Source organism: Paenibacillus sp. CR_12, assembly GCF_041953985.1.
In the GTDB taxonomy this organism is placed as follows: domain Bacteria; phylum Bacillota; class Bacilli; order Paenibacillales; family Paenibacillaceae; genus Paenibacillus_AQ; species Paenibacillus_AQ lautus_A.
Window position 1 is genome coordinate 576,716 of sequence record NZ_JAVFHO010000005.1, and the last position, 57,671, is coordinate 634,386.

44 protein-coding genes and 1 tRNA gene (2 of these 45 running past the window's edge) are annotated in these 57,671 nt (G+C 52.7%); 10 read left to right on the plus strand and 35 right to left on the minus strand.

The window, feature by feature from the left end; translation table 11 throughout:
- On the plus strand, positions 1-518 hold the 3' portion of the coding sequence (locus tag RB297_RS21230) for an ArsR/SmtB family transcription factor (RefSeq protein WP_096774928.1). It extends 400 nt beyond the left edge of the window; 518 of the gene's 918 nt are visible here — the last part of the coding sequence; its start codon lies off the left edge, out of view; it ends in the stop codon at positions 516-518.
- Positions 519-875: 357 nt separating this feature from the next.
- Here RB297_RS21230 and RB297_RS21235 read toward each other — a convergent pair whose 3' ends face one another.
- The 9 genes from RB297_RS21235 to RB297_RS21275 all read right to left on the minus strand — a co-directional run bounded on the left by RB297_RS21235 (position 876) and on the right by RB297_RS21275 (position 13,609).
- Entirely contained in the window at positions 876-2,222 is a 1,347-nt protein-coding gene (locus tag RB297_RS21235; RefSeq protein ID WP_375121371.1) for a glycoside hydrolase family 30 protein, read from the minus strand.
- Between the two features lie 111 nt (positions 2,223-2,333).
- On the minus strand, positions 2,334-3,977 hold the full coding sequence (locus RB297_RS21240; RefSeq protein ID WP_012818462.1) for a type 2 periplasmic-binding domain-containing protein: 1,644 nt from the start codon (positions 3,975-3,977) through the stop codon (positions 2,334-2,336).
- 96 nt (positions 3,978-4,073) lie between these two features.
- Positions 4,074-4,958 carry a carbohydrate ABC transporter permease gene (locus tag RB297_RS21245; protein ID WP_375121372.1) on the minus strand — a complete coding sequence of 295 codons (885 nt, stop codon included), beginning with the start codon at positions 4,956-4,958 and terminating at the stop codon, positions 4,074-4,076.
- A gap of 23 nt (positions 4,959-4,981) precedes the next feature.
- Entirely contained in the window at positions 4,982-5,971 is a 990-nt protein-coding gene (locus tag RB297_RS21250) for an ABC transporter permease (RefSeq protein WP_277747506.1), read from the minus strand.
- Between the two features lie 121 nt (positions 5,972-6,092).
- Positions 6,093-7,112 (minus strand): LacI family DNA-binding transcriptional regulator, encoded by a 1,020-nt coding sequence (locus RB297_RS21255; protein ID WP_096777162.1) that lies wholly within the window; start codon positions 7,110-7,112, stop codon positions 6,093-6,095.
- Between the two features lie 174 nt (positions 7,113-7,286).
- Entirely contained in the window at positions 7,287-8,099 is an 813-nt protein-coding gene (locus RB297_RS21260) for an aminoglycoside phosphotransferase family protein (RefSeq protein ID WP_375121373.1), read from the minus strand.
- On the minus strand, positions 8,092-10,311 hold the full coding sequence (locus tag RB297_RS21265) for a DEAD/DEAH box helicase (protein ID WP_375121374.1): 2,220 nt from the start codon (positions 10,309-10,311) through the stop codon (positions 8,092-8,094). The genes RB297_RS21260 and RB297_RS21265 overlap by 8 nt, the downstream gene beginning before the upstream one ends.
- Entirely contained in the window at positions 10,308-11,645 is a 1,338-nt protein-coding gene (locus RB297_RS21270) for an ATP-binding protein (RefSeq protein ID WP_192570078.1), read from the minus strand. The genes RB297_RS21265 and RB297_RS21270 overlap by 4 nt, the downstream gene beginning before the upstream one ends.
- A gap of 62 nt (positions 11,646-11,707) precedes the next feature.
- Positions 11,708-13,609, minus strand: coding sequence for a TerB N-terminal domain-containing protein (locus RB297_RS21275; protein ID WP_375121375.1), 1,902 nt, complete (start codon positions 13,607-13,609; stop codon positions 11,708-11,710).
- A 139-nt stretch (positions 13,610-13,748) separates the two neighbouring features.
- Here RB297_RS21275 and RB297_RS21280 point away from each other — a divergent pair, with 139 nt between their 5' ends.
- Both RB297_RS21280 and RB297_RS21285 read left to right on the plus strand, forming a co-directional pair.
- On the plus strand, positions 13,749-14,411 hold the full coding sequence (locus tag RB297_RS21280; protein ID WP_009590185.1) for a M50 family metallopeptidase: 663 nt from the start codon (positions 13,749-13,751) through the stop codon (positions 14,409-14,411).
- A gap of 211 nt (positions 14,412-14,622) precedes the next feature.
- Entirely contained in the window at positions 14,623-17,325 is a 2,703-nt protein-coding gene (locus RB297_RS21285) for an S-layer homology domain-containing protein (protein ID WP_375121376.1), read from the plus strand.
- 156 nt (positions 17,326-17,481) lie between these two features.
- On the opposite strand, the gene RB297_RS21290 is transcribed toward RB297_RS21285, so the two are convergent.
- Positions 17,482-20,250 carry a glycoside hydrolase family 2 protein gene (locus RB297_RS21290; RefSeq protein ID WP_375121377.1) on the minus strand — a complete coding sequence of 923 codons (2,769 nt, stop codon included), beginning with the start codon at positions 20,248-20,250 and terminating at the stop codon, positions 17,482-17,484.
- Between the two features lie 147 nt (positions 20,251-20,397).
- Here RB297_RS21290 and RB297_RS21295 point away from each other — a divergent pair, with 147 nt between their 5' ends.
- Complete coding sequence (locus RB297_RS21295; protein WP_375121378.1) at positions 20,398-21,330, plus strand: ArsR/SmtB family transcription factor; 933 nt, start codon at positions 20,398-20,400, stop codon at positions 21,328-21,330.
- 142 nt (positions 21,331-21,472) lie between these two features.
- Here the strand turns inward: RB297_RS21295 and fhuB are convergent, their stop codons facing one another.
- A complete protein-coding gene (gene fhuB / locus RB297_RS21300) occupies positions 21,473-23,578 on the minus strand; it encodes a Fe(3+)-hydroxamate ABC transporter permease FhuB (RefSeq protein ID WP_375121379.1) in 2,106 nt (701 codons plus the stop codon).
- Positions 23,575-24,609, minus strand: coding sequence for an ABC transporter substrate-binding protein (locus RB297_RS21305; protein WP_375121380.1), 1,035 nt, complete (start codon positions 24,607-24,609; stop codon positions 23,575-23,577). The genes fhuB and RB297_RS21305 overlap by 4 nt, the downstream gene beginning before the upstream one ends.
- Before the next feature lie 317 nt (positions 24,610-24,926).
- Here RB297_RS21305 and RB297_RS21310 point away from each other — a divergent pair, with 317 nt between their 5' ends.
- The 3 genes from RB297_RS21310 to RB297_RS21320 all read left to right on the plus strand — a co-directional run bounded on the left by RB297_RS21310 (position 24,927) and on the right by RB297_RS21320 (position 26,865).
- Positions 24,927-25,145, plus strand: coding sequence for a helix-hairpin-helix domain-containing protein (locus RB297_RS21310; RefSeq protein WP_090910343.1), 219 nt, complete (start codon positions 24,927-24,929; stop codon positions 25,143-25,145).
- Between the two features lie 167 nt (positions 25,146-25,312).
- Complete coding sequence (locus RB297_RS21315; RefSeq protein ID WP_090910344.1) at positions 25,313-25,624, plus strand: ArsR/SmtB family transcription factor; 312 nt, start codon at positions 25,313-25,315, stop codon at positions 25,622-25,624.
- Positions 25,625-25,740: 116 nt separating this feature from the next.
- The gene (locus RB297_RS21320; protein WP_096777153.1) at positions 25,741-26,865 is read left to right on the plus strand and encodes an NADH:flavin oxidoreductase; all 1,125 of its coding nucleotides are present in this window, start codon (positions 25,741-25,743) and stop codon (positions 26,863-26,865) included.
- A gap of 109 nt (positions 26,866-26,974) precedes the next feature.
- Here RB297_RS21320 and aroC read toward each other — a convergent pair whose 3' ends face one another.
- Positions 26,975-28,033, minus strand: coding sequence for a chorismate synthase (gene aroC, locus RB297_RS21325; RefSeq protein ID WP_192570086.1), 1,059 nt, complete (start codon positions 28,031-28,033; stop codon positions 26,975-26,977).
- A 109-nt stretch (positions 28,034-28,142) separates the two neighbouring features.
- Here aroC and RB297_RS21330 point away from each other — a divergent pair, with 109 nt between their 5' ends.
- Complete coding sequence (locus RB297_RS21330) at positions 28,143-29,027, plus strand: LysR family transcriptional regulator (protein WP_375121381.1); 885 nt, start codon at positions 28,143-28,145, stop codon at positions 29,025-29,027.
- A 169-nt stretch (positions 29,028-29,196) separates the two neighbouring features.
- Here the strand turns inward: RB297_RS21330 and RB297_RS21335 are convergent, their stop codons facing one another.
- From RB297_RS21335 to RB297_RS21395, 13 genes are all read right to left on the minus strand, one after another.
- Positions 29,197-31,452, minus strand: coding sequence for an FAD-dependent oxidoreductase (locus tag RB297_RS21335; RefSeq protein WP_375121382.1), 2,256 nt, complete (start codon positions 31,450-31,452; stop codon positions 29,197-29,199).
- A 52-nt stretch (positions 31,453-31,504) separates the two neighbouring features.
- Positions 31,505-32,332 (minus strand): carbohydrate ABC transporter permease, encoded by an 828-nt coding sequence (locus RB297_RS21340; protein WP_012818444.1) that lies wholly within the window; start codon positions 32,330-32,332, stop codon positions 31,505-31,507.
- Between the two features lie 12 nt (positions 32,333-32,344).
- Positions 32,345-33,226, minus strand: coding sequence for a carbohydrate ABC transporter permease (locus RB297_RS21345; RefSeq protein ID WP_009593631.1), 882 nt, complete (start codon positions 33,224-33,226; stop codon positions 32,345-32,347).
- Positions 33,227-33,500: 274 nt separating this feature from the next.
- Positions 33,501-34,832, minus strand: coding sequence for an ABC transporter substrate-binding protein (locus tag RB297_RS21350; RefSeq protein ID WP_096777149.1), 1,332 nt, complete (start codon positions 34,830-34,832; stop codon positions 33,501-33,503).
- Positions 34,833-34,984: 152 nt separating this feature from the next.
- The gene (locus RB297_RS21355; RefSeq protein WP_375121383.1) at positions 34,985-35,797 is read right to left on the minus strand and encodes a response regulator; all 813 of its coding nucleotides are present in this window, start codon (positions 35,795-35,797) and stop codon (positions 34,985-34,987) included.
- A gap of 73 nt (positions 35,798-35,870) precedes the next feature.
- Positions 35,871-37,655 (minus strand): sensor histidine kinase, encoded by a 1,785-nt coding sequence (locus RB297_RS21360; RefSeq protein WP_213579914.1) that lies wholly within the window; start codon positions 37,653-37,655, stop codon positions 35,871-35,873.
- A 300-nt stretch (positions 37,656-37,955) separates the two neighbouring features.
- On the minus strand, positions 37,956-39,806 hold the full coding sequence (locus RB297_RS21365) for an S-layer homology domain-containing protein (RefSeq protein ID WP_375121384.1): 1,851 nt from the start codon (positions 39,804-39,806) through the stop codon (positions 37,956-37,958).
- Between the two features lie 563 nt (positions 39,807-40,369).
- Positions 40,370-41,659, minus strand: a complete 1,290-nt coding sequence (gene eno, locus RB297_RS21370; RefSeq protein ID WP_009593642.1) for a phosphopyruvate hydratase — start codon at positions 41,657-41,659, stop codon at positions 40,370-40,372.
- A gap of 49 nt (positions 41,660-41,708) precedes the next feature.
- A complete protein-coding gene (gene gpmI, locus RB297_RS21375) occupies positions 41,709-43,253 on the minus strand; it encodes a 2,3-bisphosphoglycerate-independent phosphoglycerate mutase (protein ID WP_012818439.1) in 1,545 nt (514 codons plus the stop codon).
- Complete coding sequence (gene tpiA / locus RB297_RS21380; RefSeq protein WP_012818438.1) at positions 43,254-44,006, minus strand: triose-phosphate isomerase; 753 nt, start codon at positions 44,004-44,006, stop codon at positions 43,254-43,256. It lies immediately after the preceding gene.
- 79 nt (positions 44,007-44,085) lie between these two features.
- Positions 44,086-45,267 carry a phosphoglycerate kinase gene (locus tag RB297_RS21385; protein ID WP_012818437.1) on the minus strand — a complete coding sequence of 394 codons (1,182 nt, stop codon included), beginning with the start codon at positions 45,265-45,267 and terminating at the stop codon, positions 44,086-44,088.
- 195 nt (positions 45,268-45,462) lie between these two features.
- Positions 45,463-46,467, minus strand: coding sequence for a type I glyceraldehyde-3-phosphate dehydrogenase (gap, locus tag RB297_RS21390; protein ID WP_009593640.1), 1,005 nt, complete (start codon positions 46,465-46,467; stop codon positions 45,463-45,465).
- A 100-nt stretch (positions 46,468-46,567) separates the two neighbouring features.
- Positions 46,568-47,611 (minus strand): sugar-binding transcriptional regulator, encoded by a 1,044-nt coding sequence (locus RB297_RS21395; protein ID WP_009593661.1) that lies wholly within the window; start codon positions 47,609-47,611, stop codon positions 46,568-46,570.
- Positions 47,612-47,868: 257 nt separating this feature from the next.
- Between RB297_RS21395 and RB297_RS21400 the strand changes: the two genes are divergently transcribed.
- Both RB297_RS21400 and clpP read left to right on the plus strand, forming a co-directional pair.
- Positions 47,869-47,943, plus strand: a tRNA-Arg gene (locus RB297_RS21400).
- 162 nt (positions 47,944-48,105) lie between these two features.
- The gene (clpP, locus tag RB297_RS21405; RefSeq protein ID WP_009593635.1) at positions 48,106-48,702 is read left to right on the plus strand and encodes an ATP-dependent Clp endopeptidase proteolytic subunit ClpP; all 597 of its coding nucleotides are present in this window, start codon (positions 48,106-48,108) and stop codon (positions 48,700-48,702) included.
- 484 nt (positions 48,703-49,186) lie between these two features.
- Here clpP and RB297_RS21410 read toward each other — a convergent pair whose 3' ends face one another.
- The 9 genes from RB297_RS21410 to RB297_RS21450 all read right to left on the minus strand — a co-directional run.
- Positions 49,187-50,260, minus strand: coding sequence for a PdaC/SigV domain-containing protein (locus RB297_RS21410; protein ID WP_192570093.1), 1,074 nt, complete (start codon positions 50,258-50,260; stop codon positions 49,187-49,189).
- A gap of 139 nt (positions 50,261-50,399) precedes the next feature.
- Entirely contained in the window at positions 50,400-50,654 is a 255-nt protein-coding gene (locus RB297_RS21415) for a hypothetical protein (protein WP_192570094.1), read from the minus strand.
- 234 nt (positions 50,655-50,888) lie between these two features.
- Positions 50,889-51,941, minus strand: a complete 1,053-nt coding sequence (locus tag RB297_RS21420) for an ABC transporter substrate-binding protein (RefSeq protein WP_009593633.1) — start codon at positions 51,939-51,941, stop codon at positions 50,889-50,891.
- 65 nt (positions 51,942-52,006) lie between these two features.
- Positions 52,007-52,813, minus strand: a complete 807-nt coding sequence (locus RB297_RS21425; protein ID WP_096777144.1) for an ABC transporter permease — start codon at positions 52,811-52,813, stop codon at positions 52,007-52,009.
- Positions 52,814-53,662, minus strand: coding sequence for an ABC transporter permease (locus RB297_RS21430; protein ID WP_036664936.1), 849 nt, complete (start codon positions 53,660-53,662; stop codon positions 52,814-52,816).
- The gene (locus RB297_RS21435) at positions 53,659-54,630 is read right to left on the minus strand and encodes an ABC transporter ATP-binding protein (protein WP_375121385.1); all 972 of its coding nucleotides are present in this window, start codon (positions 54,628-54,630) and stop codon (positions 53,659-53,661) included. The genes RB297_RS21430 and RB297_RS21435 overlap by 4 nt, the downstream gene beginning before the upstream one ends.
- A 406-nt stretch (positions 54,631-55,036) precedes the next feature.
- A complete protein-coding gene (locus RB297_RS21440; RefSeq protein WP_096777142.1) occupies positions 55,037-55,798 on the minus strand; it encodes an SIMPL domain-containing protein in 762 nt (253 codons plus the stop codon).
- A gap of 193 nt (positions 55,799-55,991) precedes the next feature.
- Positions 55,992-56,795 (minus strand): hypothetical protein, encoded by an 804-nt coding sequence (locus RB297_RS21445; protein ID WP_375121386.1) that lies wholly within the window; start codon positions 56,793-56,795, stop codon positions 55,992-55,994.
- Between the two features lie 638 nt (positions 56,796-57,433).
- A protein-coding gene (locus RB297_RS21450) for a sensor histidine kinase (RefSeq protein ID WP_375121387.1) crosses the window boundary here: on the minus strand, positions 57,434-57,671 show its end. 842 nt of this gene lie beyond the right edge of the window; 238 of the gene's 1,080 nt are visible here — the last part of the coding sequence; its start codon lies beyond the right edge, outside the window — the gene reads right to left on this strand; it ends in the stop codon at positions 57,434-57,436.

A 57,671-nucleotide genomic window follows, 5' to 3' on the forward strand; every position in this document is an offset into this window, starting at 1 on the left:
TGCTGGGGCGTTCCGCCGCCCGCATGGAGCAGCGGAGCCGGGAGCTTTCCTGTATTGATCTGATCGATGAGGCAACGAACGGGATCGTGCTCGATCTTGAAGACGAATATAGCGCCATTCTTCTCATCCCTACTTATCACATCAAGCCGTTAAACCGGATGGACGAAGTGGGCAATCAACAGCTCATTATCAGTTATGCCGTAGACGATGAGCAGCAGGACGAGGATACGCCGACCAACCAGCTGCTGCGCATGACCAAGGGATTGGCTGACGAGAAGAGGCTCGTGCTGCTGCACATTCTCGCTGACGGCCCCGTCACGTTTACGGAGCTGCAGCAGAAGACCGGACTTTCCAAGAGTAACCTGCACTACCACCTTTCCTTGCTTAAAACCGCGGGTCTTTTGCGCATGCACTTCAAAATGCCGAATGAACGATATAAATACAGCGCAAGACCGGAATCCTTCACTCAGCTCAAGTCTTTCCTGGAGTCTTACGTGTTCGGTCTGACAAAAGAATAAGCGTAACGTACTTTCCCGCACGATTTCGGGAACACAGCGACAGTCATGCAAGAACTACACGCAAAGAGGCTTCCCTCTTTAGGAAGCCGGTACAGGATGTAAGGCGAAATGGCGAGTATAAAATAGCCTGCCGCATTAATAAAAACATCGATCGATATCCCCGGAAGGCAGTCCGTATACCGGAACGGAGCGTTGTCTTGCGAGATCAGGACCATAAGCTCTAGAGGTTTATACGTTCCGTTCTCTAACGAAAAAAAGAAAAAGGCCTGGAACCATCGTTCCAGGCTTTTTATCATTCAGTTATAGAGGTCGCAGCTTTCAATCAGTTGCTGTTATAGAGGCCACCGCAGCCTCCAATCAGTTGCTCTCCATCTTGACTGTCAGCGCGCTCTTGGCCGGCATTTCCAGCTGCAACGCCTCTTCCCCGCGCAGCTGGATCGCCACGCTCTCCGAAGCCTCGCTGTCGTTGAACAACACGACGGCAATCGAGCCGTCCGTGTTCTTGAAGGCTACCGAACGGATGAACTCATGGCTGGTAGATGCCACACGCCGCGCTTTGGGACGGATCACCTTGCTAAAGTGCGCCAGCGCGTAGTAGTCCAGCGTATAGGTAAGCTCCTTCGTCTGCTGATTCACCGTCACGATGCCGCGGCAGGTGCTTTTGCCAAAGCCCGGCACGGTAGGTCCGTTCTTCTCGTCCAGTGCCATATTCCACAGCACGTAAGATTTACTGTGATTGCGGAGAATCTCGATTCCGGTCCGCATCACATTGGAGAAGGCTTGCTCAAACGGCGGAATCCACTCCCCGCCCGATCCTTCCGTAAAATGAACCTCTTTCCCCGGGAATGCCTCGAAGACTTCCGATTGGGCCGACGGCTTGCCGCCGTACCAGTGCCAGGCAACCCCATCCACCGCGTCGGCCGCTTGCTCAAATACGGTCAGCGGGTAGTCCGGCTTGTCCCAGTTATGGTCATAACAGAGAATCTTCGTACCGATGCCGTTCTTTACGAATTGCGGCTTCAGATGGTTCTTGATGAAATCGCTCTGTGCCTCGGGCAGCATGATCATGCCGGGGTAATGTCCCGGCGAGTATAATGCCTCGTTCTGCGGCGTGACGGCATAAATCGGCAGCCCGTTGGCTTCATACCCTTTGATGTAACGTACAAAATAATTAGCATATACCGAATAGTATTCCGGCTTCAGCTCTCCGCCGATCATCGACCCGCTCGTCTTCATCCAGCCGGGCGGGCTCCACGGGGAACCCATCAGCTTGACATCCGGGTTCAAGCGGAGCGCTTCCTTCAGGAGAGGAATGATATCTTTCTCGTCATGCGCAATGGAGAACTGCTCCAGCTCTACATCCGACTGGCCCTCAGGCATATCATTGTAGCTGTAGAAGTCACGCGCGTAATCCGATGCCCCCATCGGCTGGCGGAGTACGGATAACCCGATCCCTTCGTTTGGATCGAACAGCTGCGTCATGAGCTCGGAACGCTGCTTCGTCTCCAGCACCTGATGGATCAAATAAGCAGCGGAGTCCGTGAAGGACGCGCCGAAGCCGTCCATCTCCTGAAACGTCTGCTCCTCATCGATGACAACCTTATGCTTCGCTGCACCCGTAGTTACGGGCATCAGCTGCGCCTTGTCTTTCTTCACGAATAATTCTTCTTCACCGTTTGATTGGTAGATGGTGATGTTCAGCATGTTGTTTCCCTCCAGGTTTCTTGTGTCTTCCTACCCATGGCCTACCGAAGATAACTTGGAAAGAGCCCCTCTCCTGTCAAGAAAGGGGCCCCTCCATCCATTAACGCAAACTTATTTCAGCCCCAGCTTCTCTTTGTTCGCCTTCATCTTCTCGTTGCGGACTTCGACGATTTTATCCCAGTTGTTATCGTCCAGGAACTTTTTATAATCGTTCAAGAGGCTATCGAAGGTTGCGTCGTCCTTCGAGCGAATCATGCTGACGAGCGTGGAGTTCCATTTCGTATTGATGGCCGTCAGGGAGCGCGCTTCCGGCGTGCCCTGATCCGGGTTGATATTCTCCAAAATAAAGTGCGGCGTCAGCTTGCCTTTGCCCCATTCCTGCATTTGCTTGATCGCATCCGGGAAAGCATCCCCGCTCAGCGCCTTGTGGCGGTCATGTCCGAAGAACATGAATTCGCCCATGCGGTAGTCCTTCTTGAACGTATCCGGATTGTTCATCTGAAGCTCCTTCACGTCTGGCAGGAATTCCACCGTTCCGTCCGCGTTCACTTGGTAAGTCTCGCCTTCGATGCCATAGTTCATCAGCATTTGTCCTTCTTCGCTTAACAGGTACGTGAAGAGCTGAATGGATTTGGCAGGGTCTGCGTTCTCTTTCGTGATAAAGCTGATCATCCAGCCCGTGATACCGGATTGGTTCAAAGTCGGCGCATGTCCGACCGTGCTTTGCGGTCCGTCAATTGCGATGTACTCTTTGCCCTTGTTGTTGCTGTAGAAGCTCTGCAGGTTTCCGCCCTGCTGCGGCGTGCCGTCCAGCATGATCGTTGCGTATTTGCCCGCCTTCACCTTCTCTTCAAAAGCCGTTCCGTCATCGGCAAAGCTGTCATCGCTGATCGCGCCGTCACGGTATACGGTATTGAACGCCTTCACCCAAGTCAGATAATCTTCATCCAGGTTCCGGTTATAGAAGCCGCCGTTCTCGTCTTCCAGCGGCACGCCGATGAAATCCTGCAGCACGTCGCCGAGCGAGCCCGTTCCTTCGCCGATGGAGTTGAAGCCCAGTGGAATCAGGGCAGGGAATTGCTTCTTGATATCCGCGAGAGCAGCCTGGAATTCCTCAGGCGTTCCCATCGCAGGCTTGCCGATAGCCTCGTACACGTCCTTGCGGATGATAAATGCCGTTTTGGCAGGAATGTTGCCGCTGTCATAGTCTTCCTGCGTATTGGAATAGTTCGGGTATCCGTACGTTTTGCCGTCCTTCAATTGGAACCAGTTGAGGGTATCCTGCGCCGCTACCTTATTGAAATAAGGGTCATATTTCTCGGCCAGATCGTTCAGCGGCAGCGCCCATGTAGCCGCTTTTTGCACGACCGGGGAGTTCGAGTCAAACGTCGTGATCAAATCCGGCATATCCCCACCGGCAAAAAACGTATTCAATTTGGTATCGTCACCCGTAATGAATTTGATATTGATATTCAGGTCTTCCTTGATCTTCTTGGTGACAACGTCCTTGCCGAAATCCGTGTTCCACCAGTCCGCATTCACGTACCAAGTCAGCTCGGTGGTCTCTTCTTTTTTGTCCAGCTGCCAAGCCGGCTTTTCCGGATCCGGCGTATACCGGTCCTCGATCGAAACCCAATTCTCCTTCTTGGAGCCGGAGCCCCCCGATCCGCCGCAGCCGCTCACAACCAGCACAACGGCCATCAAAGCCGTAAGCAGCGTAAGTCCTCTCTTACCCATAGCCTTGTTCATTAACATCCTGTAACCCTCCCTTTAAATAAAAGCGCTTTCTCAATAAACCCTTGTCTTTACAGGCGTGCTTCTGTTCCACTCCCTTAAAGAGCTGCGGCTTCGCTACTCTTTAACAGCTCCGAGCATCATGCCGGAGATAAAATATCTCTGTAATATTGGATACATCACAACAATCGGCAGCGTCGTCACGACAATTGTTGCTAGTTGGACCCCTTTGGTCGTCGTCTGAATCGCGACCGAACCGATATTTTGCATCGATTGGGTCTGGGACTGCACAATAATCTCATACAGCATCATCTGTAACGGATACAGCGCCTGATCCGTGATATACAATTTGGTGGTCATAAAATCGTTCCACTGCCCGACTCCGTTAAAGAGGGCAATTGTGGCCATAGCCGGCATGGAAAGAGGAATGAAGATGCTCAGGAATATTCTCCAGTCGCCCCCGCCGTCGATCTTTGCCGACTCTTCCAGCGAATCCGGCACGTTGCGGAAGAAGTTCATCAGAATGATAACGTCGTAAAAGCTTAACAGAGCCGGGATGATATAAACCCAGAAGCTGTTTAGCAGCCCCAAGTCTTTGATCAACAAGTATGTCGGAATCATGCCGCCCGAGAAAAACATGGTGACAACGCCCATCGCCACGTAAAACTTGCGGCCGCGGACGTATTTTTTACTCAAGCCGTAACCCACCATGGCACAGAAGAACACGTGCGTGATGACCCCGATCACGGTTTTGGCCACCGAGATGAAGAAGGCATTCCATATGTTGGCATCCCTGAACACGGCCTGATAATTCTCAAGGGAGAACTCGGTAGGCCAGAAGATGAACCCGCCCTCGGCAAGGGACCTGCCCGAGCTGAAGGATGAGACGACGACGTTCCATAACGGAACGACGATGATGATCGTAAACGTAACCAGTAGAATGATATTGATCGTATCAAAGATCCGGCTGTCGAGATCTCCTTTTGCTGCTTTGAAATTCACCGTTATACCCCCTTCTGCATGACCTATAGAACGGATTGATTATCGTTTAATTTACTGGTCACCTTATTCGCCGTAACGAGCAGAATGACGGAGATGATGGATACGCCCAAACCAACCGCTGTGGCATAGGAGAAATCTCCCTGCGTCATACCCATCCGGTACACGTACGAGTTAATGACTTCGGCCTTTTCCCGGTTCTGCGAATTCATGAGCACCAAGGTTTGATCCAGATTCGATCCCAATAAACCGCTTACAGTCAGGATCAAATTCAAGCTGATAATCATCTTCATGTTCGGCAGGGTGATGTTCCAGATTTGTCTCAAGCGACTGGCCCCGTCGATTCTTGCGGCCTCGTAGTAGGTAGGATCGATCTTGGCCATGATCGCCAGGTACAGAATCGTTCCCCAGCCGGCCTCTTTCCAAATATCCGACAGCGTCGCAATCCACCAATACTTGCTTGGATCAAGCAAAATGTTTTGCGGCTGCGAGATCAGCCCCAGAGCAAGCAATATTTCGTTGAACAAGCCGGATGTCGAGAACCAAGTAATGAGCATGCCGCCCAATACGATCCAGGACAAGAAGTGGGGCAGGTACGAGACAGTTTGGACGAATTTTTTGAAGCGCCCCATGCCAACCTCGTAAATCATAATGGCCAGAATAATCGGAATGACAAAGCCGATCGCCAATTTCAAGAAGCTGATGCCCAGCGTGTTGACGACGGAGTCCCAGAAATACTTGTCCGACATAATGATCTTGAAATTGTCCAGGCCAACCCACGGCGCGGAATCCAGCGTGTCGATAACGGTGTAATTTTTAAACGCAATCGTCAAACCGTAAATCGGTATGTAGCAGAAGATGAACATGAAGATGACGCCGGGAATGATCATCGATTGAAGCTCCCATTGCCGCTTGTAATCAATAAAAAATTCCTTGATCCTCTGCCCCATCGGCTTCTTCCCGGTGGGCTGAACCGCTCCCGTGCCGGTTGACTGAACTGCAGCTGTTTTGCTCACCTGCTTAACCCCCTTTGATCAAAAACGCTTCATAATAAAAACGTTTTTATTTTTCGCCAAAAAAACCCCGAATTTATAAAACCATTTTAAAAAAACCGTTTGATGCGATCCTTCCCTTCGGTTAAACCGGTTCATTCCGATTCATCTTCACGTGACTGGAGCCGCGAACGACCAGTTCTCCCGGCAGCTTCTGAATCTTGCCCTTCTCTTTCTTCTGAATCATGCGCACCAGATGATCCACGACCAGAATCCCCTGTCTGGCAATCTGGTTGCGAACGGTCGATAGAGGCGGCGTAAAATACTGCGCGATATCGATATCATCGAAGCCCACGACGCTGACGTCTTGCGGAACCTCGTATCCATGGGACTTCAGGGCCCGGATGCAGCCGATGGCGCTCACATCGTTACCGGCGAGGAAAGCATCCGGCACTTTGCCTGGGTGTAAGTGAAGAAACGATTTGACGGCGTTATATGAACCCTCTTCCTCGAAATAGCCTTGCAGTATGTAGTCTCCGTCGATCGGGAACTGGCACTCCCGGAGCGCAGCCAGATACCCTTCCTTCCGCTGCACGCTGTCAAACATCGTATCCACGCCGGAGATGTAGGCAATCTTCTTATGCCCCAGGCTGATCAGGTACTTGGTTGCTTCATAACCGGCTACGTATGAGTCGAATATGATGCTGCCCATCGTTTCGTTCTGAACCTCGCGATCCAGGAAAACGGCCTTGATCTTATCCTTCTCCATGGCAGCAATGTCTTTGTCGTCGATCTTCAGCTCTTCGAAGATAATGACGCCGTCCACCCGGCCGCCCATAATATTGCTCATGATCACCTGCTTATCCTTCGTAACAAACACGTTCAAACCATAACCCAGACGGTCACATTCCCGTGACATCGACTCCACCAATGTGTAGAAGTAAGGCCCTGACACGCTTGTTGTAAAGAAGCCCAGCATCTTGGTCTTGCCCGACTTCAACAGCTTTCCGTTCAGGTTAGGTACGTAATTGAGCCGCTCCGCCACCTTCAGCACATGGGATTTGGTCTCCGGGTTCAATACATCTACGTCATTCAATGCATTCGAAACCGTAGAAATGGAGACTCCGGCTTCTCTTGCCACATCCTTGATCGTTACTTTACCCATATAACCATTCCATTTCCTTTGCGATAAAAACGTTTTTATGTTCATAAGTTACCACATATGTGAGGTGAACACAATGCTTTTTTGGAAGGGGTTACAAATATTTTTTTCAGTTATGCTCCACAACCCTTGGAGGGATAATATGAAAAAAGGCAGGCACTCTTCAAATCGTACCCTTCATCGGTACCACTCTTCAAAGTGTGCCTGCAGAAATTGAATCTCTTTTTCGTAATGGGCCACATGTCCCTCATCGATCATGTTCTGGTAAGCCTTGTTGCCTTGTGCCGCACCGGTTGTAAGTGAATCGCATAATGCCTTGAGGCGTCTTATAGTCCATTCTTTCAAGTTGGGAGGCGGTGATATGCCATAGGATTTAAAGAACAGCGATATTCTGTGCGTGCGATCCGCAGCATGCAATTCCGATCGATAAGGTATCGATGTCCCTGTCATGTAATCTATTGCAAAGCTTGCCAGCGGGACTGAGGTGTACAGCATATAAACCATGTCCCAGATACGCGGACCTGGTGCAGCCAAATCAAAATCGATTAGTGCAACCGGCACTTCATCTTGAAAAACGATATTGTATGGCGCGGCATCATTATGACAGATCACTTCATCGTCCCATTCCCCCGAAGCCTGAGAGGTATGTGCAACCTCTGGTTGGATTGAAGTTACAGCAAAGCCCTGTACGGCGTCATGATAACGCCGTAACAACGCTGCACTCTGGATAAGGGCATGGTTCGACCATATATAGGGTTTAAAATCAGGATATTGGTTTCCCGGCACCTCTCCAGGAATGAAGGACAAGATCTCGCGACCGACATGATCAATGCCTATGAACTTGGGGGCGCCTTCAAAACCCTGCTTATCCAAGTATCGGAGCAAGTCATGCACGAAAGAACTCCATTTCGTAGTTCGGTGAACGTTATTTCCGATACGTACGACTTCGTTAACATTCCCACCGGGAAGTATTTCTTCCTTGTCACCCATCCGCAGCTCCCCTTCCCGCTGCTCCACGTGCCAGCCCCAGCGCCTCTGCCAGCCCCTCCAGATCCAGTCCGTCGGCGGCAAAAGCGGTGCGAACGAGCTTCGGCGGGACGAACTCGTCATATTTGCCGAGATACGGCGCTTCTTCGGGATCGAGAAGCGCGCCGGCGTCCTCGCAGTCCGCCAACTCCTGCTTAATTTCCTCCATCAGCGTCTCGTTATCGACCTTGCCCGCGACCACCATGTAATACGGCTCCATCGGCACGATAGAACGGAGAGCAAGCCGCTCCGACAGATTATGCTTCAGCAACCGCTCCAACGTGCGAAATTGCTTGCTGCCTGCCCAAGGCAGAATGAACAGGGAATCGCCGCCCGCCGGTATGACCACCTGCTTCAGCAGTCCGCTCTCCCGAGCAAGTCGGCGGGCCCGCTCCAGGCGGTTCACCGCACCCGGTGCCAGGTACGGATAGATGGCGCTGTCAGCGAGCACCTCCCGCATCTTCTGCACCACGCGGGTATGCACATCGCCGCCTGCGCCAAGCCATAACGTATCGACCTTGCCCTTGGCCGACTTCACGTACAGGGCCTTGTGCTTTGTGTCGACTTCCTCTACCTTCCACAGCTTGCCTGCCAGCGAGAAGCAGTAGCCCGGCGGCGGCACGGTCGTAATCGATCCGATTTCTTCCGACCCGTTATAGACGACATGCTCTTCATCGTCCTTAAACACCGCATAGAAGCGGTAGTTGTTCACGATTTTCTCCCCGCCAAGGCCGATGATCAGGCTGCCTTCCTCCGTACGCTGGATGTGATCCGTCTGGAGCAAATACTGCAGGAACTCCTTGTATTCCTCCGGCTCGATGCCGCGGAAGGCCGGGAGCGTCAGCACCGCTCGGGCCAGATCGGGCGGCTCGGCCTCGCCCATGCTCTTGAGCGTGCTCATCGTCTGATGGTAAAGCACGCCAACCGGTTTCTTCCGCAGGGCCAGCGGTTCGACCCATTTCTCGCGAATATACAGCTCAATGACGGCAATGGCCCGAAGCAGCATCCACGGCATGCGCGCAGGCAGCATGGCCTCCTCGTCCTCGTCCTCTGGACAGAGGAACATCATCTCGGAGGCCTGATCCCCCCGCCGGCCGGAGCGGCCCAGCCGCTGAACGAAGCTGGAGCAGCTGTACGGCGCGCCCAGCTGGATCACCCGCTCCAGCTCGCCCAGATCGATGCCGAGCTCCAGCGTCAGGGTGGCCGCCGCAACCGCCGGCCCCGGACCTTCGCGGAGCGCGGCCTCGGCTTCCTCGCGCAGCATGGCGGAGATGCTTCCATGATGCACATGGAAGACATCCCGCTGCTCGCGCTTGGCCGCAATCCGCCGCAGCTCGAGCGTGGTCAGCTCGGCATCCGAACGGCTGTTGGTGAAGACCAGCGCTTTTTTCAGGTGGGTGTTGTCGTATACGAAATCGTAGTAGGCCTTGCGCGCAAGCTCCAGCTGCTCCGCCTGCTTCTCGTCCCGGGCATCCGGAAAGGAGAAATGCTCCACCGACAGCCGCAGCTTCCGCCCACCTTGCGGCGAAACGACCTCGACTGCGTGCTTCGTGCCTGCGCCCAGCCAGCCGGCTGCGGTTTCGTAATCGCTGAGCGTCGCCGACAGCCCGATGCGGCGAGGGGAGCAGGCAGCCATCCGCTCGATCCGGGTCAGCTGGCTCAGCACCTGAATGCCCCGGTCGGCTCCCATGAAAGCATGCACCTCGTCAATGATGACATACCGCAAATCCTGGAACAGCGCCGGGATGGCGTTCGGCCGGTTCATGAGCAGCCCTTCAAGCGATTCCGGCGTAATCTGCAGCACGCCCGACGGCTTCTGCATCAGCTTCGTTTTCTCGGCTTGGGACACGTCGCCGTGCCAATGCCATACCGGCACCTGACCTTCCTTCAGCAGATCGGTGATGCGTTCGAATTGGTCGTTGATCAGCGCCTTAAGCGGCCCGATATACAGGATCCCGACCGAGCTGGAAGGCACGTTGTACAGCTCCGTCAGCGCCGGGAAGAATGCGGCTTCGGTCTTGCCCGATGCCGTGCCGGAAGCGATCAGCAGATGATTGGGCGTATCGAACAGGACGCGGCAGGCTTCCACCTGCGCCTCGCGAAGGGCGTCCCATCTTTTTTTATAGATAAACTCCTGAATGAACGGGGCCAGTCTGGAAAACGGGTTCGCGCTCATAGCTCAAACTCCGCCAGCAGATCGTCCAGATCGTCCGAAGGAGCATCGCTTTGCCCTTTGCCCTGCGGCTGCGCTGCTGCCCGCTCGCCTAGCAGCTCTTCAAACGCGGCCTCCGGATGCTGATGCAGCGTATGCAGCAGATCCATGAAATCCCGCACCACCTCGCGGGTGGTTAGCAGCTCCTCAGCTCCCAGCCTGTTCACGGCCGTCTGCATGAACGCGATCAGCTGCTCATCCGTCAACTGCGCTTCGTACTTGAAATGCAGGGCATGGATGTCGCGCAGCTTTTGCAGGAGGATGAGAATCTCCTCATACGACAGCATGTCCAGCTTCAGGATAGGCGACGTGTAGGTTCTCAGCGAACTGCTGCCGTAGCGTCCGTCGATCAGGCGGGAGCGCAGCGCATCATAACTGAACAGTCCCCGGCGCTCATCCTCGACAAACTGCGGCGTTCCGCCCATATAGATGCCCAGATGCTCCGCTTTGCCCTGCATCGTGTCGTTGAACATGGTCAGCAGCTTCTCGTAGTTGCTCTGGCGGGACACGCTGTTGGTGATTTTGTAGAGGTTAACCCCTTCGTCAATGAACAGCAGCAATCCCTTATACCCGATGGCCGCCGTAAATTCGGACCACAGCTTCATGTAATCGTACCAATTGTCGTCATCGATAATGACCCCGACGCCAAGGTCCTTGCGGGCCTCCGTCTTCGTCGGAACTTCCCCGCGGAGCCAGCGCAGCGCAGCTCCCTTACGGTCATCGTCGCCAAGCTTATAGCCGTTCCAGTAAGCAGCGAGGACCTTCGCAAAATCAAAACCGTGCACCAGATTCTGCATACCGTTCGTCACGGCATAAATCTGCGTTTCCACCTTATCGTTCAGCGCAGGGTCATCCGGGCGCAGGCCCGTCTCCTGCATGATGTCCTGCTGGATCGCGGCGATCCATTTTTGCAAAATGGCCTCCAGCGCGCCTCCGTCCGGACGCGTTCTCGTGGACAGATGGGTCATCAGCTCGCGGTATGTGGCAAGCCCTTGCCCTTTCGTGCCCACAAGCCGCCGCTCCGGCGACAGATCCGCATCCGCCACCACAAAATCGCGATCCATCGCGTAGTTGCGGATGATCTGGAGCAGGAAGCTTTTTCCGCTTCCGTAGCGGCCGGTAATCAGCCGAAATGCGGCGCCGCCCTCGGCGATATTATCCATGTCGCGCAGGATCGACTCCACCTCCGGCTTGCGGCCGACGGCGATGAACTCCAGCCCCACCCGCGGCACGACCCCGGCCGTCAAAGAGTTCACGAGGGCGGTCGTGAGCCGCTTCGGTATTTTCAGTTCCGTCATGGTTCCACCTCTTTCAAGCATCTTACAGTCATAACGAGTCCCATCGATGTCAATCCGTCCGGTTATACGGACTTCAATGTTTCCAGCATATCTATATAATCATCCGCAATGGACTCCCCATCGATCAGCAGATCGCCGACGGTATCCATCGCGGCCTCGTTGATCTCATCAAGCAGCAGCGCCGGCATGGAGCCGGCCTGCTCCGCAATCCGCTGCAGCTGTGTTCGGTTCGGTCCGGACTTGAGGGCGTGCAGAACCTCCAAGTGTATAAGGTTAAGACGCTCTCCGAGCTCCTGCCAATCCTCATCCAGTCCGTCCGTATTCCAAACCACCGCACCCTCAGATGATTTACCAGCCGCCGGGACGGATGGTTCCTTACTCTCGGGTGCAGCGAGCGCTGTTCCTTCATCCTCCGAAGCAGCGATTGCCTTTTCTTCCTTCTCGGTCACAACGAACGCTTCTTGCTCCTTAGCTTCATTCCGGGCTTCCTCTGGAACTGGCGTCTCTTCATAAATAACCGCATCAAAATCCATCACTGCCTGGAACACTTCCGGGTTCTTCGCCGCGGATTTTGGAGAGGAATGCCCCTTTGAAGACGCACCCGTTCTCCTGTTAGTTGCTGCATGTCCCCCATAGCCCGAAGAGGCCCCCGCATCCGTTACAATTTCCGCTGCAGATCGGCTGTTCTCCGCTTCAACCTCCTGCTGCCCGGCTTCCTCCGTAAGCAGCATGTCGCGGACCTGGTCCGATTCCCGCTGCAAGCGGCGCAGCTTCCCCGTATCGATCTGAACCTCAGGCAGGCTCTGCTTTCGCTCGGCCTCCATCTGCTCCTGAATCTCTTTTTTCAGATAACGGGTGATGATCTCTTCCACTTCGGGTTCTACCGCTTCCGCTCCGCGCAGCCGTCCCTTGAAGCCCCTCAATTCCCGCAGCTTATTCTCGGTCAAGCGGACCAGCCCGGTTATATAGGAGCGCAAAGGAGCGTGCTCGCTTAAGGACACCACCGTCAGCACGACGGTTCGGCCGTATAACCCGTGATCGTACACCGCGCTGCGGAATAAATGCCGTTTCACCTGCCGGGGCCGCGGCTGAAAGCGGTCGATAAGACGCTGCCCCTTCATTTTGGCCCAATAGCTGTCCACGAGCGCAATCACCTTCGGAGCGTACCCTTCCAGGTCCTTGCGTCCCTTCTCCTGGTAAAAACGGCTCTTCTCCACGTCATAATCCAGCAAATCGAGCAGCAGCTCCCACGTCAGCTCCACCGGCTGGAGGGAGAACCGGCGCTTCCATTCCTTCTCCTTCAGCTCAGCGGATAAGACGCGCGGAAAACGCTGGTACGTCTCCCGGATCGGCATATCCAGGCCATGCACGATCATAAAATCATATAACCACTCCCGCAGATACGTATCCAGCTTGGCATAACGCTTGCGGTAGGCCGTCCACGCTTGCTCCATCAATGCATAGCCCTGCAGGGGATCGCTCCAGCCCACGCCATGGATCAGCTCGTAAAAATAGACAAAAAGATAGGAAAGGTCCGTATCCGGGTACCGCCCGGACCTTACTTCCTCCCGCCAGTAAAAATACCATTTGAACTGGTCGCTGGCCATCTGGTCGTAGGTCGGCCAATAGCTTTTGAAGGCTACGAAAGGGGCCTCATCCTCCACATGCCATGCGAGTTCCCTCGCCTTCTGCACGAATTGCTGTTCCTTGGTCACATAGCGGAAGTCCTCGCCCCAATTCATGTCCAGCGGCTGCTGCGGCTTCACAATCAGGGAATTCTTCGCTTGCTCGTTAGGATTAACGATCTCCTGTTCCTGACGATCCGGCCGCTTGTCCGGCAGTGGAATATCCTGCTCATCACCGGCCAGCTCGAATTCGGCAAAGCGAATCCCTTGGTCGGTCACGTGCGTAGTATGTCTTATCGAATCTATGTGATTGTCGTTGTTAGGCTTATCGTTTTTCATCGAACATGAACCTCCGTCACAACTTCAATTATACCATTTAACCTATGGGCGCCACCTGAGTTTTCACATGTTTCTCATCTGTATTATAATGGACGGAATGATAGTCTAGCGAATGACTTTATGCTGAAAGGACCTTCGAATGAATAAATGGCTGAAAGCATTGTTATTTCTGGCCGGCGCGGCTTTTCTGACGAGGCTGATCCCCTTCTCTTCCTGGTTCCGTATTCTGGATACGATGATCCATGAGCTGGGGCATGCCGCCATGACCCTTCTCATGTCGGGCCGGGTGCTCAGCATCGAGCTGAATCCCGATCACAGCGGCGTCACCTATTCCATGCTGGCTTCCGGCGGGTGGAGTCCGATCGTAGTCTCGCTTGCAGGCTATACGTCGGCATCCCTGTTCGCCATTCTGATGTTCTACGGCTATGCCAAGAAAAAACAGGCTACCGGCCTGATCACCATTACCGTGCTAGCCCTCATCATGATCATCTTCTTCGTTCGCGCCGGTTACGGATTATGGTGGCTTATCATATTTATGATCGTAAATCTGATCTTCTATTTCCTCGGCGATAAGGTCCGCAATTTCTATTATCTGCTGCTCGCCTTTCTCGTGCTGGAAGAATCCGTGGTCGGTCCGCTGACCCTCTTGACCATGGCGCTGACCCAGCCCAAGCAAGCGGGCGACGCGTCCAACCTGGCCAACATGACCGTGCTCCCGGCGTTCGCCTGGGCGCTGCTGTTCCTGCTGTTCTCCCTATGGTGCGCCAAGGTGGCGCTGCAGCTGTTCTGGAAGAAGCGGTGACGAATCGCAGATTGCTTTATATTTAATATAAAAGACCATTCCATGATGGAAATGGTCTTTTTTTCGTTCCAATATTTTCTTTGACTCTATCAATATTCCAAAATATAATAACATAGTCCTAGTATTTTAATCTCATATTAGGTATTTAGCAATGATTGAAGAGGGTTTTAAGAACTATATTCATATAAAATCTTACCAGGAGGCTACTAGAATGCACATCACGAAAGCACTAAAGAAACCCGTCTTTGTCATGATCATGCTCATCTTCTCGCTGTCCATCATGACGACGGCATGGGCCGCACAACCGAATGCGGACGATCTTCAAGGACATTGGGCGGAAACCCGGCTGCGCAGCTGGTCCGATCAGGGTCTGCTTCAGGGCTACAACGGGAAATTTAACCCCGATCGTCCTGTAACGCGGGCCGAATTGGTAACGCTGATCAACCGTTCTTTTGAAGTATCCGAACCAAGCAGCATCTCGTTTAAGGACTTGGAAACTTCTCATTGGGCTTATGACCAAATCGCCAGAGCCGTGAAAGCAGGCTACATCGATGGATATAACGACAATACGGTTCGCCCGGACCATACGGTTACCCGCGAAGAGGCCGCCGTCATGGTGGCCAAATTGACGGAGCTTGTCTCCGCCGAAACCGTGCCTGCAACCGATTTTAAGGACGACTCCTCCATTTCCAAGTGGAGTAAACCGGCGGTTTCCGCCTTGGCTGAGAAAGCCGTTATCACCGGCAACGCCAAAGGGAACTTTAATCCGCAGGGCAAACTTACTCGCGCGGAGGCCGTTACCCTGCTCGATAAATCACTGGAGTACAAGGTTCCGACGGATATTACATACGATAAGGCTGGAACTTACGGACCGACTGCCGGCGTCGAAACGATCAAAGGGAATGTCATCGTAGCCGCGCCGGGCGTTACCCTTCAAAATGTGGTGATCGAAGGGAATCTTACGCTGACCGAGGCCGTCGGAGAGGGTGATGCCTTCTTCAAAAAAGTAAACGTCAAAGGTACCACGACCATTCAAGGCGGCGGAGCCAACTCGGTCCACTTCGAGGACTCTGTATTGGTACGCGTATCCGTTGACAAGCAAACCGGCACCGTGCGTGTCGTTGTCGTCGGTGAATCCGCGATTCAGCATGTGGTTGTCCATTCTCCGGTCAAGCTTGAGGAATCCAGCGTGACCGACAGCGGGTTCGCCAATGTGGAAATCGCGAAGAACATGCCTCAAGGCTCCGAGGTTCAGCTTGTCGGCCAATTCGAGGATGTTCGCGTGCTTTCATCGGACATCAAAGTCAGCATCCCTAGCGGGTCCGTTAAGCAGTTGAACGTGGAAGAAGGAGCAAAAAATACGGAGATCAACGTCAATGCCAATGCTTCGGTCATGGATCTCGTTCTGAACGCCGTTGCCAAACTGCTTGGTCAAGGCACCATCGCCAATGCAACGGTTAACGCGGATGCCGCCGGCTCTACATTCCAGAAGCGCCCTGGCGCGGTTGCCGGCGATGCGGCAAACACAATAACAGCACCGCCCGCAAGCGGCAGCACCACGGGCAGCGGCAATAACAGCGGCAACAACAGCAGCAACAATGGCGGCGGTGTGGTGGATGGCGGCTCCGGCGGAAACGACAGCGGCAATAATGGGAGCAACCCGGGACCAGGCAACGGTGGCGGAAACGGCGGAGAACCCGTTCCTTGCACAGGAACGGCAGACCAGTGCAGAGACGCCCGCCTGGTGGATCTCACCGTATCCGGCTTCACCATGAACCAATTGGATGCGAACGAGTACACTACGGGAGTCACCGGCTTTAGTCCGGACACGTTCGAATACAGCATCGTGACGGACCGCAGTATGACTCAGCCCGTACCGGCTACGGTATCGGTCACGAAAGCGACTTACCACAAGGTAGACTATACCGTCTGGGAGGATGGAGCGAATACCTTGGCTTCCGGGACGATCACCGACGAGAATCCTGCATTCAACCTGGAGATCAAAGGCATGAAGGATGTACGGGTTCGCTTGACCGTCACGAGCGGAGACGGAATCGGCAAGAAGGTCTACGAAATTTTCATTCAATACCCAAGAACGATCCAAGAGGGTCTAAAGATTGGTTCCCACAAGGGGACGCACAGCAACAACGGAGTGCTGGTAGGGGAAAAGATGTACTACAACCTCATTAAAGGCAATGTAGGCGGAATCAAGCTGGGGGAACTGTACACGGTTCTCTTATATGAGCCGAACGCTTCCACGCCGTTCCTGACCTGCCAATATACCAGCTGTAACCTGCCGGACGGCAAATTTGCTAAGGATACCGTAGGTACCTGGAGGGTAGAGATTCTTCGCGACGGTGCGGTTGTAGACTCCGGAGATTATCAATACGATTTCATAACGGCGCCGATGCTGACCAACGACATCGGATTGCGGGCTTCTGCCGTTACCAAGCAGGAATTGATCGATTTCTTCTTGAGCGGAGGAAACTTCACCACGCCGTTTAAGTACGGTTATCTCGTCTACGCGGACATGTCCAAGCTTCGCGCCGAGTTTCCGACAGCCAAATTCTTCGTGGAAGGGTCGTATGAGATGTACATGCCGACCTCCTCGCTCCCTTCGGGATTGAGCGTAGACGAATTGAAGGGCAATTTGCAGCCGTACGGGTACCAAGCTTACCAAATGAGCAGCTTGCGCCCGATTCCATCCGGTTCGGGAGAGGTACAGCTCACAGGGGGATACTACCACCAATCCGACTATGATAATGAAAAAATAGTCAACGATAAAGTCGTGTACCTAAGTCTATACGATGAAAATCGCAACATCATCGGTCAATACGTCACCATCCTGGAGTTCGACCAGGACCATGTTGCTGACGGGTTTACGCCGTCTGAAACCTGGCAGCCGACTCCGTAAGTAGGAGTTAACTAAAAGAGGAGCATCGTTGTAGCGTACGCTACAACGATGCTCCTTTGCTGTTCCCTGGGTCGGTCCATGGGCCGGTCGCATTTGATCGCCTCCCATATTCCTCACCACTAAACTCAAGGCTGCCATTCATCAACCTTTCTTATATCACCGGCACCGTACCAGCAAATCGATCGGATAACGGCCTGCATTCCGACCATACAAACTGATGCCGCCCTCCTCGGTGCGCAGCTCCAGACGGAAGCTCCGCTTGCGGTCCAGCTCTGCCGCGAGTCTGCCCGGCACCTGCGCCTGGCACAGATAGCCGTACGAACCGGCCTCTTCCAGAAGGTTATGAACCGGCTGATAGTGCCACGACAGCACGCCCCGGCTGTCGGCAGGGTCATCCGCGAGCACGGCCTCGCCGATTTTGACATCGTCCACCCACACCGATACACGGGATTCATGCAGCTCTTCATCCGTCATATAATAGGTGCTTGGATTATATTCCACGTCCGCCGACGCCCCGTGCATAAAGTCGATTCCGTGAGCGCGATGCCGCGCGCCCTCGATATTTCTTGCCAATAAGCGCTTCGCGCCTGCCTCGAAAACAATGTCGATATCGCGGATCAGCGGCTGTTCCTCACGGTCCGGCAGCTGCACGTCATAGACGAACCGCCCTTCACCGCCGCCGTTTACTTTGGAGCCTAGAAGCGCCTCCCACATGTAGGCAAAGCTTTGCTCACGGAACGAGTTGACGGGAATGCTTAAGGTAGTGACATCCGCTCCATCGTTCCCTTGTTCCTCTGCACCACGCACATCAAACGTGGTAAAGTTACGCGTTACGACGACGCCTCCTGCATTCAGGAGACGAACACCGAGGATCGCGACCGCATCGGTCTCCGGCATGCGAAGCTGCAGTTCGGTCAGCGGCGCCACGCCGTAGCCGTCCCATGCCACTTCCAGGGTTCCTTGATCCGCCACGACCTTCGTGCCAAGCCGGTCATAGGATAATTCCCAGGCAACGGTCAGCTTCTGCCCGTGATATTGATCCGAATAACTGGAACGCAGCAGCGGTATGGTCTTCTCAGCCCCTTGGTCCAGCGTCTGGCACGGCGGTGCGTCGATCACGATAAAGTCCGGCGTGTGCAGATCGGCGATTGTCATGCCTGGCACAAAATCCTCGTACCCGAATTTTTTGTCCGTCCCATCCAGCCGATAATAGCCGTTGAACTCGTTCGTGACGTCGCGGAATTCCGTGAACACGAAGCCGCACAGCTTATCATGGCGGCGGAATTCGTTGAGCATGTAACGATAGTGCCATGCGAGATCGCTGTCCCCGGCTCCCCCGTCGATTCCCCACACATTTCCGCATTCGCTGTTCATGAGCGGAGCATCGCCTTGCTGGTTGCCGCCGATGTAGTTATGCTCCGATCCAGGATACGTCTTCTGTACAATTTCCTCGATATGATTACGCAGCGGTTCATAACCGTTGATATAAAAATGCCAAGTGTTGATATCTGTCTCCACATGATCATAATTGCATGGCGAATTGTCCTCCACGATCCGGGTAGGGTCAACACTCTTGGCCCAGCGGTACTTCTCCCGCACCCACTCCTGCGTCTCCGGGAGATAATAATGTTGCTGTCCTTCGCCGCCTGTCAGGCCGGCAGCCTCGCTATCCGTGCGAAGCCCCCAAGTTTCGTTAAACATAACCCACGAAAAAATCGACGGATGATTCCGGTCCCGTTCAATCACTTCCAGCGCCTCGCGCTCATAGGCGGAACGCGCCGTCTCGTCCGGGTTGCCCCAGAAGCACGGCATATCCTCCATTACCAGAATCCCGAGTTTATCCGCCCAATACAGCTTGCGGGGCTCCTCCGGCTTAATATGAATCCGCACGAAGTTCAGTCCGAGCCGTTTCATCAGGTAAATCTCGTCCCGCATCTCCGTATCCGTCGGGTAAGTGAAGAATCCCGTCTGATGGTAAGACTGGTCCAGCGTTCCGTTTAAATAAACCGGCTTCCCGTTCAACGTAATCCAGCGGTAATCCCGGCCGTCGAACTTCGCCGTCCCGATCTCGCGTATCCCAAAATAAGTATGAACGACATCCTCGCCGGCGGAACCCGCCAGGCGCAGCTCCCCCTCGTATAAATGCGGGGTTTCGGGACTCCAAAGCTGCGGATCGTCAACCTGGAACACCGTTATCCGTTCATTCGCGCCTTCTTGCAGCTCCCACTCCGCCTGATGGGTGATCGAACCCCCAGCGAACGAGAGCCCAAGTGTCACGGTGCCTGCTTCCTGCGCCTGGATTTTGGACTTCAATTCGATGCGGCCGTCCATGGAAGTCGTAAAGGTTGCTTGCTCCAAGTAGGTTTGCGGCCGGGCCTCCAGCCAAACCGGCTGCCAAATCCCTCTGATCTCGCCGTACCCCTGTTTCCCGCGGGCTTGGTAGTTATGGTCGTAATCCTCGGCACGAACCACGAGAATATTGTCTTGTTCCGTATTCCAAACGGTTGTCACCTCAAACTCGAAGGTTCCGTATCCGCCTTGATGCGAGCCGACATGCTTTCCGTTGACCCATACGTCGCACAAATAATCCACGGCGCCGAATCGCAGGAAGATCCGTGATTGCTTCTCGGCCGGCTCCCATCTCACGGACCGGCGATACCAGCCAACTCCCTTCTCGTCTCGTGCAATGCCAGATAAGGGACTGACCCACGAGAACGGCACCGTGATCTCCGAATCAAAAAGACCAGCGTCTCCCCCTTGCAACCGTTTCGAGCCCGCGCCGCCTTGCTCCAAAGCGCCGCCGGTCTCGAGCGTGAACGACCACCGCCCGTTCAAATTCAGCCAGTCTTTTCGTTCAAAATCCGGTCTCGGATACTCGGGACGTGGAATGTCCGTACCGATGGGCGCTGCCACAGGAATCTTCATGAAGCGAACACAACCTTTCCTTGTTCTGAATTTGCCCCTATTCTAGCATCTATATATAATTATTGCAATGTACATTATATTTTTACAATATAACAAATTTATTGTACACTTGGAGTCACTATAACGCTTCAGTAAAGGAAGGGAATTATGAACGAATCGAAGCTGGAAACCAACCGTTATCCGGCATCCCGGATCGTGGAAGTCGCCAAAGCCTTATCCAGCGATGTCCGGGTCCGCATCCTTGAAGCGCTCGGCGATAAACCGATGAGCGTCGGTCAGTTGGCGGAGGCGCTGGGGATTGCCCAGCCTACGGTGTCCATTAATGTCCAAATGCTGGAGCAAGCCGAGCTGATCGTCTCTTCGCAAGGTGCGAATCGGGAAAAAATCTGCGCCGTCACCTGCCGCTCCATTCTTCTCGAGCTGCCCTCGAAGCCGGGAGAAGGGCTGCAGCGCACGGAAGAAATCCACATGCCGATCGGCATGTTTTCCCACTGCTTCATCGAGCCTACGTGCGGCATGGCGGCTCGGGACGGCTCGCTGATCGGATCGCCTGACGATCCGCGCGCCTTTTACATGCCGGAACGAACGGAGGCTGCGCTCCTCTGGTTCTCGGGGGCGGGATACATCGAATATTATTTTTCGAACCCCATGCCGCCCGGTGCGGCCCTCGATGAGCTGCGCATCCGCGCGGAACTAAGCTCCGAGGCGCCTTCCTTCCAGCAGGAATGGCCGTCCGACATCACCGTCAGCATCAACGATCTTTCGGTAGGCACTTGGAGAAGCCCCGGTGATTTTGGCGACCGCAAAGGGAAGCTTACCCCGGATAAATGGAGGAGCGGCAGCGAGTACGGCATGCTGACGGAATGGCGCGTGACGAAACAAGGCAGCCAGGTCGACGGCCATGCATCCAGTGCCACGACCATCGATTCGCTGGACCTTGCCTTTAACCGGCCGATCCGCGTCCGCTTTGAGGTGAAAAAAGACGCGGAATATCCAAACGGACTGAATCTATACGGTTCGGGCTTCGGTGATCATCCGCAGGATATCATCCTGTCGTTTGTGCGGTACACGGAAGCCTGATCCTCATACGCCACGACGAACGGAACGATCGTCAGCTTGTCCACCCCCGGCAGTCCAGGGGCGATGGTACGCAAAAAGGCTATTCCATGTCACCCCTTGGCGACGATGGAATAGCCTCTTTCGCTATTATAATCCTAACGGTTTATTTCTTCTTCAGTTTATTGGATTTCCCCATTAAATATAACAGATACGGTGCTCCCAGGAGCGCGGTAACGATACCCGAAGGCAGCTCCTTCGGAATGATGACCACCCTACCGATCCAGTCTGCCCCGGCCAGCAGAATTCCGCCGAGCAGCGCCGCAATCACCATCGATTGCCGGTGACGGGCACCGACCAGCATTCTGGCGGCATGCGGCGCAAGCAGCCCGATAAAACCGACCGAGCCGACGTTCGCGGCAGCGATGGAAGCCAGCAGCACCGCAATGATGGCGACATACATCCGGGTATTCCGCACATTCAGTCCAAGTCCGGTGGAGCTTTCTTCGTTAAACGTCAGCAGATCCACCTTCCGTCCGAGCCATGCCGCCAAAGGCAGCAGGATGAGGATCGCCGGAACAATCCGCTGCACCTCCGTCCAGCCCCGGTTATAGGTACTCCCCGCCATCCAGGATAAAGCGGGCGCAACGTCGACCTTCGCATAGACAATCATCAAATTGATGATGGCCGAACCCAGCGCGGCGACGGCAATGCCGACCAGCGTAAGAATTGTCGGGTGAAGCCCTCTCTTCCAGGACACTGCGTATACCAAAGCCGCAGCAGCCATTCCCCCGATCACCGCGCCGACCGGTACCCAGCCGGCCGACAATTGCGGGAAGCCTACCATCAGGAGCAGCGCCCCGGCTCCGGCCCCGCTGGTTACCCCGATCACCTGGGGATCTCCCAGCGGGTTGCGTACCGCATTCTGCAGCAGGCTGCCGCTGACGGCCAGCGCTATGCCGGACAAGCCGGCCGTGAGCAGCCTTGGCAGGCGGAAGTCCAGCAGAATTTGGCGATACATCTCCTCGCCGCCTCCGGTAAGCACGGCCACCACTTCCGTAAAGGGGATGCGCAAGCTGCCGCTCACCAGACTGAACACCCAGACGAGCACCAGCAGCACGCTGAACAGTGCAACCAGGACCGGATACGGAATCCGGCGCAGGCTTGTGCCCGCCATCATCGATCCCCCCGAGGCTCCGCGTCCCCCGATCAACGAGCGGGATACCCGAAGCGCAAGCCAGATCAGGCAAGGGGCACCGATCATGGCCGTAATGGCTCCGACCGGGAGTTCCCCGTAGGCGTTCACGAACATCCTGGCCACCGTGTCGGCCCCGACAAGCAGAGCAGAGCCCCATAACGCGGCCAGCGGAATTAACCCTGCATGCCGGACTACGCCGGACAAGCGGACCAAATGGGGAGCAATCAACCCGATAAAGCCGATCGGACCGACTACGCTCACGGTCACGCAGGCCAGCACGATAGCTGCCCCCATGGCAAGCAAGCGGGTGGTACCGACCTTTTGGCCGAGGGAGCGCGCCGATTCCTCATTGAGCGTGAGGATGTCCCATTGGCGTACCGCCATGCATAACACGACTAACCCGCCGATGATCCACGGCCATGAAAAAGCTACGCCATCCCAATCGTTCTGGATCAGCGAGCCAGAACCCCACAGTAAAATGCCCTGTGTTGTCTGCTGATTCAACAGCAGCAGCGCACTCGTGACGGACGATAGGACCAGGGTTACGATCATGCCGGACAATGCAATCCGCAAGGGAGAGCCTTGCGTCCTGCCAGCCAGCGCATAGACGGCTACAGCCGCCAGCGTTCCGCCTGCCACTGCCAGTGGAAGGGCATATTGGTGCAGCAATCCCGGCCAGAAGATCATCCCGGCCACGACAGCCAAATAAGCGCCCGCATTCACGCCAAGCGTCGTCTCCGAAGCAAGCGGGTTGCGCGTTACGGTCTGCATAAGCACGCCGGACACCGCCAAGGCCGCGCCCGCCAGCAGGCCCATGACCGTTCGCGGAAGGCGCACGCTGCGGATCAGGTGGTGATCTGCAATATCCTGCGGAGACACCAGCGCCTGCACAACCGTTTTGACCGATATATCCGCAAGCCCTTGCGTTAAGCTGATAAACGTAAGAAATAGCAGTGCCGCAAGGCCTCCAGCCAGCATCCATAACGGCTTCCAGCCCCTACCTGAGGCAACAGGCGGGGCCGGATGGATGCTCACCGGCGTGGAGCCTTGAGCCGGTTTCTCGCCGAAACTCATTGCGTGAGCAGGTCAGCTGTCTTTTGAGCCATGGTCTGGGCAGACAACGGGCCGCCGTAAGGCCACCTGTCACCGCCAAGTGCATACACGCGGTCTTCTTTAACAAAGTTCAGGCCTTTCCAAACCGGATTGTCCTTCAATTGATTCTCGATAACGTTATCACTGTCCTGGATAATGTGCAGGAAATTCGCGTCCTGAAGAGCCGGCAGCGCCTCGACGTCCGCAGTGGTGAATCCGTAGACCTCAAATTGACCCGGCTTATGGGCGTTGGTCAGCCCGATGTGCTCAAGAATTTTTACGGCGAGGGAATTATCCGTCGATATTCGGAATACCGCCGCATTCTGGTTGCTGTAACCCATCGCCAGCGCAAACGGTTTTTCCGTCATGCCCGCAGCTTCAAGCTTGGCTTTGGCATCGGCATAGGTTTGATCCAAATCGCCAAGCACTTTTGCGGCTTCGTCTTTTTTATCAAGCACGTCAGCAATCGTATTAAAGGTATTGATCATTTCTTCATACTGATCCCCTTGTCCCTCAGCCGGATAAGGATCAAACACCAATGTTGGCGCAATGCTGTTGTACGTTTCAAAACCGGCTTCAAGATTGGATTTCAAACCGATGATCAGGTCCGGCTTCAATGAAGCGATAAGCTCTAGATTCGGCTCTTGACGAGTGCCGACATCGGTTACGTCCGAACCGATCTCCACCGGAATGTTCACCCACTGTTTCATCCCTTCGATGTCTGCAATGCCGACAGGCTGAACACCCAGCGCAAGAACATCTTCTGCATAAAGCCATTCCAGCGCCACCACGCGCTTCGGAACACCCGTAATTTTCGTTTCGCCCATCGCGTGCTTGATGGTTCGGGTTTCCGGCGCGGCCTCGGTTTTATCCCCGCCTTGGGCGGCCCCTTGATCCGAATTCTGCGCTGCCGTGGAGCCGCTTCCTTCATTGGATGCCGCCCCCCCGCCGCAGCCGGCTAAAACCACAGCAAATATCAATACAATAAATACCAGACCCTTCATACTCCGCATTGAATTTCTCCCCCTATACCCTCTATGTATTGTAGATATTGTTTATTAATAATAATTATTGAGAACAATTATCATTATCAATACTCAGCACAATGATAATCATTCTCATTGATAATGTCAATAGATTTATGAAGATTATCTGAACCCTTCATGAATCGTTTACTTTTCGCCATGAAGATCGGATTAACTCTTTACAGCCAAGTCATTCTGTAACATAATCTTACTGATTGTTTTATGCACGCTTAATCTCAGCCATCGACTCATCCACGGAAGTCCGTGGCTCTTTTGACAAATAACCGAAAAAGTGAGGGATTTCCATGCGTGACAACCCCCCTGCAGCTGCGGCCGAGAGCGACTTTCCCGTTAAAGCCGGCAATCCGGCACGGCGAGCCCTGATCGTTGCCGGCTATCATCGGCTTGCCGATCTTACCCGGGCGACGGAGAAAGAACTGCTTGCTCTTCACGGAGTTGGTCCAAAGGCGATCGGAGTATTGCGCGCCGCTTTGGCCGAGAAGGGTCTGGCCTTCAAAGAATAAAAAAAGAGTGAATACATAAGGTACCTGCATAGGATGGATCCCCAAGCCGCAAAAGGGTTCAGGGATCCATCACGTTTATGTTTGCTCCTATACGTCGAACCTTACCGAAGGTAGAACATTCACAAAAAACATATTTACATTTCTATAAAAATAGATATAATGAGCTTATGGATACCTTACAAACCATCAAAGCACTATCAAACGAGTCCCGGTTCAAAATCCTGGAGTGGCTGAAGCACCCGGAAGAACATTTTGATCCGCAGGAGCACATGCCTTCCAAATGTGATTTTCATGGCGGTATCTGCGTGGGCTCCATTTCAGAAAAAACAGGACTCGCTCAGTCGGTCGTTTCTGGCTACCTCGTAAAATTGCAAAAGGCTGGTCTACTGGAATCCCATCGAGCGGGCCAGTGGACATATTACAGACGTAATGAGGAGGGCATTAAGCGTTTTATCGAACAACTCAAGGAAGAGCTTTAGGCTTAAAAAGCAAATCAACCTGAAGATTAAGCTTAAAAGCTCTTTCTTTTTATCATATATATCTATTTTTATGAAAATACAGAAAAGCATATTAAACATATTGGAGGATTCCATACATGAGCAACCAAAATCAAAGTATCCGATCCACCGCATCCCTATTCGAGCCCTATACCATCGGTAACCTTACCCTGCCTTCCCGCGTGGTGATGGCTCCCATGACCCGAGGCTTCTCCCCGAATGGCGTTCCGGGCCCGGATGTGGCCGCTTACTACCGCCGGCGTGCGGAGAACGGCGTCGGATTGATCATTACCGAAGGAACGCTGATTAACCACCCGGCGGCTACCGATAACCCTAATATACCTAATTTCCATGGAGAGGCCGCATTGAACGGCTGGGCCGAGGTGGTCCGTCAGGTCCATGAAGCCGGCGGTAAGATCATGCCGCAAATTTGGCACATCGGCATGACAAGACCGCTAGGTGCCGAGCCTAACCCGGAAGCACTTCCGATCGGGCCATCCGGACTTGACCTGGACGGCAACGTCGTCACGAAACCCATGACCAAGGATGAAATCGAGCAGGTGATTCAAGCTTATGCCGATGCAGCCGCGAATGCCAAACGCCTTGGCTTTGACGGCGTAGAAATCCATGGTGCCCACGGTTACCTGATCGACCAATTCCTTTGGGAAAGAACGAACCGGCGTACCGATGAATACGGAGGCGACATGCTGAAGCGTGCCCGCTTTGCGATCGAAGTCGTAAAGGCAGTCCGTCAAGCGGTGGGTCCTGACTTCCCTGTTGCCATCCGTCTATCCCAATGGAAGACGACCCAATATGAAGCCAAGCTGGCAGATACGCCTGAAAAGCTAGGGCAGTTGTTAACCGCGCTGTCAGACGCTGGCGTCGACATATTCCACTGCTCGACCCGCCGCTTCTGGGAGCCTGAATTTGAAGGCTCTGACCTGAACTTTGCCGGATGGGCCAAGAAGCTGACTGGAAAAACGGTCATCACCGTCGGTTCCGTCGGTCTCGATGAAGTATTCACCAGCCTCTTCACCCAAGGTAAGGGTGCCGGCCAAAGAGACCTCGAAGAGCTGCTGAATCGTCTTGAGGAAAATGAATTTGACCTGGTTGCCGTCGGCCGTGCTCTGCTGGCGGATCCGCAATGGGCTGCCAAGGTTCGAGACGGGCGTTTCGACGAGCTTGCCCCTTTCACGCCGGAATCCTTGCAAACCCTGGTTTAATGCGATTTCAGCTCCCCAGCCCCCTTGGGACCTGAGCGCCGCATTAGATCTTCAAATACAAAACCGGAAGCAGACTGCTTCCGGTTTTTTTGCCGTATGCTGTTCATGGCTATTCGTCATGCAAAGCGGCTTGACGTTTGTAATGATCCTCGATGACCATGCAAGCCATCGCTTCGATCACGGGTACGACACGGGGACAGATGCAGGGATCGTGCCTGCCGATCGTCGTTATCTCCCGTTCATTACCCTCCACATCGACTGTCCGTTGGGGAATCGAAATAGAGGAAGTCGGCTTGACGACGACTCGGAACACGATGTCCGCCCCGGTGCTGATCCCGCCGATGATCCCGCCGGCATGGTTCGTCCGAAATCCCTCCGCGTCCATCTGGTCGTTATGTTCGCTTCCCCGCATGGAGGCGGCTTGGAAGCCCGTCCCGAATTCGATGCCCTTAATCGCTCCTACGGACAACATCGCCTTCGCCAGCTCAGCGTCAAGCTTGTCGAATACGGGTTCTCCCAATCCCGCAGCGATTCCGCTGATACGGCACTCGACGATTCCCCCGCAGCTGTCGCCCTCTTCGGCCAGTCGTTCGATCCTCTCGATCATGCGAACGGCCGCTTCAGGATCACATGCCCGTACAGCATTGCGTTCGATGGCATCGACGTCGAATTGCTCGCATCGGATGCCGCCGATCTCAGTCGTATAGGCCAGGATCGAGACCCCCCGACGTTCCAGAAGCTTGCGCGCCACAGCACCGGCAGCCACTCGCGCAGCCGTCTCCCTTCCCGAAGCTCTTCCGCTTCCTCGATAGTCGCGTATCCCGTATTTTTTCTCATAAGTGAAATCCGCGTGCCCGGGCCGATAGGCCGATTTGATGGTGTCGTATGCCGACGGGCGCATGTCGGTGTTGTTCAGCATGATGCACAGTGGCGTGCCCGTGGTTTTCCCGTCGAATAGCCCGGATACAATGCGGATCTTATCGTATTCCTTGCGGGGAGTCGTAACGGAGGATTGCCCCGGCCTTCTGCGATCCATCTGAATCTGGATGTAGGCCTCATCCAGCTCAACGCCAGGCGTGACGCCCTCCAAAATGACGCCGACTGCTTCTCCGTGCGATTCCCCGAACGTAGTCATTTTCAATCGTTCTCCAAACGTGCTTCCTGCCATGTCCCTACCTCCCGAATACTTTCGATTCCTTTTCATTTAGTTTAAGGGTATAGTTGAAATAAATGAAATCGTAATATCGTAGGGATGCCATAGAGAGGATTGATGACAAATGATCGCCAACACCGAATGGTATCGGGTGTTTCTGCATGCCGCCGAGACGTCCAATTTGACGAAAGCCGCTCAAAACCTCCATATGACGCAGCCTTCTGTGAGTTATGCCATCAAACAGCTGGAAGAAGCGCTCGGCGTGGGCCTGTTCGACCGATTATCCAAGGGTGTCCGCCTGACGCAAGAAGGCCAAGCCCTGTATCAGCATGTCCGGCAAGCCTTCAACGAACTCGATTCAGCCGAGCGCCGCTTGAAGAAGCTGAAGCAGTTCGGCGAAGGCAGGCTGAGGATCGGCGCGAACGGGGCTATCGTTAAGGACTTTCTCCTCTCCTTGCTCGACCGATTCCATGCCCGCTATCCCGACATCCGCATCCAGCTGTCACAGGAGCGAACCAGCAGCATCGTGGAGCGCTTAAAGAAAGGCTCGTTGGATCTCGGCTTTGTTCACCCTCCCGTATCGGACGAGGAAATCCATATCATCGACTCCCGTACTTCGCCTTATTGCGCCGTGGTTGGAACGGCCTTCGCAGATTGGGCTCGCAGGCCTCTACGGACGGAAGAATTGACGGAGCTTCCCCTCTTGTTGTTATCCCCTGGCAGCTCGACCCGATCCTTCATCGAAGGGTGGTTCCGATCGCAAGGGGTGGAAGTGGAAGCCGACTTCGAGTTGAACAGCCTGGACATGTTAGCGGAATTTGCCGAGCGCGGTTATGGAACAGCCTTCTTGCCGCGGGCCTTTGTCTCGCCCCGCATCGCGGAGGGTTCCTTGCTGGAGCTTCGAACAGATACTCGGTTACCGGATCGATATATCGGCGTCGCCGTTCGGAAGCACCAGTCGCCATCGCTGGCGGCAGGAGCATTTTTGGAGATGCTGCAGCAGAACTGACGATCTTCCGCCGACATTCCCAACTGAACAAGGCAGCCGGATGAACGGCTGCCTTTGCTTCGTTTGTATTGACTACGGTTTAGCAGATATAAGCTTGTCTGCTCATCAAGTCCTATCCAGGCAGGCTAAGCACCTGTTGAATACACACAAGAGCTGTTAGCTTTGAAAACTAACCGTAAGCCCTCACTTCAATAACCTCGGCATAATCAGAGCCGTTCGTGCGCTCCACCACCAATCGAAGCGCCGCGCATGGAACGGGCTCCTCCAAACGGTGGACAGTTCTCCGGCGGCGGTTCAACGCCTCCGAGGCAAGGGTGATCCACTTCCCTTCCGAATCCAGCGCTTCTAGTCTGTAGGCACGGACCAGCTCAGGGATGATGTCGAACGGCGTACGATGATGATGCAGATTGATCAGATCCTCGTTGACATCATCGTTGAAGATCAGGTGAATCTCGCGGACCGACTGCACTTCCTTCCACTCCAGCTTCAACCAAGGCGTCTCCCCGTCTGCGATTCGCTCCGATACCCACATATGCGGACCGCCGTAAGGACGCTTGTATCCATCAATGACATGCTCCGGTTGATAAGCCCTTGAACCGATCGCCGACCGCAGGCAGAACAGCTTGCGGACCAGCCCCTTCATGCTCCACTCCACCACCGGCTGGCTGTCATCATGGTCTTCCAACTCCTTGGAGACGCGGGCAGGCGCCCCCCGTTCGAAGGCAAGCAGCCCGCTCATCGGCTTGGACGACAAATACAGCGTCAGATCCGGATTTTTGCGCACGATGATAAAGGCGTTCTGCGGCTCCGCCGGCTGCCAATCAAGCTGGACGGGGACCCACTTTCCCTGCCCCGGCATGATCCGGACGGAGGTGCGAAATTCTAACGCGGCCGGCACGTAATTCTCCGGACGTCCCGTGCTCCAAACCTCCACCATCATGTCGGTCTCCTGCTCCGCATCCACCAGCCATGCCACCTCGCCCGCCAGCCCCGGATCGGCCGGCATCAGCACGGCGATGTCCCGCTCCAGCGGGTAAGGCGCCTCCGCCCCCTCGATCGCGATCCTGGACAGGTGGGACGATGCGCTGACCTTGGCGCTTCGGGCCAGATCCAGCGGATCGCGGTTTGCAACCCCGAGCACGGAGGCATCCTGCTTCAGCAGCGTCTGCCCAAGCTCCCCGCTCCGGCTGCGGGACAGCTCGCCCGGGGAGAGGCCGTGCTGGACGCACAGCGCCGCAGCCGTGCCGGCCGCTTCGCCCAGGACGGCGCAGGTCGCCATCACCCGCGTGGTGCCGAAGGCCACGTGGGTGGCGCTGATGTTGCGCCCGGCGAACAACAGGTTGGCCACGTTCGCCGAGTACAGGCTGCGGAACGGTATATGGTAATTCCCGTCCGCATGCATATGCTTCGAGCCGCTCTCTTCGGCGTACATGCCCTGCGGCGGATGCAGATCGATCGACCAGCCGCCGAAGGCCACCCGGTCCTCGAACGGCTCTTGGGCCATAATATCGTTTTGCGTGAGCACATAGTCGCCGACAAACCGGCGGTATTCCCGCTTACCCGGCTGAGCGCCGACCCACTCCAGCGTCATATTGGCGGCATCGAATTTGCCGGAATTTTTGATATAGTCCCATATGCCATATATGACTGACCACAGCTCATCGCGGATGCGCTCATTGTCATGCACGGTGTCGAGCTCGCCGCCCCATTCGATCCACCAGTAATGGCAGCCCGAGTCGCCGCTGCGGATGACCCGTTTGATCGGGATCGGCGTCTGCGTAATATCCTTGGCAAAGACGGGCGGCACGAATTTTACCGGATGTCCGGCATCCTTCGTGTAGAACAGCAGCGTGCTGCCGAGTGTCACATCGTCCGCCGTCTCCGGCGCCCACTCTTCCCCGTATTCATCGCGCGCTTCCCGTCCGAGCCGGTATTTCGCTCCCGCCAGGAATCCGACCAGCCCGTCCCCCGTGCAATCCAGGAACACGGGACTCTCAAACCGGATGCGCCGCTCCGAGCCCATCATCCAACCGGTAACCGAACGGATCTGCCGCGCGTCAGAATCTCCGTCCGCTTCTACCTCATGCACGTCCGTATTCAAGAACAGGGTGATGTTCGGCTCGGCTCGCACGGTCTCCAGCACGATCAAATCCCATAGATACGGGTTGCCGTCCGGATTCCGGTACTGGTTCTCCACGAACATCTCGCCCATAATGCCGGTTTCCCGGGCATAGCGGTTGATCCCGTGGGCCGTCGCGCCGCATACCCATACGCGCACCTCGCTGCTGGAGTTGCCGCCCAGAACCGGGCGGTTCTGCACGAGCGCTACCTTTTGTCCGAGCCTCGCGGCCGCCACCGCCGCGCAGACCCCTGCCAAACCGCCGCCAATCACCGTTATGTCGCTTACTTCCGTTTCGTTTCTCATGCTCTTTCTCCTTTCATTTTCGTCCAGCTCATCTATGGACATGGATTATGGGCTATCCTTTTACAGCCGAGCTCGCCACGCCCTGAATGATATATTTCTGACCGATCAGGAACACGAGAATCATCGGAATGATACCTGCGGTCGCCGCCGCCATCATGCCGTTATAATCCACCGTATTTTCGAGGATGAAATTTTGCAGCCCCAGCGGAACGGTATACAGATCCTGATCGATCAAGAATACCAAGGCGTTCTCGTAATCGTTCCAGTGCCAGGAGAAATCGATAATGGCCAGCGTGGCCAGCGAGGGTTTCGCCATCGGCAGAATGATCCGGGAAAAAATGCGGAAATGTCCTGCTCCGTCGATAAAGGCAGCTTCCGAAATTTCATGCGGTACGGAGAGGAAGAACTGCCGCATCATGAACACCCCGAATATCGTGAATACGCCCGGCAATATCAGAGCCCAATGCGTGTTGTAAATGCCGACCCAGTCGAACATGATGAACTTCGGCACAAACAGGACCTGAGGAGGGACCATCATCATCGACAAATAGATCATGAACATGGCATTCCGTCCCTTGAACTCGATCCGGGCAAAACCGTAAGCGGCTAAAGCAGACAGCAATACCGCGCCGACGGTGCTGATCAAGGCGACCTTAAGCGAGTTGAGGTAGTAGTGGCCAAAGCTGTTCGCTCCGGTCCACACTTTCACATGATGATCCCACATGAATTGGGCGGGAATCCACTTAATCGGGTACTGGAATACTTCCGCCGGCATCTTGAACGAGGTGCTGATCATCCAGAGGAAAGGAACGATCATAACCACGCTGAAGAACAGCATAATGAACGTGACGATTATTTTGGTGTATAAGGCTTTGGTCATTGTCCTTCCTCCTTAATAGTGAACCCAGCGCTTCTGGCCGATCCATTGAATGACGGTGAAGATCATGATGATCAAGAACAGCGCCCAGGAGATCGCGGATGCATAACCCATTTCGTAGTAGCGGAAGGCATTCTGGTATATGAACAGGGATAACACGGTGGTGCTGTTGCCCGGGCCCCCTTGCGTAATGGCTTGAATGATCCCGAACTGCTTGATGGTCATAATGAGTCCGGTAATAAGCAGCAGGAAGGTCGTGGGGCTGACGAGCGGCCACAGAATGCTGCGAACCGTTTGCCAGGCGCGGGCCCCGTCGATTTTGGCAGCCTCCAGCAGCTCCGTTGAGACCTCCTGCAGCGCGGCCAGGTAGATGATCATGTTATAACCGAGCATGAACCAGATCCAGATGATGTCGATGGCATACATGGACGAATCCATGGTGGACAGCCATCCCGGGGGATTGGTTATCCCGAACGACTTGAGGATTCCGTTGATCGGGCCGTTATTCGGATGGAACAGCAGCATCCATACGAAAGCCACGGCGACGCCGCTGGTGATGTAAGGCATGAAATATAAGGCGCGGAGCAGCTTTTTTAAATACACCGAGCGGTTCAGAACCACGGCAACGATGAAAGCCAGTCCGATCGATATAGGAACGGATAACAGAAAGAACAGCGTATTTTTGATCGAAATGTAGAAGACCTCGTCGCCCAGCATTTTTTGAATGTTGGCCAGGCCCACGAACTTCGTGTCCGAGCTCATAAATTTGTAGTCCGTAAACATGAGATAGAACGAATACAAGGCTGGCACAATAAAAAACAGCATCACGCCGACCATGTTTGGCCCTATAAACAGATAGCCGAGATACTGTTGCCGTTTCATCCAGGATGTTTTCACATAGCCCCACTCCTCTTGGTCTTTTTCATCTCAAGCATAGCAGTCGGGACCAAGCGGGGATAAGGAACAAAACCTTTGAATTTATGCTACAGAAGTATGCAATTCCAGGGTTGTGAATTTCAGCGTCTCCGTAGATTTGTTCTATGGCCGACGAGAAAAAAAGCGGCAATCAACCCCCAGCCCGGATCATGCCGAGATAGGCAGTGTCGAAGCCGAACAAAAAGGGGACCGCCGCCCGAAGCGATAGTCCCCTTCTATTGGAGCCGACAGCTCCTTATTTGCCTTCTTTTAAAAACGTATTGTGCCGGTTCACCATGGCCTCCAGCGTTTGATCGAGCGATTGGGCGTTAAGGAAATACTTCTCATACTCCTGAGCCCGCATATCCATCACCTCTTGCGGCAAGCTCCTAACGTACGTAGGCGTTTTGTCTTCGAACATGACGTGCATCAAGGAATCCAGGTCATACGTGTCTTTCTTATCACCGAGCAGGTTATTTAACGCCTCATCCTGATCGGCGTCCTTCGAAGCCGGCAATCTTCCGCCCGCGGCCATAGGAGCCATGCCTCCGTCCGCATACCACTTCAGGAATTCCCAAGCTTCCGCTTGTTTTTTGGATTTGGCATTAATGGAGATGTAATCACCGAGGCCGCCCCTTGTCACGTAGCTGTCCGCGCTGTCCGTTAGTCTCGGCACTTGAGCGAACGCGATAGTGAAGTCGCGCGGGAAGTCCGTAAAGTTATTCGAACTTCGCAGCAGCCAGGCCCCGATATTCAGCATAGGCACTTCCCCGCTCAGGAACACTTGCTCCACCGGCATTTTGGAAGTCAGCTGCTCTCCAAGCGGCGGCGTGGTCTTGTCCTCCTTCATCATGACGTTCAGGGTTTCCAGCCATTTTTTGACCAGCGGGTGGTCCAGATTCGAAGTTCCGTCCGCCTTGGTGTACCCCTCTTGCGATAACACCGAATCAATCGGATCGACGAACGGCTCCATATTTTGAATAAATCCGTAGTTATTGCCGACTTTGAGCTTCTTGGCATATTCGCGCAGTTCATCCCACGTCCAGTCCTTCGGAACGGGCAGGCCGGCCGCATCAAGGGCATCCTTGTTCAGCGCGACGAAGAAGGCGCTTTTCGTGGTCGGCATCCCGTAATACTTCCCGTTGATTTTCCAGCCTTCGGCGTCGGGCCCCATTTTCTCGTCGATATTGTAATCGTCGAATTGGCTCAGATCCAAGGCCAAATTGGACTCCACCCGTTTGGACGTTTGAGAAAGCGTGTAGTTCACGAACAGGTCGACATCCTGCCCTGTAATCATGGCTGTATCGAGCTTCAGGTTCCCGTCATCGTCATTGACGTAGCGGACATACTCGACTTGAATATCGGGATGCTCGGCATTCCACGCGTCGATGACCTCTTGCGGTCCGGCCTCCGGCGGTACGCCGCCCCACATGGTTAGTTTGACCGGATCGCCTGATGAAGGCGCTTTCGAATTGTCCGTTCCTTGTCCCTCATTCGCGGATGACGCTGTTTTGCCGCCGCAGCCTGCAAGAAGACCCATTAGCAATACGCCGATGAGAAGCATCGCCCATCCTTTTTTATTTCTCACATTAGAGACCTCCCCGAGAATCATATTGGTGTGATGCCCTCTCATCGTAGCAGGGAACGGGAGCCGCTTTTAAGCTACATATCCATTCAGATAATGGAACAAAACGATGGAATTCCTGTTTCGGCGAATCCTATGCCCTGCATAGAATCGTTCTATTTAGCGTCTTTGTTGTGTTGTCTGTATTTGCTCGGCGTGAAGCCGGTCAACCGCTTGAATATCTTTATAAAATAATTGTCGTTCACGAACCCCACCCGAAGGCCGATCTCGTGAACAGGGAGGTCGGTTTGAAGCAAATACGCGATGGCTTTATCCACCCGGACCTGGTGCAAATAATGAATCAAGGTGCGTCCGGTCTTTTTCTTGAAGAGCGCGCTGACGTAATTCTCGCCCATCATCACGTAGCCCGACATCGATTTTACCGTAATGTCCTGCTCGTAGTGCTCATGGATGTACTGCAATATTTTCTGTACTTCCGGGTGCGACGTGATTTCCTTGGGGGAGGCATGATGCGCCGGCTGTGACGGCATCGTCTCCGTGGACGCGACCGGAATCGAAACAGGTTGGCTTGGGTTCGGGCTCGGGTTACTCTTGGTCAGCTCGGCATTCATTTTGTGCAGCGTTTCCCGCAGCGTATTCACGCTCATCGACAGCTTCAGGATATAGTTGGATGCCCCGTATTCCATCGCTTGCCGGACATACTCGAATTCACTCATGCAGGTCAGCATCACGAACTTTGAGGCATACCCTTCTTCCCGGGTTCTGCGGAGGAGCTCCACGCCGTCCATCTCCGGCATCACGATATCGGTCAGCACGAGATCGGGCGGATTGCTCCGGATCATCTCCAGCGCCTCGGCGCCGTTGCCTGCCTCTCCCGCCACCTTGAATCCAAGCTCCTCCCACGCGATGATCTCCCGCACGGACTCTCGCACAAACACCTCATCCTCCACCAGCAGCACCTTCCACATAGGTCTCCCCTCCTCGAAGCTTTTTAAAATCCGAATCCAAGCCTACACAGGCTAGAGACGAATAATCTGCCCGTTATGATGAAATCAAGTGATCGTTCTGATAAGGCGTTGAGATTAACAGCGGGATAGAAAATCGAATTCGCGTTCCCCGCTCCGAAGATATAATCTCCATGCTGCCCTCTTCTTTAAATAGCAGCCGCAGCAGCTCTTGCACATTGTTGAGACCGATGCCCGGACGTTTACGCATTCCGCCCGCCTGCCGGGACTGCTCCATGCCGACGCCGTTGTCCTTGATCTCCACCGCCAATCGATTCGGTCCCTCCCGGGTAACCGTAATTTCAATGAGACCCTCCTGCTCCGGCAGCGGCCCGATTCCGTGTAGGATGGCATTCTCCACGAGCGGCTGCAGGCAGAGCTTGGGCACAAGCGCATAGAGGATGTCCTCATCATACGCAAAGGTCACGTCAAAACGGTGATTATAACGCACCTGCTGAATATGGACGTAAGCCTGCACCAGCTCGATTTCATCCTTCAGGTGCACCAGATCCTTCTCCGTATTCAGGCTCGCCTCCAGCAGCTTGCCCAGAGACAGGGTGATATTCGTGATATCCTCATTCCCGTGGCGAATGGCACTCCACTTGACCGTATTTAGCGTATTGAGCAGAAAATGCGGGTTCATCTGAGCCAGCAGCATATGAAAATGCACCGCTTCCTTCTGCCTTTCCTCGGCCTTCAATCGCTGAATCAGCATATCCATGTCGTTGAGCATGGAATTGAACGTCTGCGTCAGCTCCAGAATCTCGCCCCGGAACTTGTGCTCCGGCAGACGGATCTTCAGATTGTTGCGGACAACCGCCTTCATCTTATTCTGCAAATGGGATAACGGCCGGGTAATCGTGGCGGCAATAATGAAGGTCATGATGAGGAAAGCGCCGGTCAGCAGGAAAAAGGTCATGAAATATTGGCGCTTCAGCTCCTCGATCTCGTTAAAGAGCACCGTCAGCGGAATCCGGTTCACGATATACCAATCCAGCGATTCCACGTAAATGTAATTCACCAGGGTGTTGGAGGTTTTATCGATAAAATACTTCTGCCTGGGCTCGGCCGCAATCCTGGCTTTCACCTCGCCGGTCAGACTGCTGTTCAAGATCGATTGGGATACGTTCTCGCCAGCGCTCGTAATCAAGAAATACTCCTGCCGCAGCGTCGACTGCTTCAATACCGATTGAAACCAGAAGGAGTAGTCGATGCTGATCCGGGCCATGCCGTACGGCTTGTTGCGGGGAGTTTCCATGTAAGCGTACAGCGACAGCAGGTAAGGACTCGTCGAGATATCCCGCAGCACGTAGTTCGCATCGCTGGAAACCCAATGATACGACACGCCATCCATCTGTTCCCTATCAAAGCCAGGGTTGTCCCGCAGTTTCCTGTAATCGAGGGCCTCCCTGGGAGAATAAGAAGTGTAAGCGTTGCCATGAAAGTCGAGAATCGTGAAGTAGACTGACGGATTATATAGGAAAAAGCTGTTGTTCAAATTTTTGAACTTTTCCTCCATCAGGTTTTTGTTCTCGAGCCCCTGCCGCTGTCCGGGATGGGTCAGCACGGAGGCCACCGTCGAATCCTGCTCCAGAAATATCAGCGTTTTGAAGGCTACGCTCAACTGATCCTCCAGCGTTCGATACATCTGCTCCAGCTGGCTGTGGCTCTGCTGGCTGATTTTCTCCTGGACCAAGGTCTCAATCCGCTGGTAGTTGTACAAATTCAAAATGCCGAAAGGCAGCAGTATGACCAGAACGAACGCGGCAAACAGACGGTATTTCAGCTTGTGTGGAAACAGGGATCGTATTCGGTTCAGCACCCTCCCGCACTCTCCTTTTCGCTCGCTTGTTCTTCAATTATATCAGCACCGGTTCGCTTGAGAATGACAATGCCTGAAATTGCATGGATATGTGCGGTCGATGCCGGGGGCAGGCGCAGTGGATGTGTAGATTTGTTCTATTTTTATCAGACAAAAAAGACCAAACTCTCCGAGAGAGCTTGGTCCTCATCGATTGCATCAACGCATTTCGTGCTCAAGCGCGTTAACGATCGCGCCCGCTAACGTCGAGGTCAGCCACTCCCGATCATGCGTGTTGCATTTGATATCGGATTTAAGGACTTACTTTTCCATCAGCATTTCAAAGCAATTTAACAGCAGCACATACGTCTGCTCAAAGGTGAGCTCCCCTTTCGGGTTAAACTGATTCTTGGCCATGCCGTTCATTAAAGAGAGGTTTATCGCTTGGTATACTTGTTCCTTCGCCCATGGCGAGATGCTGCTGTCGTCCGCGAACCGAGAAGCCGAAACGGATCCGGTTGATGCCGCTCTGCCTTTCAATTCATTCGTCTTGGCATACACCTGAAGGATCAGCGCGGCAGCCTGTTCTCTGGTGATGGTCGCTCGCGGCGAGAAGGATTGCGGCGATGTGCCGTTGATGATACCGTTTTGGCTTGCCCACGTCACGGTCCAATCATCGACGTCCTTAAACGGGGTCTTAACGCCGGTGACGTCCATATAAAGATCCTGTCCCAGCATGGTCTCGATCATATGTACCGCCATCTCCGTAAACTCCACTCTGGTAATCGGCTGCTGGTAGGATCGGTCAAACGGCCAGCCGATAATGCCATTCGCTTTTGCCTTCATGTAATCCGCTTGAGCCCAGTTACTCACTTTGCCATCAGCCGGACCGTCATTCACGTTAACGTGGACCCGGCTTCTTGACTCCAGATAATCATTGACAGAGATCCATGTCGATCCCTTGCCTACGGCTTTGACCTTGCCGTTTGCATCAATCTCCACGATCCGGTTATCTCCGCTTTTGAACGTATTGCCGCTGGTCTGCAGTCCGTCGGTGAGGCCCATTTGAAGGGTTTCCCCCTTTTGAAGCTGAATATCGTAGCGGGCCAACAAACCAGGCATCATTTTGAAAAACGTCGTGGTGAACTCAACCTGTGCCGCGCTTCCGGAAGCGGTATATAGACCCGTGATCTGAACGGTGAAGGCATCGTCCGACGCAAAATCGCCTATGCCGTCAGGCCTAAAAATGACGGCAAACGGCACGCCGTAATAGCTGGTCTGCACATTGAAATATTTGCCCGATTTATCGTTGTCGCTTTTGTCAAAGCTCCACTCTTTCCCGTCCCTGACACGGGTCAATTTCACTTGAACCTGATCCGTTCTTGTCCGGTCATACTTTTGCGGGTTCAACGACACCGACCATGGATCGTTTGTCTTAAAAACCTCTTCCGGAAAATATCCTGCAGACGGCCAGGCGATGTAATCATACTGAACTTCGGAAGCCGGGCGGCCCTTGTCCATCGAGTACATCGACGCATAGGCAACGTTGTTGGCGGTATGTACCATACCGAACATGGTCTGTTTCATCTCCGGATTGATGATCCACCGGCGGTGTCCGACGCGATCGATATTCGTAGCCCCGCTATCCGCCATATAACCAAGGACATTGTCATAAAAGGTCGGGCTGCCCCCGTAAAGGTTGCTTGTCCTCGCTCCTTCCTTCGCTGAAGCGTACAGCGAATCGTCCATGCCGGCCGGCATGGTTGGATAATGGCTCAGCTTTTGATGCAGAGCGTTTACAAGCGCTGCCGCCTGCTGCTGCCCTGCAAGCGAAGGGTTGGCCGTCACGTCATCGGGCAGGCCGGATAGGTACCTTACAAAGTTGACGGCGCGAATGCCGTCCTCGATATATTCCGGTTTTATCGTCCCTGCCTTATAGGGTACGGCGACGCTTGGCGATTCCATGTAAATTCGTTCAGGCCCCATGTAGGATGTGCCAGTATCCATGGGTTTGTACTGCTGCCATTTATTCAGGATATCCTGCTTCGTTCGATCTCCCGTCAGCTGCTGAACGTCAGCTGCATGGGCATCGGGGGCCGATAAGACTGCTGCGATCAGCATAGCCGCAGGCAGAATCAGCCATTTTCTCGATCGTTGGAGTGATCGTTTCATAGATTCAAGCCACCTTACTTCTAGTATTTTTCCTATAACTTCCGTCTTCATCATTATAACGGCAAATATAGGAAACTTGAACTATAAAAAGATAGGCTTGTAGATCTAATAGAGTATTCCTTTCGTCGCACAGCTTATTTCATTTCAGCTTCCCGATTTTAACAGCAACCGGAGACGATATACGCACCGTCCCACGGTACGATACCAGAGTGTGCAGCCCTCGATCTCTTCTTCTCCCACGCCCAAAAGCCCGGTTCATGTAACTTCACAGAGCTGGGCTTTCTTCTTTGCACTCCTATGAAATACTCACAATTGGCTGCACGCCTCCTCCCCTGCCCAGGTGCGTATATCGGTGGAGGAGCAACGCGTTCGCCTTTAAAATCGGGAAGCTTCCTCAGCCTATTCCATTCCAGCTTCCCGATTTTAACAGCGACCGGAGACGATATACGCACCGCCCCACGGCACGATACTAGAGTGTGCAGCCCCAACCCTGCAGCTCCTCAAATCAATGCAAAAAAGCCCAGCTCCCTCAAAGGCAGGAGCCGGGCTTTCTCTTATTTCAATTATTTTTGCTTCAGGTTGTAGAACGACTTCAAGCCGTTGTATTGAGCAAGCTCGCCCAATTGGTCTTCGATGCGAAGCAATTGGTTGTATTTCGCCACACGGTCGGTACGGGAAGGAGCACCCGTTTTGATTTGGCCTGCGTTAGTAGCCACTGCGATATCAGCAATCGTGCTGTCCTCGGACTCACCGGAACGGTGGGAGATGACAGCCGTGTATCCTGCGCGTTTTGCCATTTCGATCGCATCGAAAGTTTCAGTCAATGTACCGATTTGGTTTACTTTGATCAGGATGGAGTTACCGATACCCTCGTTGATGCCTTTTTCCAGACGCTCCGTGTTCGTAACGAACAGGTCGTCACCCACGAGTTGAATTTTGTTGCCCAATTTCTCGGTGAGCAATTTCCAACCTTCCCAATCGTCCTCGGAGCATCCGTCTTCGATGGTTACGATCGGGTATTTGTCTACCCAAGAAGCGAGCAGGTCAACGAATTCTGCCGGCGTGAAGGATTTGCCTTCGCCTTCCAGAACATACTTGCCATCTTTGAAGAACTCGGTGGAAGCAACGTCCATACCCAGCAATACATCTTCGCCTGGCTTGTAGCCGGCTTTTTCGATCGCTTCGATGATGGAAGACAGTGCATCTTCGTTGGACGTGAAGTTAGGAGCGAAGCCACCTTCGTCACCAACCGCCGTGTTCAGGCCTTTGCCCTTCAGAACGGATTTCAGGTTGTGGAAGATTTCAGCGCCCATGCGAAGAGCTTCTTTGAAGCTAGGTGCGCCAACAGGCAATACCATGAATTCTTGTACGTCAACGTTGTTGTCCGCGTGAGCGCCACCGTTCACGATGTTCATCATAGGTACTGGAAGTTGTTTGGCGTTGAATCCGCCAAGGTATACATATAGCGGAAGATCCAAAGCATCAGCAGCAGCGCGAGCTACAGCCATGGATACGGCCAAGATGGCGTTCGCACCCAATTTGCCTTTGTTTGGCGTACCGTCCAAAGCGATCATCAGCTTGTCGATGCCGAGCTGGTCCAGAGCGTCCATGCCGATCACTTCAGGAGCGATGATTTCGTTCACGTTCTCAACGGCTTTCAGAACGCCCTTGCCCAGGTAACGGGATTTGTCGTCGTCGCGAAGCTCAACCGCTTCGTGAACGCCAGTGGAAGCACCGGATGGAACGATAGCGCGACCGATTGCACCGGATTCCAGGTATACTTCAACCTCTACGGTTGGATTGCCGCGGGAGTCAAGGACTTCGCGTGCATATACATCAGAAATAATAGTCATGTGTATAGTCTCCTTTGAAATGTTATGTTTATGTTCCATTATGAACTACTTATTTACGTGCTGCAATCATGGAGGTTCCCGTCATCTCGTCAGGCTTCGGCAGCCCCATCAGATCAAGAATCGTTGGCGCGATGTCGGCCAGAATACCGCCTTCACGCAGCGTTACGTTCTCATCCGTTACGATGAACGGAACCGGGTTCGTGGTATGCGCGGTGAATGGACGGCCATTCTCATCGAATACCATGTCCGCATTTCCGTGGTCAGCCGTAATGATAACCACGCCGCCTTTGGCAAGAACGGCATCCACCACTTTGCCAACGCACTCGTCGGTGGTTTCTACCGCTTTAACGGTAGGCTCCAGCATACCGGAGTGACCTACCATGTCCGGGTTCGCGAAGTTCAAGATGATCGCGTCATGCTTATCCGCTTCGATTTCTCTCACGCAAGCATCCGCCACCTCATAGGCACTCATCTCCGGCTTCAGATCGTACGTCGCCACTTTCGGCGAGTTGATCAATACGCGCGTTTCGCCTGGAAGCTCAACATCGCGTCCGCCGCTGAAGAAGAACGTCACGTGCGGGTACTTCTCCGTTTCCGCAATGCGAAGCTGCTTCTTGTTGTGCTGAACCAGCACTTCGCCCAGCGTGTTGTCCAGATCCTTCGGCTTGTAGGCGACGAAGCCTTCCACCGTCTCGCTGAACAGCGTCAAGCAGACAAAATGCAAGCTTTGCGGGAACTTCGGTCCGCGATCGAAACCACGGAAATCTTTGTTCGTGAACACTTGGGACAGCTGGATCGCACGGTCAGGGCGGTAGTTCAGGAAGATGACGGAATCTCCGCTCTCCACCAGACTTACCGGTTCTCCCGCGCCATTTACCATGACGGTCGGCTCTACGAATTCATCATAAACCGATTTCTCGTAGGATTCGGTGATGGCTTTCAGCGGATCCGTATATTTAGGGCCTTCGCCGTACACCATCGCACGGTAAGCCTTCTCGACGCGGTCCCAACGCTTGTCGCGGTCCATTGCGTAGTAACGACCGGAAAGCGTAGCGATTTGGCCAACGCCCACTTCCTCAATCTTCGCAATCAGATCCTTAACGAACTGCTTGCCGCTGTCCGGTGCCACGTCGCGTCCATCCATGAAACCATGGATGTATACGTCATGGAAATCTTCCTTCTTGCAAAGATCCAGCATCGCAAACATGTGCTCAATGTGACTGTGAACGCCACCGTCGGATACCAGCCCGTACAGATGCAGCTTCTTGTTGTTGTTCTTGGCAGCGCGAACGGCTTCCACCAGCGTTTCGTTCTCGAAGAATTCTCCTTCGCGAATCGACTTCGTGATGCGGGTCAAATCCTGATACACGATCCGGCCTGCGCCGATGTTCAAGTGACCCACTTCGGAGTTCCCCATTTGACCTTCCGGCAAGCCTACGGCTTCGCCGCAAGCGGTCAACGTGGTGTTCGGATATTGCTTCAAATACCGGTCGTAGTTAGGCTTGTTCGCTTGAGCGACCGCATTGCCCACCTCGGTGTTGCGAAGCCCGAAACCGTCCATGATGATCAGAGCTACGGGTTTTGGAGCAGACATTTACTTCGCCCCCTCAACGAGTGCGATGTAGGAAGCAGGTTGTAGACTTGCACCACCAACGAGCGCGCCGTCGATGTCGCTTTGTCCCATATACTCCGCTACATTTTCAGGTTTCACGCTGCCGCCGTATTGAATGCGAACTTGGTCTGCAACGGTTTCGCCGTACAGGCCTTTAACGAGTTCGCGAATATAGGCGATGACTTCGTTCGCATCCTCTGCCGTGGAGGATTTGCCCGTTCCGATTGCCCAGATTGGCTCGTAAGCAATAACGACATGAACCGCTTGATCAGCAGGAACACCTGCGAACGCTGCTTCCGTTTGTACTTTGCACACGTCTTTGGTTTGGCCGGCTTCGCGTTCTTCCAGCTTCTCGCCAACGCATACGATCGGAAGAAGACCATGACGGAATGCCGCATGTACCTTCTTGTTCACGATCTCATCGGTTTCAGCAAAATACTGACGGCGCTCGGAATGTCCAATAATGACGTAGTCCACGCCCAGGTCTTTCAGCATCAAGCCGCTGATTTCACCCGTAAAGGCGCCATTGTCTTCGAAATGAAGATTTTGTGCACCGATTTTGATGTTCGTGCCCTTTGCCGCTTCAACCAATGCAGGAAGATTGGTAAACGGCGCGCAGATCACGCTTTCCACGCCTTCTACTTCCGCTTTGCCCTTCACATCTTCAATAAATGAAGTTGCTTCCGGAACAGTTTTGAACATTTTCCAGTTACCAGCTATGATAGGTGTTCTCACACGATTCACTCCTTTATTCCCCCGAAGATTCTCCAGGGTCCAAACTTCATCCACTTGCTATCCAATGCAGTTCCTCATTCTATTTATCGTTCAGTGCCACAACACCAGGAAGTGCTTTGCCTTCCATGAACTCAAGAGATGCGCCGCCGCCTGTCGAGATGTGATCCATCTTGTCGGCAAGGCCGAATTTCTCCGCTGCTGCAGCCGAGTCGCCGCCGCCGATAATCGTGTAAGCTTCCGTTTCCGCACAGGCCTGTGCCACTTCACGAGTACCGTTGCTGAACGGAGCGATTTCGAATACGCCCATAGGACCGTTCCACACGACAAGTTTGGAGTTCTTGATCACTTCTGCATACTTGGCGCGAGTCTTAGGACCGATGTCAACGCCTTCCCAATCGGCTGGGATGCCGTCGATATCAACGACCTTGGTATTGGCGTCTGCGCTGAATTCGTCCGTAACGACGATATCTTCCGGCAGGTAGAAGTTTTTGCCCAGCTCTTTGGCTTTTTCGATGAAACCGAGTGCCACATCAAGCTTCTCTTTATCAAGCAGAGATTGACCGATTTCATGGCCTTGAGCTTTGAAGAACGTGTAAGCAAGTCCACCGCCGATGATGACATTGTCAGCAAGCGTAAGCAGGTTGTCGATCACGTCGATTTTGTCCTTAACCTTCGATCCACCGATGATGGCGGTAAAAGGACGGTCCGGATTCGAAAGGGCTTTGCCGAGAACGGACAGCTCTTTCTCCATCAACAATCCCGATACGGCCGGAAGATGATGAGCAATCCCCTCTGTCGAAGCGTGCGCGCGGTGAGCAGCACCAAACGCGTCGTTCACGAACAGATCGGCCAGCTCAGCGAATTGCTTCGCAAGTTCCGGATCATTCTTCTCTTCACCAGGGTAAAAACGAACATTTTCAAGTACGAGCACATCGCCGTTTTGCAGCTTCTCGACTTGAGCTTTAACGGCTTCTCCTACCGCTTCATCCGCTTTGGCTACCGGTTTGCCGAGCAGTTCCGACAGACGCTGACTCGCCGGAGTCAGGCGCAAAGATTCTACGACCTCTCCTTTGGGACGACCCATGTGGCTGGCCAGGATGACTTTCGCTCCTTGCTCCACCAGATACTTAATCGTCGGCAAAGTCTCGCGAATACGAGTGTCGTCTGTAATTTTACCATCTTCGAGCGGTACATTGAAATCGACGCGGACAAACACCCGTTTGCCGCTTACTTCTACATCACGTACACTTTTCTTGTTCATCTCCACGTTCCTCCTAAGAAAACTATTCTCCTCACCGACAGCATGCAGTTGCTCTCGTATCTCTCTCTATCGTCTAACCAGCGCCCGGATTCTTATCTATTCTTCCCAGTGCTCTGGCATGAAAACAAGGAAAAACCATGAACCAAAGAGGAGACCCGTGAACGGAACTCCTCTTCGATTGAATGGCTAGATCAATTACAGACCTTTGCTTGCGATGTAAGCAGCGAGGTCAACGACACGGTTGGAGTAGCCCCACTCGTTGTCATACCAAGAAACAACTTTCACCATGTTGTCGCCAACTACCATAGTGGAGAGCGAATCGATAGTGGAAGAAGCTGGATCGCCATTGTAGTCGCTGGATACAAGCGGCTCTTCGGAGTAGTTCAAGATGCCTTTCAGCGGGCCTTCAGCAGCTGCTTTCAGAGCTCCGTTTACATCTTCAAGGGTTACGTTTTGGGACAGCTCAACTACGAGGTCCGTTACGGAAACGTTCTTCGTAGGTACACGCATTGCCATACCGTTCAATTTGCCTTTCAATTGTGGCAGAACGAGGCTAACCGCTTTAGCAGCACCTGTTGTGGATGGAATGATGTTTTCGGCAGCTGCACGAGCACGACGCAGGTCTTTGTGCGGAAGATCAAGCACTTGCTGGTCATTCGTGTAGGAGTGAACCGTAGTCATCATGCCTTTAACGATACCGAACTTCTCGTCAAGAACTTTAGCAAAAGGAGCCAAGCAGTTTGTTGTACAAGAAGCGTTGGAGATTACAGTATGGTTAGCTGCATCGTATTTGTCTTCGTTAACGCCCATAACGATGGTGATATCTTCGTCAGTAGCTGGAGCGGAGATGATAACTTTCTTAGCGCCGCCTTTCAAGTGAGCGGAAGCTTTGTCTTTCGCTGTGAAAATACCAGTGGATTCTACAACGATTTCAACGCCGTACTCAGCCCAAGGCAATGCTTCAGGGTTACGCTCAGCGAATACTTTCACTTCGCGGCCGTTTACAACGAGTGCGCCTTCTTTAGCTTCAACAGTTGCATTCAGTCTGCCGTGAGTTGTGTCATATTTCAAAAGGTGTGCCAGCGTTTTTACGTCCGTCAAATCGTTGATTGCCACGATTTCAACTTCGCTGTTGTTCAGCGCAGCGCGGAATACGTTACGTCCAATACGTCCAAAACCGTTAATACCTACTTTAACCATGAGTAGTTCCCTCCATATTTGTAAAATTTATATATTCAAGATTGGCCGTTAAGCCAATCAAGACAACAAAAAATGAAAAATCTGTTGTACGCCCGCGGACTCAGATGCCGGCGTCAATTTCCTTCTCGACTTCCAATGCTGCGGCTTCATCCGTAACGAGAATGTCCTCGTGTCCGAATTTCAGCACCGCGTGAATCGCTTTGCCCTTGCCTTGCCCTCCAGCAATGCCGATGATGGTCTCCGTCCGCATAATATCCTCCAGCCGGAGTCCAAGGGTAAGCATTTTGTGGACAACTTCGCCATCTTCGCTGAAATAATAGCCGAAGGATTCCGCGATCGCGCCATCTGCCTGCAAGTTCCGGATAGAGCCTTCATCCAGCTTCCGCCGTCTGGCCATCTCCATGGCATCCCCGATGCCGTGAATAATGACGCGGCTGCGCCTGATCACATCCACGATCTCCTGAATGTGCTGATCCTGAACCAACGATTGATAAGCATCCTCGCTGAGCAGATCCGGTACATGAAGCAATCGGTACTCAGCACCAACGCGCTTAGCCATTTTGGAAGCGATGGTGTTCGCTTGAATCTCCATGCTCTCCCCGAGGCCGCCTCGCGCCGGCACAAACCAAGTGCTTGTCAACGGTTCGCCGCCAGGCAAAGAGGACATCTGCTCTGCCACTTCGGCGAGCGTGGAGCCGCCTGTTACGGCAATCGTATCTCCATCCTGGACAAAGTTAAGCAGCGTTCTTGCTCCGGCCCGGCCAAGCTCACGTTTGACTTCCGGAGATGACTCGCTGTCACCGGGAATAATGACCACTTTACGAAGCCCGTAAGCCTGACGAATCTTCTCTTCCAGTTCAACCAGTCCGAACAACTCATTCATGACCGGTTCCAACTCCTCCAGCAAGCATATCCCTGAGCCGCTGATCCGCATGCCGAGCGTTTCAATCTCGATCAGCCCTTGCGCTTTCAGAAGATCAGTCTCTGCTCTGAGAACACGCTCGGTCATCGATAACGATGAAGCCAGTGTTCTTCGGCCAACAATTCCGGACAACTTGATCTGATGAAGGATGGTATACCTTCGTTTAAGAGTGTCCATCAGATCCGGCAGAAGTTGCTCTTGTATTTCTAATAGGTTACGCATGCATTCCACTCCTGCAAACTTCGTCTCGGCTCTCCTACCTGGTCGTAAAATGTCCCAGTTAAACTTTTTAAGTCCCACCCTTATTCTAACCAATAATCATGCCGGTTGCAAGTGTCCGAAAGTATATTTCTCTACCCCAGGCATTCTTATACATTATGGCCAACTACCTGCTCGTCTATATAATAGGAACAAAGTTTTGTCCGCTATTGTATTTTTGAAATAGATGCGGTATAATCAACTTCGTTGCTGATTTTTGTGCGCCCGTGGTCCAATGGATATGACGTAGGCCTCCGGAGCCTGAGATCGAGGTTCGATTCCTCGCGGGCGCGCCATTATAACATTTATTCTCTATACTGATTACCCTAAAGTGCCCATAACGGCTCTTTTTTTTACTCAATAGTTTGACTTTCTTTGACTTTTTGATTTAAATTGTTTATCATGTGGGTAATACGGTAACAGTATTTATATGAGGTACTTAAGAGGAGGTTTTCCACGTGAGTTTTATACCTATGGTCGTTGAACAAAGCAACCGCGGTGAGCGGGCGTACGACATCTATTCCAGATTGCTGAAAGACCGCATTATCTTCCTCGGCTCCGACGTAAATGACGTGGTCGCCAATTCCATCATTGCCCAAATGCTGTTCTTGTCGGCTGAGGATCCCGAGAAGGATATTCATCTTTACATCAACAGCCCTGGCGGTTCCATTACCGCAGGTATGGCGATATTCGATACGATGCAGTTCATCAAGCCGGACGTCTCGACGATCTGTGTCGGCATGGCTGCTTCCATGGGCGCATTCCTGCTTAACGCAGGCGCCAAAGGCAAACGCTACGGTCTCCCTAACAGCGAGATCATGATTCACCAGCCGCTCGGCGGCGCACAAGGTCAAGCCACGGATATTGAAATCCGTGCCCGCCGCATTCTCAAAATGCGCGACAAGCTGAACCGCATCCTGTCCGAACGCACCGGCCAACCGCTGGAGCGCATCGAGAAGGACACGGATCGCGACTACTTCATGACGGCTGACGAAGCCAAAGAGTATGGCCTGATCGATCAAGTACTGGAAAACACACCGCCGCAAGGCTTATAAAAGAAATGAAGTAAAGGGCAGGCGCCGTTATCCGGTGCCTGCCTTTTCTTATCCTCTGGATTCATCGAAAACTTCGAATACTAAATAGTGAGAGTATCCCCTTCGGGTGCTGTTGAAATCGGGAAACATGAATGATTAAATAAGGAGGTTTCCCGATTCCAAAGGCGAACGCGTTGCTCCTCCAAGGATACTCTCACTTCGGTACGATTTTTTCAATAAAACATAAAGACGGTAAGGCCATCCCCCTCCTAAAAGGCCTGTCTTAACTTGAGGGGAGGGGAAAAAGGGTACGCCTATGGTGAGATACACAAAAAATCCCCTTGATCATAGGGCGCAGGAGTATATGCTCCACGCTCAATTGATCAGGGGATTTATCGCAACGGGTTCCAGCACAGTGTTACATCAGGACAGCATCATGTATCTAAACAAGCTATAGTATGAAATTTAGTGATTACAGTTTACACAAACCGCCTATGATATACTCTTACTTCCACTCTTTCAGCTTCAGCTCAAACTCAGGAAATCCATAGGCATAGGCGGTGTATTCATAAAGCTGGAAGTACAGCACCGCCGCGTTATCCTTCACATAGAAGTCGGCATCGGCAGGCACTCCCTCAAAACCGCCGAGGTAACCTCCCTCTTTCTTCATCTTGCTCAGCACAAGGTTGTTCAGCTTCTGCTTGTTCTTGCCCTGCATGTTGATGAAATCGCCCAGCTTCATTTGCTTGCCGTCCTTCAAGGAGAACGTGAAGCTTTTACGGAAGGTCATGCCATGGGCACCGCCGGTGTACGAATAATCATACGCCGTAATGCTCAGGATGTCGTTCTGGTTGTAATGGACCACGAAGTCACCGCTGAATTCGTAAGGGAAACTGGATTCCGACGGCGGGAATTCCTCGGCGTTTCCTTCCGCGCCGGTGATTACGCCGGACGCATTTTCTTTCAACACTTTGTTGATTTCGGCTTGGACCTCCGCATTATCGAGTCCGCTGATTACAGGATAGTTCACAACAGCGTCTACGCCCTGAATATTCTTCTTGAGCGCAACCGATTTAATGGTAATGTCATTCAGCTTCTTCTGTGTCATGCTCAGTGTTTTCAAGGAAGGATTCCATTGTCCCTGAACGCCCATGTATTCGCTGATCGTTTTGAACGGCAGATACAGACGTCCATTGATGATCTGTCCGCCAGGCTCGCCGGCATACGAACCGTTCACCAGAATGCCGATTTCGCTTGCAGCATACACGGCGGCGCTCAGCTTGTTATAGCCGTTACCCAGTGTATACGTGCGTTTTTTGGAATCATATTTAAGAGGCATCCCCAGACCATCCCGCAAAGCTGTCGCTGGCACATAAGTTACCCCATGCAGCACTAGACCTTTTTGTGACAAGGTTTTGCCGTTCCATTTCAGTACAACTTCATTTTTCGACGTTTTTTGGCTGGCGGAAACGGGTGCCTTAGCGGCGCTTGCATCGATGACCTGTCCGCTCAAACCAAGACTACCAAGCAGGACACTAGTTGCAATTAATGATGCACATACACGAAATTTAGGATTCATATCAGAATTCCACCTTTGTTAAATTAAGTTTCCGTTAGTTGTTAATCTATTACCCTTAATCATTATAAGGAAAGCTTTCAATGTATTGGTAACAAAGTGAATGACAATTTTGACTCCATGCCATAGGACCTATACATTCTCATGATTCTTTCCGGACGAACGCCGCTGCGCTAAGAAACACACCGAACAAGAGAGCACTTGAACCCGCAAGCAGCAGTAGTTCACTGCCTTGGACAACGTAAGCAAGAAGAATCAAACCGATGCCAACGAGTGCACTGTGAATGCTCGTCAGCAGCAGATGCAGCGCGCTTTTCCTGAAAAAATTCAGAAAAAAAACAGCAGCGATGCCTGCAACAATCAAAGCAATAAACCCCATGCTCGTCAGATCACTCAAGCTGCTTCTTCCTTTCTGGGATACCCCATTTATAAAAAACGGGCCTAAACCGTATACAACCTCCTTATATATAACAACGAAAAGGATCCTGAAGTTGTGGTGGAATTCCTGAAAATCGGCCAATTCTTCCCACTTTGGGACTAATGTCTCATTCTGCTCTGCAAAAAAAAGAGCCCATCCCCTTTAGGGGACAGGCTTCCTTTATTACAAAAAGATGAAGAACTGAAGCTTATACTAACGACCGCTCTTCAGTTCGGTCCATAAACGATCATAGACGGAGAGCGAGTCACCGACATTATCGAGCCACTCGGTACGGCCCAGCTCCTCTTCCGTCAGGTTGATCATCGTATTGGCGCGGTATTCCTCGCTATGGAATTCCATCGCTTTCGTGTTCGGATTGCTGTATCCGATAAATTCATAGTTTTTGGCACTGACTTCAGGCTCCATCATGAAGTTGATGAATTTCTCGGCCAGCTCCTTATTCTTCGCGCCTTTAGGAATCGCGTAGTTGTCCGAGAATATGGTCGCTCCTTCTTCAGGCACCACGTACGCTACATCCGGATTCTCCGCCGCGATGAACGCCGCGTCACCGGACCAAACCGTGGCAATCCAGCCTTCCTCCTGAATCATCTTCTGCTTAATATTGTCCGTATCAAACGCAAGGACATTGGGCAGCAGTGTCTTCAGCTCATCGGATGCAGCCGTGATTTCCGCCTCATCCGTGCTGCTGTTGGATTTCCCTTGCTTTTTCAGCGCCATGCCGATCATTTCACGGTTGTCGTCCAGAAGCAGGACTTTGCCCTTGTATTCCGGATTCCAGAGGTCTTCCCAGCTGTTGATTTCGTCCTTCACATACTTCTTGTTATATGCAATTCCCGTTACTCCGGACGTGTAAACGATCGAATATTTATTGCCCGGGTCATAAGACGGATCTTTGAAAGTATCCGTAATATTGACGAAGTTCGGGATATTATTCATGTCAAGCGGCTCAAGCAGCTCCGATTCAATCATCGTTTTGACCATATAATCGGACGGCTGAATGAGGTCATAACCGCTGCCGCCAGCCTTGATCTTAGCCAGCAGGTCTTCGTTGTTCGCGTAGTTGTCGTAGGTTACCTTCACGTCGAACTTCTCCTCAAAGTCCTTCAGCACCTCGGGATCGAAGTTATCCGCCCAGCTGTAAATATGAAGCGTCTCCTTATCCGAGCCGCAGCCGGCCAGCAGTCCTACAGACAATACCGCAACCATGCCTGCCGTCAGCAGGCGGGTCCATCTTGATTTTTTCAATTCAATATCTCCTCTCTTTCCACTTGCATGTTTTAATTTTATTTCGAAAAAAGCGTTTCTATCGCTTAGATCGGTAATGTTTTGTGTTTCTTCTGCCCATTGCCGCGGTTAAGAATATATTGGGCTAACAGGATCAGCGTGATACTGACCAGTATGAGCAGCGTACACAGCGCGTTGATCTCTGGCGAGATGCCGCGCTTCACCTGAGCGTATATATAGATCGGCAGCGTTGTTGAGCTTGGGCCGGCGACGAAAAAGCTGACCATAAAATCGTCCAGCGACAGCGTGAAAGCAATCAATGCGCCGGAGATAATGCCCGGTGCAATCTGCGGCAGCGTGACGTGCCGGAACGTTTGCCAAGGCGTGGCGCCCAAATCCTGGGCAGCCTCGTCCAGCTGTTTGCCCATCCCTGACAGTCGGGCCGTTACCACGACATAGACGTACGACAGGCTGAACGTAATATGGGCGATGATCACCGTTGCCTTGCCAAGCGGCATGTTCAGTTGACTGAACAGCACCAGCAGCGACAGCCCCATAATAATATCCGGGATGATGACCGGCAGATACAGCAGGCCATTCATGCCGCTGCGGCCTTTACGCCCCAAATTCCGAAGCGAGAGCGCCGCTGCAGTCCCGAGCAGGGTGGAAACGATCGTCGAGATGACGGCCACCGTCAAACTGTTCATCAGCGCTTCCATCACGTGCCGATTCTGGAATAGCGACACATACCAATCCATCGTAAAGCCTTCCCAATTGCCGCTAAGCCGCGTATCGTTAAAGGAATAGATGATAATCATGACGATGGGTACATAGATGAAAGCCATCATAAGGAAAGAGTGAACCCCGAGCAGCGGGTGATTCTTCTTTTTCACTTATCTCCCCTCCCCTACGCGTTGATGGCGGGCTTGCATCGCCCGGTTAAAGAGCAGGATCAGCACCAAGGACGTAATCACAAAAATAACCGATAACGCCGCTCCAAAGGGCCAGTTGCGCGCACCCAGGAACTGCTGCTGAATGATATTGCTGATCATGGAGGACTTGGCGCCCCCCAATATATCCGTGACGACAAACATCCCGGAAGTCGATACGTAGACCAGAACCGCACCCGTCATGATGCCGGACTTGCTCTGAGGCAAGGTAATATGCCGAAATGCCTTCCATCTGGAAGCGCCCAGATCGCTGGCCGCATCCAGCAGACGTTTGTCCATCTGCTCCAAGGCCACGTAAATCGGCAGCACCATGAACGGAATGAAGTTATACACCATCCCGAGCAGTACGGCGCCGTACGTATACAGCATCTGAATCGGCTCGTCGATCCATCCAACCCACATCAGCAGGCTGTTTACCACGCCTTGCGTCCGGAGCAGCAAAACCCACGCATAGGTTCGAATCAAAAAGTTGATCCAGAACGGAACCGTGATCAGAATCAATCCCCAGGTTTGGATACGCGGGGAAGCGTTGGCTATATAATAGGCCAAAGGATAGCTGACTAACAAGCATATCACCGTAGTCAGCAGCGACAGTACCAAGGTATCCCAGTAGATGCCCAAATATAATGGATCAAAAAAAGTCTTGTATCCTTCCAGACTGAAGGAAAACACGACATTCCCGAGCGAATCCCGCGAGAGAAAGGAAATGCCGACCACGATCAGCATCGGAACGATTAGGAACAGGGATAACCACAGCAGCACCGGAGTCAACAGGAACCTTGATTTCCTCATGGCCCGATGATCACCTCATCCTTGGCGTTCCAGTTCACCCCAACCCGTTCGCCAACCTCCCACGGATGGTCATCCGAGATATCGAGGGCAATCGTGACCTTCATCGGCTCATCGTCCAATTGGACCAGCAGCTTATGAACGCTGCCGAGGTACTGCACATCCTCAATCACGCCGCTCTTCTTGGCACCCGATTCCCGCTGGGGAATGAGTTTCTCCGGCCGTACGGCAAAAAGCCCCTCGGGCGAGGAGAAGACGTTATTCTCCCCTACAAACGTGGCGGCAAACAGCGTTTGCGGTCTCGCATAGATCTCGCGCGGCGTGCCGATTTGCTCTACCCGTCCATGGTTCATGATGACGATCCGGTCGGACAGCATCATGGCTTCCTCTTGGTCGTGCGTTACATATACAAACGTGATCCCGAGCGTCCGCTGCAAATGCTTGAGCTCGGACTGCAGGTTCTTCCGCAGCTGCAAATCCAGCGCGCCGAGCGGTTCATCCAGCAGCAGCACCTTCGGCTTGTTGGCGATGGCGCGCGCAATGGCCACGCGCTGCTGCTGTCCGCCGGACAACTGGTGCGGGAAGCGTTCCCGCAAGGCGGTCAGCTGCGTTATCGCAACAGCCTCGTCCACGCGCTCCTTGATGAGCTGGCGCGACATTTTTTTCATTTTCAGTCCAAAAGCGATATTGTCTTCTACGGTCATATGCGGAAACAGAGCATAGTGTTGGAATACCAAATTCAAATCCCGCTTGTTCGCAGGCATATCCGTCACATTCTGACCCGCCAGCCATACCTGTCCTTCGGTCGGCTGCTCGAATCCTGCTATCATTCGGAGAATCGTCGTTTTGCCGCAGCCGCTGGGGCCCAGCAAAGTCAGGAATTCCCCTTCTTTAATGGAGAGCGACAGCGGATGCACGACCGCTTGTCCCTGAAAATGCTTCTCGATCTGGACAAGTTCAATCACATGCATCAACCCCTTCTTCAAAATGTGACCTGTTCGTTTCCATGTGTACATCCTATTACCAGTATGCACAAAAACGTTCTCCACTAAGAAGAAACGGTCCTACTGCCTGTTATGCTCAGGTTGGCAGAATCCGTTTCTTAAGGGTGGAGGCGGTTAGAAGTCTCTACTAAGAAAAAAAAGCCATATCCATGGGTATGGCTTTAAACGTTAGATCAAAGTTCAGTTTTTCGCATATTCACTATACCTCGTTTTCCCCCTATACACAACACTTTTCTGAGTATTTCGACAGGGGAAGGGCCGGATATGGCACCGGAAAATGGTATTTCATTTTTTAAATGACATGCTAAAAAACCGTTCGCCCGATAAAGACCGGAATGAACGGTTTTCTCGCATGCTGCGTCGATTACAGCGACTACTTCAGCTGGTATTGCACGTACAGCTGTGTCGTGATTTTGATCTCGCCCGGCTTCACGGAGGTGTTTGCGCCCGCGTCCGCTGCCGTGGACTGTGCTTCCATCGCCATTTTTTCGAGGCCATAGATGGTATCTACGCCAACGGAACCTTCCACAATGTTCAGTACGATACCGAGTTGACGCTTGGACGCCTTCGCCATCGCTTGTGCCTTCAGGTCTGCGTTAGCCATCGCCTTATCAATCACTTGCGCTTCGAATGCATCGCGGTTCTCAACCGAGAAACGGGCGTTGCCGATGGAATTGGCGCCGGCATCGGATGCTGCATCGAGCAGGTCCCCGACTTTGCTCAGATCGCGAAGCGTAACTTCCAGGGAATGATAGGCGGTGTAATTTTTCACTTTACGTCCATTCTCATCGGAGTACGTATAGTTCGGTTGTACATAGAACTGCTCGGTTTTGATATCCTTGTCGTCGATCTTCCAGGTTTCTTTCAACAGCTTCGTAATCTTATCCATTTTCAGCGCATTGCTCTTCTGTGCGGATTTTGCGGTTTCCGCATATGATTCTGCCCCGATGGAAAGATAAACGATATCTGGCTTCACCGAGATCTCGCCTTTACCAAGTACGGTAAGAAGGTTTTGCTGTGCTGCCTCCGCCGCGTGCACCTCGGTTGCTCCGCTCAACCCGACCCAAGCCGTGCTGCCAGTCAGCAGTGCGCCTGCAATCATGATAGAACCTACTTGTTTGACCCATCTTTTCATCTTTGTCAGCCTCCTTCGATATTGGCATCGCTGCCATGCTTGCCTTACCCTTCTAACGTGAGGGAATTGGTAAATGTTGCATCCAAAATTCAATTATTTTATATAACAAGTAAACAACCTTAGTCCAGTTAAGGACTAAGGCTGCCTAGTAACTAAATACACTTTTGATTAACAAATCTTTAATATCGAACCATTAAGGTATTACTTTTCCAGTTATAAGTAATTGCCAAGAGAAATTATATCCCGTTCCATCTCCTCTATTTATCGTTGCATTAAGTTTAAGCCCCAGCTGTGTATTGAGCCCCCCTTCGAGAACATCTACCCAACCCTTATCCTTTAAATTAATTAAATTAGTCTCACCAGGAGTGTAGCCTATGGCGACTTCTCTTTGTTCCTGAGTTTGAGCGTAACCATTAATTCCAGGACCCCATTGCAAGACTGTTCCATTAATAGAATGAACCGAAACCCTGCCATTTGGATTTTCAAGTATGTCATATCGATAGTAAATTTTATCCAGTCCAATAAAGGTCATTCCATCTTTTGTAGTAGTGTGATAATGAAGCCGTATAGTAAGCTTAACTCTGCCTGCAGGATCAAGTTGAGAACCGCCGTAATCATAAACAGCTAATGGTTCAATGGTAACATCCGAAACATATTGTTGCATAACCTCCCCCGTTTCTGGATTTTGCAACTCTCTATAAAGAAATGTCTCATTCTCGGTAACCTTCCCATCTCCATAAGCATTACCAGTGACTCCATTTTGTAATAGAGTATTGTCTCCCTGAATTAGTGAAGTAACATCGATTGGACTGTCAACTATTGAACTTTTGTCTTCAGTATTATATTGTTTTATAACTTGATAACCATCCGGTACTTCAACATCTAATAGTGGGTTGTTACCATTATTCTCCGCTGCGCTCACCATCTCTGTTAAAGAGGATATGATCAATATACAGACCAGCGACAAGCACAACATCTTGCTCTTTATTCCGTTCATTAAATCTACCTCCATTAAATATATTTTTAACCCTCCTAAAAGTTACCATTTTTACATTTCGAAGTCAATACTTGTATTGTTTTTTTGAATATTTTTATGCAAATAATAAAGTCAAAGAAAACAACGTAGACCTGTATTGTAATTCTATTCTATTATGACACGTTAACTATTACACCGCATTCACTATGTAAAAAAGTACAAGTTAGCAATCAAGCATTATTACTATCATAATTCGCGAATCCCGAGATTATAATTGGTAATTACTAATATTACATTTATTTCTTAACAATAGTAGTCCACTACTTGAACCCCCATTCATTTACTAGGTCAACTTTGTTCGCAACTTATAGAATTTACCTAGACAAAAAGTATCATCCTGGCATGAGGATTTGCTTCATTTGATATCTGGCTAACGGAGTAGGAGAAATTGCCACGAAACATGAATAATGCCCTCCGGACTTCCAAATGGAAGGGAAGGGCTGCAAAGTTTTTTTCGTTATTTGAGCTTTCGGAACTACTTCCGTATCCATCTTTTATTTCTTAGGATTAATTATGAAGTGCACAGAACACTCCCTATAAAACTCTTCCAGTTATAGATATAATCGACAAAAATCCTCTTTATTCCAACTTATCCACGATCACTGCTTTGTATCGCCGGAACTCTTGTATGGCACCACCACGGTAAATGCCGATCCCTTCCCCGGCTCCGATTGGAGCGTTATTCTCCCTTGGTGGATATCCACGATCCGCTTCACGATCGACAACCCAAGCCCGCTGCCGCCAGCCGCGCGATTACGCGATTTGTCCGCTTTGTAGAAGCGCTCGAAGATATGCAGCTGATCCGAGTCCGACATCCCGACCCCCGTATCGGTCATG

Coding starts and splice junctions, on each gene's coding strand:
- RB297_RS21410 (WP_192570093.1), bottom strand. CDS start 50,260: ATGAATCCTAAATTTCGTGTATGTGCATCATTAATTGCAACTAGTGTC.
- RB297_RS21435 (WP_375121385.1), bottom strand. CDS start 54,630: ATGCATGTGATTGAACTTGTCCAGATCGAGAAGCATTTTCAGGGACAA.
- RB297_RS21280 (WP_009590185.1), top strand. CDS start 13,749: ATGAATAAATGGCTGAAAGCATTGTTATTTCTGGCCGGCGCGGCTTTT.
- RB297_RS21270 (WP_192570078.1), bottom strand. CDS start 11,645: ATGACGGAACTGAAAATACCGAAGCGGCTCACGACCGCCCTCGTGAAC.
- RB297_RS21340 (WP_012818444.1), bottom strand. CDS start 32,332: ATGACCAAAGCCTTATACACCAAAATAATCGTCACGTTCATTATGCTG.
- RB297_RS21440 (WP_096777142.1), bottom strand. CDS start 55,798: ATGAAAAGATGGGTCAAACAAGTAGGTTCTATCATGATTGCAGGCGCA.
- RB297_RS21305 (WP_375121380.1), bottom strand. CDS start 24,609: ATGCGGAGTATGAAGGGTCTGGTATTTATTGTATTGATATTTGCTGTG.
- RB297_RS21430 (WP_036664936.1), bottom strand. CDS start 53,662: ATGAGGAAATCAAGGTTCCTGTTGACTCCGGTGCTGCTGTGGTTATCC.
- RB297_RS21275 (WP_375121375.1), bottom strand. CDS start 13,609: ATGAAAAACGATAAGCCTAACAACGACAATCACATAGATTCGATAAGA.
- gpmI (WP_012818439.1), bottom strand. CDS start 43,253: ATGTCTGCTCCAAAACCCGTAGCTCTGATCATCATGGACGGTTTCGGG.
- RB297_RS21265 (WP_375121374.1), bottom strand. CDS start 10,311: ATGAGCGCGAACCCGTTTTCCAGACTGGCCCCGTTCATTCAGGAGTTT.
- RB297_RS21335 (WP_375121382.1), bottom strand. CDS start 31,452: ATGAGAAACGAAACGGAAGTAAGCGACATAACGGTGATTGGCGGCGGT.
- RB297_RS21445 (WP_375121386.1), bottom strand. CDS start 56,795: ATGAACGGAATAAAGAGCAAGATGTTGTGCTTGTCGCTGGTCTGTATA.
- RB297_RS21315 (WP_090910344.1), top strand. CDS start 25,313: ATGGATACCTTACAAACCATCAAAGCACTATCAAACGAGTCCCGGTTC.
- RB297_RS21330 (WP_375121381.1), top strand. CDS start 28,143: ATGATCGCCAACACCGAATGGTATCGGGTGTTTCTGCATGCCGCCGAG.
- RB297_RS21355 (WP_375121383.1), bottom strand. CDS start 35,797: ATGTGGAAGGTGCTGCTGGTGGAGGATGAGGTGTTTGTGCGAGAGTCC.
- aroC (WP_192570086.1), bottom strand. CDS start 28,033: ATGGCAGGAAGCACGTTTGGAGAACGATTGAAAATGACTACGTTCGGG.
- gap (WP_009593640.1), bottom strand. CDS start 46,467: ATGGTTAAAGTAGGTATTAACGGTTTTGGACGTATTGGACGTAACGTA.
- RB297_RS21365 (WP_375121384.1), bottom strand. CDS start 39,806: ATGAAACGATCACTCCAACGATCGAGAAAATGGCTGATTCTGCCTGCG.
- RB297_RS21295 (WP_375121378.1), top strand. CDS start 20,398: ATGAACGAATCGAAGCTGGAAACCAACCGTTATCCGGCATCCCGGATC.
- RB297_RS21385 (WP_012818437.1), bottom strand. CDS start 45,267: ATGAACAAGAAAAGTGTACGTGATGTAGAAGTAAGCGGCAAACGGGTG.
- RB297_RS21310 (WP_090910343.1), top strand. CDS start 24,927: ATGCGTGACAACCCCCCTGCAGCTGCGGCCGAGAGCGACTTTCCCGTT.
- fhuB (WP_375121379.1), bottom strand. CDS start 23,578: ATGAGTTTCGGCGAGAAACCGGCTCAAGGCTCCACGCCGGTGAGCATC.
- RB297_RS21240 (WP_012818462.1), bottom strand. CDS start 3,977: ATGTTAATGAACAAGGCTATGGGTAAGAGAGGACTTACGCTGCTTACG.
- RB297_RS21395 (WP_009593661.1), bottom strand. CDS start 47,611: ATGCGTAACCTATTAGAAATACAAGAGCAACTTCTGCCGGATCTGATG.
- RB297_RS21255 (WP_096777162.1), bottom strand. CDS start 7,112: ATGGGTAAAGTAACGATCAAGGATGTGGCAAGAGAAGCCGGAGTCTCC.
- RB297_RS21260 (WP_375121373.1), bottom strand. CDS start 8,099: ATGGGTGACAAGGAAGAAATACTTCCCGGTGGGAATGTTAACGAAGTC.
- RB297_RS21290 (WP_375121377.1), bottom strand. CDS start 20,250: ATGAAGATTCCTGTGGCAGCGCCCATCGGTACGGACATTCCACGTCCC.
- eno (WP_009593642.1), bottom strand. CDS start 41,659: ATGACTATTATTTCTGATGTATATGCACGCGAAGTCCTTGACTCCCGC.
- RB297_RS21235 (WP_375121371.1), bottom strand. CDS start 2,222: ATGCTGAACATCACCATCTACCAATCAAACGGTGAAGAAGAATTATTC.
- RB297_RS21320 (WP_096777153.1), top strand. CDS start 25,741: ATGAGCAACCAAAATCAAAGTATCCGATCCACCGCATCCCTATTCGAG.
- RB297_RS21285 (WP_375121376.1), top strand. CDS start 14,623: ATGCACATCACGAAAGCACTAAAGAAACCCGTCTTTGTCATGATCATG.